The 57,671-nt window shown below is 37.8% G+C and carries 56 protein-coding genes (1 of these 56 running past the window's edge); 39 read left to right on the top strand and 17 right to left on the bottom strand.

Going from position 1 to position 57,671, the window contains the following annotated elements; all coding sequences use genetic code 11:
• The 16 genes from V7138_RS02645 to mdh form a co-directional block, all read left to right on the top strand.
• Nucleotides 1-501: the 3' end of a sensor histidine kinase gene (locus V7138_RS02645; RefSeq protein ID WP_335394014.1), read on the top strand. It extends 927 nt beyond the left edge of the window; the window shows 501 of its 1,428 coding nt (coding positions 928-1,428); its start codon lies off the left edge, out of view; the stop codon is at nt 499-501.
• Nucleotides 498-1,070, top strand: coding sequence for an ANTAR domain-containing response regulator (locus V7138_RS02640; RefSeq protein WP_335394012.1), 573 nt, complete (start codon nt 498-500; stop codon nt 1,068-1,070). Before V7138_RS02645 ends, V7138_RS02640 begins: the two co-directional genes overlap by 4 nt.
• A 161-nt stretch (nt 1,071-1,231) precedes the next feature.
• Nucleotides 1,232-2,503 carry an ethanolamine utilization protein EutH gene (eutH, locus tag V7138_RS02635; RefSeq protein ID WP_335394011.1) on the top strand — a complete coding sequence of 424 codons (1,272 nt, stop codon included), beginning with the start codon at nt 1,232-1,234 and terminating at the stop codon, nt 2,501-2,503.
• Nucleotides 2,504-2,523: 20 nt separating this feature from the next.
• Entirely contained in the window at nt 2,524-2,865 is a 342-nt protein-coding gene (locus tag V7138_RS02630; protein ID WP_335394010.1) for a BMC domain-containing protein, read from the top strand.
• A 12-nt stretch (nt 2,866-2,877) separates the two neighbouring features.
• The gene (locus tag V7138_RS02625; RefSeq protein ID WP_335394008.1) at nt 2,878-3,378 is read left to right on the top strand and encodes a EutP/PduV family microcompartment system protein; all 501 of its coding nucleotides are present in this window, start codon (nt 2,878-2,880) and stop codon (nt 3,376-3,378) included.
• 151 nt (nt 3,379-3,529) lie between these two features.
• Complete coding sequence (locus V7138_RS02620; RefSeq protein WP_335394032.1) at nt 3,530-4,975, top strand: ethanolamine ammonia-lyase reactivating factor EutA; 1,446 nt, start codon at nt 3,530-3,532, stop codon at nt 4,973-4,975.
• A gap of 16 nt (nt 4,976-4,991) precedes the next feature.
• Nucleotides 4,992-6,356: an ethanolamine ammonia-lyase subunit EutB gene (locus tag V7138_RS02615; protein ID WP_335394006.1), complete on the top strand. Its 1,365-nt coding sequence runs from the start codon at nt 4,992-4,994 to the stop codon at nt 6,354-6,356.
• 12 nt (nt 6,357-6,368) lie between these two features.
• Nucleotides 6,369-7,385, top strand: a complete 1,017-nt coding sequence (gene eutC, locus V7138_RS02610) for an ethanolamine ammonia-lyase subunit EutC (protein ID WP_335394004.1) — start codon at nt 6,369-6,371, stop codon at nt 7,383-7,385.
• A gap of 12 nt (nt 7,386-7,397) precedes the next feature.
• Nucleotides 7,398-8,051, top strand: coding sequence for an ethanolamine utilization microcompartment protein EutL (gene eutL / locus V7138_RS02605; RefSeq protein WP_335394001.1), 654 nt, complete (start codon nt 7,398-7,400; stop codon nt 8,049-8,051).
• A gap of 19 nt (nt 8,052-8,070) precedes the next feature.
• Nucleotides 8,071-9,600 (top strand): acetaldehyde dehydrogenase (acetylating), encoded by a 1,530-nt coding sequence (locus tag V7138_RS02600; RefSeq protein ID WP_335393999.1) that lies wholly within the window; start codon nt 8,071-8,073, stop codon nt 9,598-9,600.
• Nucleotides 9,601-9,653: 53 nt separating this feature from the next.
• Nucleotides 9,654-9,947 (top strand): BMC domain-containing protein, encoded by a 294-nt coding sequence (locus V7138_RS02595; protein ID WP_335393997.1) that lies wholly within the window; start codon nt 9,654-9,656, stop codon nt 9,945-9,947.
• 31 nt (nt 9,948-9,978) lie between these two features.
• Nucleotides 9,979-10,638, top strand: a complete 660-nt coding sequence (pduL, locus tag V7138_RS02590; RefSeq protein ID WP_335393995.1) for a phosphate propanoyltransferase — start codon at nt 9,979-9,981, stop codon at nt 10,636-10,638.
• The gene (locus V7138_RS02585; RefSeq protein WP_335393993.1) at nt 10,631-11,308 is read left to right on the top strand and encodes a hypothetical protein; all 678 of its coding nucleotides are present in this window, start codon (nt 10,631-10,633) and stop codon (nt 11,306-11,308) included. Before pduL ends, V7138_RS02585 begins: the two co-directional genes overlap by 8 nt.
• Nucleotides 11,309-11,587, top strand: coding sequence for a EutN/CcmL family microcompartment protein (locus V7138_RS02580; RefSeq protein ID WP_335393991.1), 279 nt, complete (start codon nt 11,309-11,311; stop codon nt 11,585-11,587).
• Between the two features lie 2 nt (nt 11,588-11,589).
• Nucleotides 11,590-12,000 (top strand): BMC domain-containing protein, encoded by a 411-nt coding sequence (locus tag V7138_RS02575; RefSeq protein ID WP_335393989.1) that lies wholly within the window; start codon nt 11,590-11,592, stop codon nt 11,998-12,000.
• 71 nt (nt 12,001-12,071) lie between these two features.
• The gene (gene mdh, locus V7138_RS02570; RefSeq protein ID WP_335393987.1) at nt 12,072-13,016 is read left to right on the top strand and encodes a malate dehydrogenase; all 945 of its coding nucleotides are present in this window, start codon (nt 12,072-12,074) and stop codon (nt 13,014-13,016) included.
• Nucleotides 13,017-13,103: 87 nt separating this feature from the next.
• On the opposite strand, the gene menC is transcribed toward mdh, so the two are convergent.
• The 3 genes from menC to V7138_RS02555 all read right to left on the bottom strand — a co-directional run bounded on the left by menC (nt 13,104) and on the right by V7138_RS02555 (nt 17,410).
• On the bottom strand, nt 13,104-14,219 hold the full coding sequence (menC, locus tag V7138_RS02565) for an o-succinylbenzoate synthase (RefSeq protein WP_335393985.1): 1,116 nt from the start codon (nt 14,217-14,219) through the stop codon (nt 13,104-13,106).
• Between the two features lie 20 nt (nt 14,220-14,239).
• Nucleotides 14,240-15,046, bottom strand: a complete 807-nt coding sequence (locus V7138_RS02560; RefSeq protein ID WP_335393983.1) for a GNAT family N-acetyltransferase — start codon at nt 15,044-15,046, stop codon at nt 14,240-14,242.
• Nucleotides 15,047-15,193: 147 nt separating this feature from the next.
• The gene (locus V7138_RS02555; protein WP_335393981.1) at nt 15,194-17,410 is read right to left on the bottom strand and encodes an outer membrane protein assembly factor BamB family protein; all 2,217 of its coding nucleotides are present in this window, start codon (nt 17,408-17,410) and stop codon (nt 15,194-15,196) included.
• A 247-nt stretch (nt 17,411-17,657) separates the two neighbouring features.
• On the opposite strand from V7138_RS02555, the gene V7138_RS02550 reads away from it, so the two are divergent.
• Entirely contained in the window at nt 17,658-18,221 is a 564-nt protein-coding gene (locus V7138_RS02550) for a tyrosine-type recombinase/integrase (protein ID WP_335393979.1), read from the top strand.
• Between the two features lie 27 nt (nt 18,222-18,248).
• On the opposite strand, the gene V7138_RS02545 is transcribed toward V7138_RS02550, so the two are convergent.
• Nucleotides 18,249-18,938 (bottom strand): universal stress protein, encoded by a 690-nt coding sequence (locus V7138_RS02545; RefSeq protein WP_335393977.1) that lies wholly within the window; start codon nt 18,936-18,938, stop codon nt 18,249-18,251.
• A gap of 247 nt (nt 18,939-19,185) precedes the next feature.
• On the opposite strand from V7138_RS02545, the gene V7138_RS02540 reads away from it, so the two are divergent.
• The 11 genes from V7138_RS02540 (at nt 19,186) to V7138_RS02490 (ending at nt 30,020) form a co-directional block, all read left to right on the top strand.
• Complete coding sequence (locus V7138_RS02540; RefSeq protein ID WP_335393976.1) at nt 19,186-21,603, top strand: Na+/H+ antiporter subunit A; 2,418 nt, start codon at nt 19,186-19,188, stop codon at nt 21,601-21,603.
• Entirely contained in the window at nt 21,587-22,012 is a 426-nt protein-coding gene (locus V7138_RS02535) for a Na(+)/H(+) antiporter subunit B (protein WP_335393974.1), read from the top strand. Before V7138_RS02540 ends, V7138_RS02535 begins: the two co-directional genes overlap by 17 nt.
• Nucleotides 22,012-22,350 (top strand): Na(+)/H(+) antiporter subunit C, encoded by a 339-nt coding sequence (locus V7138_RS02530; RefSeq protein WP_335393972.1) that lies wholly within the window; start codon nt 22,012-22,014, stop codon nt 22,348-22,350. Before V7138_RS02535 ends, V7138_RS02530 begins: the two co-directional genes overlap by 1 nt.
• Nucleotides 22,343-23,833, top strand: coding sequence for a Na+/H+ antiporter subunit D (locus tag V7138_RS02525; RefSeq protein ID WP_335393970.1), 1,491 nt, complete (start codon nt 22,343-22,345; stop codon nt 23,831-23,833). The genes V7138_RS02530 and V7138_RS02525 overlap by 8 nt, the downstream gene beginning before the upstream one ends.
• A 64-nt stretch (nt 23,834-23,897) precedes the next feature.
• Entirely contained in the window at nt 23,898-24,374 is a 477-nt protein-coding gene (locus V7138_RS02520; protein WP_335393968.1) for a Na+/H+ antiporter subunit E, read from the top strand.
• Nucleotides 24,374-24,661 carry a Na(+)/H(+) antiporter subunit F1 gene (locus V7138_RS02515; RefSeq protein WP_335393966.1) on the top strand — a complete coding sequence of 96 codons (288 nt, stop codon included), beginning with the start codon at nt 24,374-24,376 and terminating at the stop codon, nt 24,659-24,661. Before V7138_RS02520 ends, V7138_RS02515 begins: the two co-directional genes overlap by 1 nt.
• On the top strand, nt 24,636-25,016 hold the full coding sequence (gene mnhG / locus V7138_RS02510; protein ID WP_335393964.1) for a monovalent cation/H(+) antiporter subunit G: 381 nt from the start codon (nt 24,636-24,638) through the stop codon (nt 25,014-25,016). Before V7138_RS02515 ends, mnhG begins: the two co-directional genes overlap by 26 nt.
• Before the next feature lie 550 nt (nt 25,017-25,566).
• Nucleotides 25,567-26,718, top strand: a complete 1,152-nt coding sequence (locus tag V7138_RS02505; RefSeq protein ID WP_335393962.1) for a CdaR family transcriptional regulator — start codon at nt 25,567-25,569, stop codon at nt 26,716-26,718.
• Nucleotides 26,719-26,834: 116 nt separating this feature from the next.
• Nucleotides 26,835-28,250: a sodium:solute symporter family protein gene (locus V7138_RS02500; protein ID WP_335393960.1), complete on the top strand. Its 1,416-nt coding sequence runs from the start codon at nt 26,835-26,837 to the stop codon at nt 28,248-28,250.
• Between the two features lie 134 nt (nt 28,251-28,384).
• Nucleotides 28,385-28,756 (top strand): RidA family protein, encoded by a 372-nt coding sequence (locus V7138_RS02495; protein WP_335393958.1) that lies wholly within the window; start codon nt 28,385-28,387, stop codon nt 28,754-28,756.
• Between the two features lie 16 nt (nt 28,757-28,772).
• Nucleotides 28,773-30,020 (top strand): NAD(P)/FAD-dependent oxidoreductase, encoded by a 1,248-nt coding sequence (locus tag V7138_RS02490; RefSeq protein ID WP_335393956.1) that lies wholly within the window; start codon nt 28,773-28,775, stop codon nt 30,018-30,020.
• A 218-nt stretch (nt 30,021-30,238) separates the two neighbouring features.
• Here V7138_RS02490 and V7138_RS02485 read toward each other — a convergent pair whose 3' ends face one another.
• The 4 genes from V7138_RS02485 to V7138_RS02470 all read right to left on the bottom strand — a co-directional run bounded on the left by V7138_RS02485 (nt 30,239) and on the right by V7138_RS02470 (nt 33,497).
• Complete coding sequence (locus V7138_RS02485; RefSeq protein ID WP_335393954.1) at nt 30,239-30,700, bottom strand: hypothetical protein; 462 nt, start codon at nt 30,698-30,700, stop codon at nt 30,239-30,241.
• Between the two features lie 195 nt (nt 30,701-30,895).
• Nucleotides 30,896-31,369 carry a hypothetical protein gene (locus V7138_RS02480; protein WP_335393952.1) on the bottom strand — a complete coding sequence of 158 codons (474 nt, stop codon included), beginning with the start codon at nt 31,367-31,369 and terminating at the stop codon, nt 30,896-30,898.
• Between the two features lie 11 nt (nt 31,370-31,380).
• Nucleotides 31,381-32,709: a hypothetical protein gene (locus V7138_RS02475; RefSeq protein WP_335393950.1), complete on the bottom strand. Its 1,329-nt coding sequence runs from the start codon at nt 32,707-32,709 to the stop codon at nt 31,381-31,383.
• A 23-nt stretch (nt 32,710-32,732) separates the two neighbouring features.
• Nucleotides 32,733-33,497 carry an enhanced serine sensitivity protein SseB C-terminal domain-containing protein gene (locus V7138_RS02470; protein ID WP_335393948.1) on the bottom strand — a complete coding sequence of 255 codons (765 nt, stop codon included), beginning with the start codon at nt 33,495-33,497 and terminating at the stop codon, nt 32,733-32,735.
• 273 nt (nt 33,498-33,770) lie between these two features.
• Here V7138_RS02470 and V7138_RS02465 point away from each other — a divergent pair, with 273 nt between their 5' ends.
• Entirely contained in the window at nt 33,771-34,253 is a 483-nt protein-coding gene (locus V7138_RS02465) for a ribonuclease H-like YkuK family protein (RefSeq protein WP_438824303.1), read from the top strand.
• A 97-nt stretch (nt 34,254-34,350) separates the two neighbouring features.
• Here V7138_RS02465 and V7138_RS02460 read toward each other — a convergent pair whose 3' ends face one another.
• The 4 genes from V7138_RS02460 to V7138_RS02445 all read right to left on the bottom strand — a co-directional run bounded on the left by V7138_RS02460 (nt 34,351) and on the right by V7138_RS02445 (nt 38,824).
• Entirely contained in the window at nt 34,351-34,965 is a 615-nt protein-coding gene (locus V7138_RS02460) for a PH domain-containing protein (protein ID WP_335393944.1), read from the bottom strand.
• 95 nt (nt 34,966-35,060) lie between these two features.
• Nucleotides 35,061-36,161, bottom strand: a complete 1,101-nt coding sequence (locus V7138_RS02455) for a GerAB/ArcD/ProY family transporter (RefSeq protein WP_335393942.1) — start codon at nt 36,159-36,161, stop codon at nt 35,061-35,063.
• 20 nt (nt 36,162-36,181) lie between these two features.
• Complete coding sequence (locus V7138_RS02450) at nt 36,182-37,270, bottom strand: Ger(x)C family spore germination protein (protein ID WP_335393940.1); 1,089 nt, start codon at nt 37,268-37,270, stop codon at nt 36,182-36,184.
• Nucleotides 37,271-37,300: 30 nt separating this feature from the next.
• Nucleotides 37,301-38,824 carry a spore germination protein gene (locus V7138_RS02445; RefSeq protein WP_335393938.1) on the bottom strand — a complete coding sequence of 508 codons (1,524 nt, stop codon included), beginning with the start codon at nt 38,822-38,824 and terminating at the stop codon, nt 37,301-37,303.
• A 216-nt stretch (nt 38,825-39,040) separates the two neighbouring features.
• Between V7138_RS02445 and V7138_RS02440 the strand changes: the two genes are divergently transcribed.
• The 10 genes from V7138_RS02440 to V7138_RS02395 all read left to right on the top strand — a co-directional run bounded on the left by V7138_RS02440 (nt 39,041) and on the right by V7138_RS02395 (nt 51,041).
• The gene (locus V7138_RS02440; protein ID WP_335393936.1) at nt 39,041-39,829 is read left to right on the top strand and encodes a hypothetical protein; all 789 of its coding nucleotides are present in this window, start codon (nt 39,041-39,043) and stop codon (nt 39,827-39,829) included.
• 6 nt (nt 39,830-39,835) lie between these two features.
• Nucleotides 39,836-40,300, top strand: a complete 465-nt coding sequence (locus tag V7138_RS02435; RefSeq protein WP_335393934.1) for a hypothetical protein — start codon at nt 39,836-39,838, stop codon at nt 40,298-40,300.
• Nucleotides 40,301-40,616: 316 nt separating this feature from the next.
• Entirely contained in the window at nt 40,617-41,987 is a 1,371-nt protein-coding gene (rlmD, locus tag V7138_RS02430) for a 23S rRNA (uracil(1939)-C(5))-methyltransferase RlmD (RefSeq protein WP_438824304.1), read from the top strand.
• Between the two features lie 273 nt (nt 41,988-42,260).
• Entirely contained in the window at nt 42,261-42,938 is a 678-nt protein-coding gene (locus tag V7138_RS02425; protein WP_335393931.1) for a GntR family transcriptional regulator, read from the top strand.
• A 121-nt stretch (nt 42,939-43,059) separates the two neighbouring features.
• The gene (locus tag V7138_RS02420; protein WP_335393929.1) at nt 43,060-44,079 is read left to right on the top strand and encodes a TRAP transporter substrate-binding protein; all 1,020 of its coding nucleotides are present in this window, start codon (nt 43,060-43,062) and stop codon (nt 44,077-44,079) included.
• A 54-nt stretch (nt 44,080-44,133) separates the two neighbouring features.
• Nucleotides 44,134-44,691, top strand: coding sequence for a TRAP transporter small permease (locus V7138_RS02415; protein WP_335393927.1), 558 nt, complete (start codon nt 44,134-44,136; stop codon nt 44,689-44,691).
• 18 nt (nt 44,692-44,709) lie between these two features.
• On the top strand, nt 44,710-45,993 hold the full coding sequence (locus tag V7138_RS02410) for a TRAP transporter large permease (RefSeq protein ID WP_335393925.1): 1,284 nt from the start codon (nt 44,710-44,712) through the stop codon (nt 45,991-45,993).
• A gap of 114 nt (nt 45,994-46,107) precedes the next feature.
• Nucleotides 46,108-47,127 (top strand): zinc-binding alcohol dehydrogenase family protein, encoded by a 1,020-nt coding sequence (locus V7138_RS02405; RefSeq protein WP_335393923.1) that lies wholly within the window; start codon nt 46,108-46,110, stop codon nt 47,125-47,127.
• A 176-nt stretch (nt 47,128-47,303) separates the two neighbouring features.
• Entirely contained in the window at nt 47,304-48,272 is a 969-nt protein-coding gene (locus V7138_RS02400; protein ID WP_335393921.1) for a cation diffusion facilitator family transporter, read from the top strand.
• Between the two features lie 174 nt (nt 48,273-48,446).
• Nucleotides 48,447-51,041, top strand: coding sequence for a putative bifunctional diguanylate cyclase/phosphodiesterase (locus tag V7138_RS02395; protein ID WP_335393919.1), 2,595 nt, complete (start codon nt 48,447-48,449; stop codon nt 51,039-51,041).
• A gap of 32 nt (nt 51,042-51,073) precedes the next feature.
• Here the strand turns inward: V7138_RS02395 and V7138_RS02390 are convergent, their stop codons facing one another.
• The 5 genes from V7138_RS02390 to V7138_RS02370 form a co-directional block, all read right to left on the bottom strand.
• The gene (locus V7138_RS02390) at nt 51,074-51,367 is read right to left on the bottom strand and encodes a hypothetical protein (protein WP_335393917.1); all 294 of its coding nucleotides are present in this window, start codon (nt 51,365-51,367) and stop codon (nt 51,074-51,076) included.
• A 79-nt stretch (nt 51,368-51,446) separates the two neighbouring features.
• Nucleotides 51,447-52,685 (bottom strand): benzoate/H(+) symporter BenE family transporter, encoded by a 1,239-nt coding sequence (locus tag V7138_RS02385; protein WP_335393915.1) that lies wholly within the window; start codon nt 52,683-52,685, stop codon nt 51,447-51,449.
• 133 nt (nt 52,686-52,818) lie between these two features.
• On the bottom strand, nt 52,819-53,292 hold the full coding sequence (locus V7138_RS02380; protein ID WP_335393913.1) for an amidohydrolase family protein: 474 nt from the start codon (nt 53,290-53,292) through the stop codon (nt 52,819-52,821).
• 47 nt (nt 53,293-53,339) lie between these two features.
• Nucleotides 53,340-54,809 (bottom strand): amidase family protein, encoded by a 1,470-nt coding sequence (locus V7138_RS02375; RefSeq protein WP_335393911.1) that lies wholly within the window; start codon nt 54,807-54,809, stop codon nt 53,340-53,342.
• A gap of 505 nt (nt 54,810-55,314) precedes the next feature.
• Entirely contained in the window at nt 55,315-57,204 is a 1,890-nt protein-coding gene (locus V7138_RS02370) for a tannase/feruloyl esterase family alpha/beta hydrolase (RefSeq protein WP_335393908.1), read from the bottom strand.
• Between the last annotated feature and the right edge of the window lie 467 nt (nt 57,205-57,671).

The following is a 57,671-nucleotide window of genomic DNA, read 5'->3' as shown; positions in this document are numbered from 1 at the left end:
GTTCATTTTGAAGAAAGCCTCAATCGAATCACAAGTATTGCTGCAGTATATGAGATTATTTTGTCAAATTCAACTGTAGATGATGTTAATTTATATCAACTCATTAAAAAGATTGGTAATGCACTAGTTAATGAATCAAGTCCGAATAAGAAGATTAAGATTTCCTACGAAGGGTCGAACCTGCAAATCAAATCTAGTAAGGCTGTTACTGTAGCCCTTGTTGTTAATGAACTTATTCAAAATTGTGTTAAACATGCGTTTAAAACAGTGGATTTTGGAGAAATAGAAGTCTTACTACAGCAAAAAGATGATCAAATAATGGTTCAAGTTATAGACAATGGTGAAGGATATTCTCCAATGTCACAAACATCATTAGGGCTAGATATTGTAAAAACGCTTATCGAACATGATTTGTCAGGTCATTTTAAGATTGAAAAGGCAGCAATGGGGACTATTGCCTTAGTCGTTTTCCCGATAGAAAAGGAGGGAATTCTGGCATGAAGAAAAGAGTCATGGTAGTTGAGGATGAATCGATTACCCGGATGGATATAGCAATGATGCTCGAAGATAATGGGTATGAGGTAGTTGCGCAAGCAAGCAATGGTGAAGCAGCATTGGAAAAAGCGTTTTTGCTAAAGCCGGACCTAATTATTATGGATATTAAAATGCCTAAATTAAATGGTTTAAAAGCAAGTGAAATTATTTCGAAAAGGTTACATACTCCAATTCTAATTTTAACGGCCTATAGCCAACGTGAATATATTGATAAAGCAAAACAAGCAAATATCATGGGGTACTTAGTTAAGCCAATTACCGAGGCAAATTTAATTCCTGCTGTGGAAATTGCTCTAAGACAAGCTGAGAATGCAAACACATATCGAGAGCAAGTCCAGCATATGAATAAACAGCTTGAGGATAGAAAATTAGTCGAAAAAGCAAAAGGAATTATCATGAAAAGGTACAATGTACCCGAAAATGATGCGTATAAAAGAATGAGAAAGATTAGTATGAATAAGCAGGTTACTCTGGAGAAAGTAGCAAAGCACATTATCTTAAAATATGATGTGTAATCATTTTTTTACAAGTAAATAGACTAAGCAAAGGTGCTGAGGCGGTATTTATATTAAATGCCGTACAGTACCTTTTTGTCTTTTTTAGGGATTGTCTATTGTGTAAAAAATAAACTTATTCTCCATTTATATAAAAATAGTAAATAAGGAGGGATTTTTACATGGAAATGGTAGGACAAATTGTTATTTATATCATCATGATTTGTGCAGTAGCAGGTGCTATTGCTGCAATTCGAAACAGTGATGAAGGCCTGGGTGCACAATTTATGGAAGGGCTACATGCAGTTGGGCATATTTTCGTACCAGCAGCTGGGATCATGGCATCAATACCATTTTTATCTTGGTTCATTGATAAAGTATTTGGACCAGTATTTTCTGCCATCGGTGCTGATCCGGCCATCGCAGCTACTTCTATCCTTGCAACTGATATGGGTGGTTACCAATTAGCAGAAATCTTAAAGGAGACCCAAGAAGGTTGGATTATGGCAATGATTGTCGGATTTATGGCGGGGGCGACAATCGTTTTTTCAATTCCGATGGGACTAGCTATGCTTGATAAACGGGATCATAAATATATGGCTCTTGGTGTAATGGCAGGGGTATTAACAATTCCGATTGGTGCACTTATTTCGAGTACAATTATTTTATTAACAAACTCTACTGTACGTGATTTTATCTCTACATCGGGAGAGGCAAAGTATCAATTTGCATTAAGTTATGGTCAAATTCTGTTGAATTTAAGTCCGCTTCTCATATTTGTTGTCCTTATAGCAGCTGGGTTATATTTTCTTCCAGATCTAATGATCAAAGGGTTCATGCTGTTTGGACGTCTCATGGACGCAGCAATCAAGCTTGTACTTGTATTCTCGATTGTTGAAATTTTTACAGGGCTCTTCTCAACTATTTTTGGAGCTTGGGGATTCGACCCAATCATGGCAGATGCAGACGATCAATTCCGTGCACTTGAAACAGCCGGTTATATCGGTATCATGCTAGCGGGTGCATTCCCAATGGTATATTTATTACAGAAGTATGCGGGAGGACCGCTTGAAGCACTAGGACGAAAGCTAGGCTTAAGTAAAGAAGGAAGTGCTGGATTGATTGCGACAATCGCGAACATCCTTGCTATGTTTAAATTAGTAAAAACAATGCCACCAAAAGATAAGGTTATCAACATTGCGTTTGGGGTTTGTGCAGCGTTCTTACTTGGAGATCACTTATCCTTCACAGCTAACTTCCAGCCAACACTAATTCTGCCAATCATTGTTGGTAAAATTTCTGCAGGTGCTATTGGAATAGGTTTAGCTTACTGGTTATCTGTACCAAAGGCTCTCGAACTGGAGAAGAAAGACCGTGAAGCAGGTATCATTGGAAAAGATGAGTACCTACCAAAGGAAGATATAGTAGAACAACAACGCAGCTTAGAGGCATAAAAACAAGGAGGTTTTTTAGATTGAGTGAAGAGAAACAGCGATTTATTCAGGAATTCGTTCCAGGAAAACAGGTAACATTAAGTCACTTAATCGCGAACCCAGGCCAAGATATGTTTGAAAAATTAGGCATACAGCAGGCAGGCGCTATTGGTATTCTTACATTAACTCCGAGTGAAACTGTAATTATCGCAGGAGATCTTGCAACGAAAGCGGCAGATGTTGAAATTGGCTTTTTGGACCGCTTTACCGGGAGTCTTGTGATAGTCGGAACAGTATCTTCTGTCCAAATGGCAATGGAAGAGATTAATAGATTCCTATCAGAAACCTTAAAATATACCCCGGCAGCCATTACTAAATCGTAAAGGAGTATTGAAATGGCTATAAAAAATAGAGCGATGTTAATTGGTTCAATTGGGGCTGGTAAATCTACTTTAACAAATGCTCTTTTGGGGAAAGGAGTGGAGGCTGTCAAAACCCAAGCACTAGTTTATTATGACTGGATTGTTGATACACCAGGTGAATACACTGAAAATCCATTATTCTATAAAAATATAATGGCGACCTCTCTTGAAGTGACCCATGTTTTATTTTTACAGGATGCGACAAGGAAAAAAACAATTTTCCCTCCTGGATTTAGTACAGGTATCAATAAACTCCCAATTGGAGTCGTGACAAAGAGTGATGCTGAAAATGCTGATATCAATGCAGCCGTTCAAGAGTTAAAACGGGTTATTCCAAACGGACCTATCGTGGTTAGTTCTTCTATTACAGGTAAAGGCATTAAGGAGATTAAGGATCTGGTAAGCTGTAACACATTGCAAGCTATGAGAGAATATGCAGTATCAAACCAAAGCGAATCACTCATTTTTGTGTGAAAACCTTTACAAATATAAAATAGTAGATTAGAATATTACTATAACAAATGAATTTACCAGGCAAAGGCGCCTTATATGATCTGTCAGCAATGACAGCTTGTATAGGGTGCCTTTTTTTCTTTTGTAATTAGTTTGGAATGAGGTGAGCTACATCAAAAAGTATGAGCCTCAAAGTGAGGAAATTTTAAGTGCTGGAATTGACATAGGAACCAGTACGACCAAGATTGTAATCAGCCAATTTTCATTAATGAATATGGCTGGCGGAACACACATGCCACGAATTGAGATTATTAATAAAAAGATTTTACATCGCAGCCCAATCTATCGAACGCCATTATTGGATTCTACAACAATTAATATCGAAGAAGTGGAAGACCTTGTCAAAAAGGAGTATGAAAAGGCAAGAATTACCGCTAATGATATTAAAACAGGTGCTGTCATTATTACAGGTGAAACAGCTACAAAACAAAATGCCCAACAAATGGTTCATCAACTATCTGATCATGCTGGTGATTTTCTTGTAGCAACTGCGGGTCCAGATTTAGAAGGAATTATCGCAGCAAAGGGTTCAGGAGCATATGAGTTTTCGAAAAAGACAGGAAAAGTGGTTGCCAATATCGATATTGGCGGTGGAACAGCAAATGTAGCTGTTTATAAGTCAGGAAAACTATGCGGAACCTGTACGCTACATATTGGTGGTCGACTCATTGAATATAGTCACTCCAAAATTAAAAGTATTTCTCCACCAATAAAAGAGCTATTTAATCAATGGGGTGTTTCCGTTAAGGAAGGCGATATCAGGAACGATTTTGAGGAAAAAAGGCTAACTGACTATATGGCATCCGTCATTTCTAGAATGCTGGAAAGAAGATTGACCGACTCAGACAGAGTCTTACTTTTAGGACACGAGCCAAATTGGAAGGAAGAAATTGAAACCATCATGTTCTCAGGTGGAATCAGTGAGTGTATCTATCGTCATGAATCCTCATCTGCAGGTGAAGCAGAATATGACGACATAGGTGAAACGCTAGCCGCTTCCTTAAAAGAGAGCAAAGAGTTAACTAAATGGACTTGGATTCATCCTGATGAGACTGTACGAGCAACAGTACTGGGGGCTGGGACACAAACTACTGAAATTAGCGGGGCTACCATTCAGGTTGATAGCAATGACCTACCTCTTCGAAACTTACCTGTTTATCAAGTTCCATTAGGAAACAATCTAGATACAGGTTTGAAGCAGTTAGGAAAATCTGTTGAACAGGCAATTGAAATGTATGACCCAAACCAAGAAGGCCAAAATTTCGCCTTGTATTTTACAGAAATCCCTTATTTGAGTTTTAAGGATATTCAAGCATTTGCCAAAGCGATCTTGGATTCAATGAAAGTAAAAGTAAATAACAAACAGCCACTGGTTATCGTTCTCGAAAGTGATCATGCGAAGGCATTGGGGCAAACATTGAAAGTTCAAAGTCCTGCCCAAAGTATTATATGTATTGACCAAATTCGGGTTGAACACGGGGACTATATTGACATTGGTCATCTTCTCCAAACAAGTGTTGTCCCAGTAGTTATAAAAACATTAACATTCCACCATTGAGAAAGGAGGGGGCCTAATGAGGCTAAAAACTAATTATTTAGGTACAGTTTATCAATTCTCTTCATTAAAAGATTTATTTGCTAAAGCTAACGAAGAGAAATCAGGGGATCGTTTAGCTGGTATTGGGGCTGAAACAGTACAAGAACGAATTGCAGCGAAAGAGGTTCTTAGTCAGTTAACACTCTCAGATATTCGGGATAATCCACTTCTCCCTCCTGAAAAGGATGAAGTATCAAAAATCATTGAAAGTCAGATTAAAGAACCGGTATATCAGTCTATTAAAAATTGGTCTGTAGCAGAGCTAAGAGAATTTATTTTAAATGATGAAGTAACTGGAGAGGATCTAAAACGCCTGAGCCTAGGGTTAAATAGTGAAATGATTGCAGCTGTTACGAAAATCATGTCCAATCTCGATTTAGTACATGCTGCAAATAAAATAGAAATTATCACAAAATGTAATATTGCAATTGGACAGAAAGGGACTCTTGCATCACGGCTTCAGCCAAACCATCCAACAGATAATGTGGAAGGGATTATAGCTTCACTAAAAGAAGGGCTTTCTTACGGAATTGGAGATGCTGTTATAGGTATTAATCCTGTCGATGATTCAGTTGAAAGTGTAAAACGGCTGCTTCATGCTACACATGATTTTATCCAAGATTGGCGGATTCCAACACAGAACTGTGTACTAGCTCACGTAACAACGCAAATGAAAGCCATTGAACAAGGAGCACCAGCTGATATGATTTTCCAGAGTATCGCTGGAACTGAAGCTGCAAATCGTTCCTTCGGTATTTCGGCAACAATGCTTGAGGAAGCTAGGGACATGGCTCGAACCTTAGGAACGGGAACCGGTCCGCAGGGCTTGTATTTTGAGACAGGGCAAGGATCTGAGCTATCAGCAGAAGCTCATTTCGGAATCGATCAAATGACGTTAGAATCGAGAAATTATGGTTTTGCACGCTACTATGATCCATATATTGTTAACACTGTTGTTGGTTTTATCGGCCCTGAGTATTTGTATAACAACAAGCAGGTTATCAGAGCGGGGCTAGAGGATCACTTTATGGGGAAAATGCATGGAATTCCGATGGGTGTAGATATTTGTTATACAAACCATATTAAAGCCGACCAAAACGATATTGAAGATTTGAGTGTGCTATTAACTGCAGCTGGAGTAAATTTTGTCATTGCTACACCGATGGGGGATGATTGCATGCTTAATTATCAATCACTCAGTTACCATGACGTCGCTACCTTAAGGCAGACATTAAACAAAGGAGCATCCCCACTATTTGCGGAATGGCTGGAAAAAATGGGCATCTTCGAAAATGGCAAACTTAGCAAAATTGCAGGAGATCCAACCATTTTTTCACGTTAGGAGTTGAATCAAATGAATGCTGATTTAATAGAAATGGTCACTAAGCTCGTTATTGAAAAGTTACAGAATGAAAAAGAAACAGATCAACAGCAGTCTGTGGCTGATAAACAAGAAGAAAAAGCTGTTACATTTTGGGATCATTCTTCAAGCTCAACAAAGAAAAAGACAATTCTTTCTGCAGAACATAAAGAAGAAAGTACTGAATCTGTGGGGGATGTTATTCACATTAAACCTTATACCAACAATTCAGAGGATCCAATCGAACAGGAAATAGATATACCAACCAGCCTTGAGACGGCAACAGGTATCGAAAATCCTAAAAATCCTGATGAGCTGAAGGAATTAGTTTCGAAAACACCTGCTCGAATTGGAATTGGAAGAGCTGGTCTGCGTCCAAAAACCAATACTTGGCTAAAGTTTAGATATGACCACGCCGCAGCTGTAGATGCTGTCTATGGAACTGTGAATGATAACCTTCTAAAAAGCTTGGATTTATTCAAGATTGAAACGAAAGTCAACGATAAAGAGGTATATATTCGCAGACCTGATTATGGACGTAAATTATCGGATCAAGCAAAGAAAACAATCCTTGAAAAATGTAAGAAAAACCCTACAGTCCAAATCATTGTATCTGATGGGTTAAGCTCGAGCGCAGTCGAAGAGAATGTGGAAGATGTTTACCTCTCCTTGCAGCAATCTTTAAAAAGTCTTGGCATTGATACTGGGACACCTTTTTATATTGAAAAAGGCAGGGTCGCTGTCATGGATGATGTCGGTGAAATCCTTCAACCAGATGTTGTTGTTCTCTTAATCGGTGAGCGCCCGGGACTTATTAGTGCAGAGTCTTTGAGTGCATACCTTTGTTATCAGCCAAGAATAGGAACGATTGAAGCAGACCGGATGGTGATTTCAAACATTCATAAGGGGGGAATTCCTCCTGTAGAAGCCGGTGCTTATATCGGAACTGTGATTCAAAAAATCTTAAAATATGAAGCTAGTGGAGTATCACTGGTTCAGAAAGAATCATAGGAGGTAATCAATTTGGCTTTAGAACGAATTTATGCTGATATTTTAGCTGTTCGTATCATACCAAATGTAGATCCAGTATTGGGAAAGGAATTAAACCTTGAACCGCATCAGCGAAGTTTGGGAATTTTCACATCAACGGTTGATGATATTGGATACACAGCTTTGGATGAAGCAACAAAAAGGGCTGCTGTTGACGTCGTCTATGCACGATCATTTTACGCGGGATCTGCACATGCTTCTGGGCCACTATCTGGTGAAATGATTGGTATCTTAGCAGGACCAACACCAGACGAAGTTCAAAGTGGAATTGATGCTGTACTTCAAACAGCTGAAACCGATGCCTATTTTGAAGCGCTTAATCCCGAAAAAACACATGCTTTATTTGCTCACGTGATTTCAAGTTCCGGTTCTTACCTTTCAAAAGAGGCAGGTATCAATCAGGGAGAACCGATTGCTTATTTAATCGCACCTCCCCTGGAAGCTGTTTATGGCTTAGATGCAGCCCTAAAGGCTGCAGACGTAGAATTAGTTAAGTTTTTTGGGCCACCGTCTGAAACGAACTTTGGTGGGGGCTTGCTGACAGGTTCGCAATCTGCTTGTAGGGCAGCCGCCGATGCATTCCGAGATAGTATTCAACGGATTGCCGAAAATCCACTCAAATATTAAATAGAAAGGAGTTTATCCTGTGCAATTTGACCAAGATCTTCAATCCATTCAAGAAATGCGCAATGCTGTTAAACGAGCAAAAGAAGCACAGCAGAAGTATTTGTCCTATTCACAGCAGCAGGTGGATGAAATTGTTGAACGAGTCGCAAAGGCTGCTTATTCAAAATCACTTGAACTTGCAAAAATGGCTGTTGAAGAAACAGGGATGGGTATTGTTGAGCATAAGAAGATAAAAAATGAAGTAGGTTCGATGGCGGTCTATGAATCAATTAAAGATGAAAAGACGGTTGGAATTGTCAATGAGGACCGAGTAAAGAAGGTAACAGAAATTGCCTATCCTTATGGAGTAGTAGCTGGGATTATCCCTACGACAAACCCTACATCGACCGCGATTTTTAAGGCATTGATTTCTTTGAAAACTAGAAATGCTATTGTGGTAAGCCCACATCCACGTGCCGTTAGATGTACAGTGGAGGCACTGAAAATTTGTGAACAGGCAGCAATTGAAGCTGGAGCTCCAGAAGGGCTGATTGGTTGGATTTCTAAACCTTCGATGGCTGCAACATCTGAGTTAATGAAGCATCGTGATGTTAACGTTATTTTAGCAACTGGCGGCGGCGGATTAGTAAGGGCAGCTTATAGCTCGGGCAAACCTGCTTATGGTGTAGGACCAGGAAACGTACCTTGTTACATTGAGAGAACAGCAAATGTTTCTAAGGCTGTTTCAATGATTGTTGATAGTAAATCCTTTGATAACGGCACCATTTGTGCAACAGAGCAAGCTCTTGTTGTAGATAAGAATATTAAAGAAATGGTGATTCGTGAACTTAAAAACAATGGATCATACATTTTGGATGAAAGTGAAAAAGCAAAGCTAGAAAAACTAATATCACCAGAGCCAGGAAAATTGAATCCTGCAATTGTCGGCCAAAGTGCTGTTAGAATTGCTGAAATGGCAGGGTTTACTGTACCAGCTGAAACAAGAATATTAGTTGCTGAAGAAACGAATGTTGGAAAGAATGTCCCATTATCAATTGAAAAGCTTTCTCCAATATTTGGCTTCTATACAGCAGATAGCTATGAGGAAGCGAAAGAATACTGTATAAAGCTTCTTAATTTAGGTGGAAGAGGACATAGCTTAGCTCTTCATACAAATGATGAAAAAGTTGCAAATGAATTTGCCCTTGAAATGCCAGTTTCAAGATTGATGGTTAATACACTTTCATCTATTGGGGCAGTTGGTGCAACTACAGGCTTATTGCCGTCGTTGACACTGGGTTGTGGTTCTTTTGGTGGAAATATCACTTCTGATAACGTAACTGCTCGTCATCTTATTAATATAAAGAGAATGGCATATGGAATTAAAGAAGTTTCGATTCCTAAACCATCCGTTTCAGTTACAAACCTTACACAAGAAACGAGCAAACCTCAAAGTGTTGATGATATTGTCAAAAAAATCTTGAACAAAGTACCATCGAAAAATGAAATTGATGAAAAGCAAGTGGCAGAAATGGTGAACCAAGTTATCAAAAAATATCAAATGAATTAACAAATTTTTTACTATAAAAAAATAAAATAACGAACTAATAGGAGGAAATAAAAATGAGTAGAGAATTAACAGCATTAGGAATGATTGAAACTAAAGGATTAGTTGCTTCTGTAGAAGCTGCAGATGCGATGGTCAAGGCTGCAAATGTTCACTTAGTAGGTAAAGTACATGTGGGTGGCGGTATTGTTACAGTTTTAGTACGAGGTGATGTAGGTGCAGTAAAAGCGGCTACTGACTCTGGAGCTGCAGCAGCTCAACGTGTTGGGGAAGTCATTTCTGTACACGTAATTCCACGTCCACACAATGAATTAGAAAGCATTTTGCCAAAGTTAGAAATCCAAGAATAATAAATAGACATATAGATTAGGAGCATGAAACATGGATCAACGACTCATAGAAACAATTGTGGAGGAAGTTGTAACCCAATTGAATGGGAAAAAGGAAGATTCTTTTTCGATTCCAATCGCCGTTTCTGCTCGACATTGCCATTTAAGTAATAGTGATCTTGAAGAACTTTTTGGTGAAGGATTTGAGTTAACAAAAAAAACGGATTTGTCACAGCCTGGACAATTCGCAGCAAATGAATTCGTTACAATTGTGGGACCAAGAGGCAGCATTGAAAAAGTGCGCATTCTTGGTCCTGCGCGTAACATGACCCAAGTAGAGATTAGTCAAACAGATTCTATTAAACTTGGTGCAAAGCCACCTTTGAGAGAATCCGGTAATCTTGAAGGCTCAGCACCAGTAACGATTGTTGGACCTAAAGGCAGCATTTACAAAAAAGAAGGGCTAATCATTGCTCAGGCGCATATTCACATGAATCTTGACGACGCCCAGAATCATGGTGTGGAAGATGGAGACTATGTGAAAATAGAGGTTCAAGGAGAACGCCCAATTACATTTGGTAAGGTGTTAATTCGTATTTCACCAAGATACAAGCTCGAAATGCATGTCGATACAGATGAGGCCAATGCTGGTTTTATTAAAGGGAAAACATTGGGGAGAATTGTTAAATATGAGGGGAACGGTCATGATTGATCGAGAGATGATTGAACGAATTGTAGGCGAAGTTGTTGCAAGGCTATCGAAAGAGGATACCCATTTACTAGCAGTGGAGAAACCAAATTTATTAGTAGTTGGAGATATTTCGTTTGCAGAGCCTGAACAATTATCGAAATTGCAAGCGAAATGGTCGATTAGCCATTATGTCGGCGAGGAAAAAGTAAGGTTGGATCATATCAGCCATGTACTTTTTATGCACGCAACACAGGACTTGCTTGTAAAAGGAGCTTTGGGAATATTTGATACACCTGAAAGCAAATTACTTTCTCGATGTTTCATGGAGTCAACTCCTGTAACGATTGTACCCACTATCTATTTAGAGGACCATTTGTATTCCAAGAGTCCCCGTAACAAAGCATACGTTGCTCAACTAAAAGGGTATATTGAAACACTCTTATTGTTTGGAGCAAGGGTAGACATGTTTGAGCGCTTTGTAGATACAATAAATGGAACCACTGACTTAAGGCAAGAGGATAGGCGAGAATCTAAAAAGAAAAAAATTCTAACAAGGCGTGATATACAGGATTGTGATGGGAATATCATAGAGGTTGATTCTCATACAATTATCACACCGCTAGCTAGAGACACCGCTAGAGAAATGGAAATAGACATCAGGATACTTGATCCAAAAGGGGCGAAAAGATAAATGGAATTAGGGACAGTAATTGGAAACGTTTGGGCCACAAGGAAAGAGGATGAGTTACAAGGATTAAAATTCTTAATTGTGCAACCTGAACAAGCAGACCGAACGAATGCTGGAGTTCCATTTGTTGCTGTAGATAGAATCGGAGCTGGTTTTGGTGACCAGGTTCTTGTAACGCGCGGAAGCGCAGCTGCTAATCTATCTGGTGAAAAAAAGATACCAATAGATGCCCTAATTATTGGAATTATAGATTCTGTCGATGTAGAAAAAGAGGTGAAATGAACGTGGGTAGAGCATTAGGAATGATTGAAACGAGAGGATTGGTCGGTTCGATTGAGGCTGCTGACGCAATGTTAAAATCGGCCGATGTTACGTTGGTAAAACAAGAAATGGTCGATGCAGCCCTTGTTACTGTTTTGGTTCAAGGGGATGTGAGTGCTGTCCAAGCTGCTGTTGATGCCGGAAAAGAGGCTGCGGGAAGAGTTGGGGAACTAGTTTCCGCACATGTTATTCCACATCCGGATGATTCTATCAACTCCACATTATTTGAAAGACAGAAAAAAGAAAAGGTGAAAAGCTCTCCAGCACCTAAAAAGTCGGCAACACCAAAACGAAATCCAAGAAATTCAAAAAAGAATGCAACAAACGTCAAGAGTGAAACACCCAAAAACGAAACACTTAAAACTGAACCTTAGCAAGATGAAGAGAAACCAGAATTATACGTATCTTATTGAATAAACAACATGACTAAGAACGGAGGAGAAAAATGGCTTTTACACGAAAAAAAATAGCTGTCATTGGTGCAGGCTTTACCGGTGCAACAGCCGCTCTTATGCTAGCTCAAAAAGAGCTAGGAGATGTTGTATTAGTTGATATTCCTTCACAATCAAATCCTACAAAAGGGAAAGCCCTTGATATGCTTGAGGCAAGCCCAGTTCAGCGCTTTAATGCTAAAATTACAGGAACCTCTAATTATGAAGATATTCAAGACGCTGATCTAGTCCTCATTACCGCTGGTCTTCCGCGCAAACCAGGAATGAGCCGCGATGATTTAGTAGCTACAAATGAAAAGATTATGATTGAAGTTTCAAAGAATATAAAGAAGTATGCTCCCAATAGCTATATTTTAGTTTTAAGTAATCCTGTCGATGCAATGACGTACGTGTGTTATAAGACAACAGGATTTCCGAAGAATCGCGTAATTGGACAATCAGGTGTTCTAGATACAGCTCGTTTTAATACCTTTGTTGCAGAAGAATTGGGAGTTTCGATTGAGGATATTTCAGGATTTGTTCTTGGTGGGCATGGGGATGATATGGTTCCGCTTGTTCGCTATTCCTATGCTGGAGGCATACCTCTTGAGAAATTACTGCCAGCAGAACGAATAGAAGCTATTGTGGAAAGAACTCGTAAAGGCGGGGGAGAAATCGTCAACTTGCTTGGCCAAGGGAGTGCCTATTATGCACCAGCTGCCTCGATGGTCGAAATGGCAGAAGCCATCCTTAAAGATAAGAAACGAATTTTGCCATCGATTGCCTACCTAGAAGGCGAATATGGATACGAAGAAATTTACCTAGGTGTTCCGACTATCCTTGGCGGAAATGGAATTGAAAGTATAATTGAAATTCCGTTGACGGAAAATGAAAGAACCGCACTCGAAAAATCTGCTCAATCTGTAAAAAATGTATTAAGTATACTGGAAACAAAATAAAAACATTTAAATAATTTGAATGAAGACACCTATAAATCAAGCAAAAGACCACTCTTCGGTACGGAAGAGCGGTTTTTTTCTATCCCATCAACTCTGATTATGGAACGTCTCGCTATACAACATAAAGTCTTCAATTTTATTCAAGTTCGGCTCAAAACCAATACCTGGGCCCTTTGGAACTTCGATATACCCATCCTTCATCGTAACCTCAGGAGTAATAATGTCCTCTTTCCAATAATGAGACGAAGGCGCTGTATCTCCAGGTAAAGTGAAATTTGCTAGACTTGTGATGGCGATATTGTGTGCTCGTCCAATTCCGGCTTCAAGCATTCCACCACACCACATCGGAATCTTATTTTTCACACACAGCTCATGAATCTTTAAGGATTCGGTGATACCTCCAACACGACCGATTTTAAGATTAATGATTTTTCCACTTCCAATTTCGATTGCCTTCCGAACATCTTCCGCCGTGTGGATGGATTCATCAAGGCAGATAGGGGTATTCAATTCTTTTTGCAGTCTCGCATGATCAATCAAATCATCATAGCCAAAAGGCTGCTCGACCATCATTAGATTGAACTCATCCAATTGTCTTAGGTACGGAATATCATCAATGGTATATGCACAATTTGCATCCGCCATAAGCTGAATAGCAGGAAATTCCTGACGAATGGCTTTTAATATACTCATATCCCACCCCGGCATAATTTTAACTTTAATACGCTTATAGCTTCTTGAAACAAAGCCTTCTATTTTTTGAAGGAGCTCTTTCTCAGACTTTTGAATGCCAACACTTACTCCAACTTCAATTCTATCCTTTTCTCCGCCAATGGCTTTAGCTAATGAAATTCCTTGTTCCTTTGCGTAAAGGTCCCAAATTGCGCCGTCTAAGGCAGCTTTTGCATTGTAGTTCCCTCGCAGATCCTTGAATGCTTCCGATACATCATCAGGGTGTTGTATCTCTGTTTTCATAAGCTTTGGAATGAAGATATCCTTAAGCATATGCCAATTGGTTTTCACTGTTTCCTCATGGTAAATCGGGATTGCATCAGAGACGGTTTCCGCCCAACCTGAGTGGCCGCTTTTCGACTTAACTTCCACCAAGATAAAATCTTTATCTGTTAGGGTTCCAACACTCGTTTTAAAAGGATGAAGCAATTGCATTCTCATATATCGCAAAATAATACTTTTAATCTCCATTTTTGAATCTCCTCGAAACTTTATTTTTCTAAAAGGTACATGTAATGCCCGTTATGTTCGGGATCTTTTATTAAATCAGTGACAACCCAACCGTGATTCAAATAATGGGTGAAAATTTGTTTTGTTTTTTCTCTCCACTTTAGCGCAATATCAAAGTTTTTTTTCTTTATTTCTTGAAAATTACCTGGTACTGGAACCAATAAGGTCTCACCGGATTCTTCCAATTTGATGTCACCAGGCGTTAAACAGCCATCCACAAACCCTGTGCGAATTAAAACAGTTGCATGACTAAAATCAACGTTTCTGTTAGCATGCTCTTTTTCGTTAACAGACCATTCTACTACGAAACGATCAGTGGATATCCCGTCGTTCATGCCGTCCGTCATTTCCCCATATGCATTTACGATATAAGAGGTACAAACAGCGCCCAATTTATGCAGGTTCAAATTGGCGTTTACCGTTTCAAGCGGGTCATACGTCCAAGAGATTAAATCATACCCCATTTCGGAAGCCAATTTCTTTTGTTCATGTTTCAACAATTCACCAATTCCTAGCTTACGAAAATCAGGGTGAATCCCAAGATTATGAGAGACAAGGTAGGGCTTTTTTCCATCAAAGCCAGGAAAGCTATATTGGAAGCCAATTAGCTCGTCTTTGTAAAAAGCCCCTAAAACAAATCCTCCGTTTTTTATTGTGGCTGCTGTATGACTAATAGGAACTGTGTCTTCAGGGCTCCAGATCAGTGATTCTAGCTTGTGAACCTGTTTTAATTCATTATTGGACGTTACATTCTTGAAGGTTATTGATGATATGATATCTTGTTGCATGTTTGCCTCCTTTGTGCCGATTCAATAATTTCATTTCATATTAATCATTATAAAATTAATTCAACAAAAGGGACAAGGAAACAGGTTTTATTTACGCAGGGAAAGCAGAAGAAAAGGGAATCGCTCAATGAACGATTCCCTTTCCTGTTATTTACCAAGACTCTGTAGATACTCAACTAAGGCATTTATTTGATTATCATCTAATGTGTCCTTAAATGGAGGCATTCCAGGACTACCATTTTTAATTTGATTGAGCAATTGATCCTTGTCCTTTAACATATCGCTCTTCTGTAAGTTCGGTCCATTATGACCGCCTTCACCGTTGTCACCGTGACATGCTAAACAGTTGTTTTTGTAAATATCTGCACCCTGATGTACAGTTGATTTGTCTCCTTCTTCAGCATCTTGCTTCTTATCAGTAGCTGCAGGGTCATTTGCTGTTGGTGAGACGTTGATTTGATCTTCAGGGATATCTTCTAGGGATGCGTATTTACCTTCAAGTGAGAAGGTGTAGATTTTGTCACCATGAGTTGTTCCTGCAAGTGAGTTACCTGCAGCAAAAATCGTGATATATTGCTTACCATCAATCTCATAGGTGATTGGTGGTGCATTTGCTCCTGCATCCATTTTAAACTCCCATAATTCGTCACCGTTTGTTGCATCGAATGCAATTATTCGTCCATCATTATGACCAGCAAAAAGGAGATCTCCTTTTGTAGTCAATAGTCCACTATAGGCAATTTGATCCCAATGTTTTTGCCATACAATTTTATTTGTTTTAATGTCCATTGCAGTTACGACACCACGACCAGGGGCCCCGTTCACTGGCTGCCATACACTTCCAAGCCATACTTCGCCTTCTTTATAATTGTTCGCCTCATCGCCTTCACGATGTGAGAATGAGAAATACGTATCATTTGCTTGTAGGTAAAAAAGCTCAGTATTTGGGTTATAGGCTGATGGCGGCCAGTTTGCCCCACCTTGAGGGGATGGCTTTAAAGTAACGAATTCATCCCAGAAAGGAGTGAAGATATTTCCGATTTTACCTTTCCAATCGCTAGGAAAGTCCTTTTTAACATCTTCCTCTGTCACTCCTTGTGGAATGAAGGCATCTCCAACCGGGAATGGTTGAGTTGCAGCTGTTTTTTGTCTTTCATCCTGTGGTACTGGTTTTTCTTCAATACCGATTAGCGGCTCACCATTTGTTCGGTCTAGTATGTAGAGCCAGCCTGTTTTTCCAGCTTGCGCAATTCCTTTTCTCGCTTTTCCATCCATTTCTACATCAAAAAGAACGACTGGGTTAGGTGCATCCATATCCCAAATATCATGATGAACTTCTTGAAAATGCCATTTGTATTCACCCGACTCGGCATCTAATGCAAGTACGGAATCAGCAAATAAATTATCTCCCTCACGCTGAGATCCATCGAGGTCTGGAGAAGGATTACCGGTCGAGAGATAGAGAATACCTAGCTCTGGGTCAATAGCAGGTGTTTGCCAGACAGCTGCTCCACCTCGTTTCCATGCATCATTGTCCTTTGGCCAAGTGTCGTGTCCAACTTCGTCAGGTCCTGGGACGGTATGAGTTTTCCAAACCTCTTTACCTTTCTCCGAATCGTAGGCAGCAACAAATCCACGAATCCCGTACTCACCACCAGCAACCCCAGTATATACTTTTCCGTTGTAATATAGAGGCGCACTTGTAATGTTATATCCTTTTTCCCAATCTTCTACTTTCGTTTCCCAAAGAAATTTTCCTGTTTTTTGATCTAAGGCAACTAATCTTGCATCTAAAAGTCCAACAAATACTTTTCCGTCACCTAAACCAACACCCCTACTTGTCCATCCGCAGCAGACAGTATCTAAATTTGCGGCTAATTCCGGACGGTATTCCCAAATTAACTCACCTGTTTTCGCATCAATTGCTTGAACATCATGAGCTCCTGTAATTGTAAACATAACCCCGTCATAGACAATTGGAGTTGCCTCGCCGGAATATTTAAACTCATAACCAGAGCCAAGACTTGTAACCCATTCGACTTTTAAATCTTTTACATTTGATTTAGTGATTTTATCTAATGGGGAGTACCTTCCATTAAAGATGTTTCCACCGTTCGTGATCCAATCTCCTGAAGGTTCAGCGGTTAAATCATCTGCAGAAAATTTAGGAGCAATTTTACCTGGATAATCCTTGTGCTGCACAGAAAAATGCTTGTTATTATCTGCTTTCTGATTCTCTTTTTCCTGGTTTTCAACGCCTTGTTCAGCCTGTTCTTCTTCGCCAATGTTATTGGAAATCATTACACCAGCACCAATAGCAATCACGAGAAGTAAGGCGATGATGACCCATCCAAACTTTCTCATATCTTTTAAAACTCCTTTCCATGGTGATAATGGTGATAATTGCTAAAATAACTTTTTATAATTTGCCCCGCTTTAAATAAAATAATCATTTTTTGAGATAGAATTTGAGGGTTATTTTGCTGGTCTGCTTATTATTCCCAACAAAATAGGGAAAACTTTCTTCAATGAATTTGTAAGCAAAATTCTTGTTATGTTACTTAATCTATGTTAGTTTTATGTTATGTAACATGAGTGGGAGGATAAACTGATGGAGTTTGTCGATCCGATACGGGACGTTAACAAAATAAATGAAATCAAAGAAGTATTAAAAAAGCAGTCCCAAAGAGACCTATTGCTTTTTGTATTCGGGATTAATACGGGGATTAAGATAAGTGATTTACTCTTCTTGCGGGTTGAGGACGTTTGGGATGATTCGGGGATCAAAGAATTCCTTTATGTGAAGGATGCAACAAGCGAGGAAGTAAAAGCCTATTATTTAAACAATATGGTAAAAAAAGAATTGAGTGAGTATTTACGAACGATCAAATTTGAAGGCAGTGATTTTTTATTTAAATCAAAAAAGGATAACCAGCCAATCTCCCGACAGCAGGCCTATCGGATTATCAATCATGCAGCGAAGGAAGTTGGGATTCCTGGGAAGATTGGTACGCATACGCTTCGGAAAACATTCGGTTATCATGCTTACCTAAAAGGAATTGCTATTTCCATCTTAATGGATATCTATAACCATCATTCTCCGTCAGAGACGTTCAAATATATCGGAATTAACAAGGAAGAGAAGAATTTAGTGAAAGTGGATGTAAACTTATAAAAAAAACTCCACCTAAGAGGTGGAGAATTATAAGAAATTATCATCATCTATATTTGTATTCATATCTACGTTTGTAAAGTCAGTTACGATATCATCATTTACTTGAACCTGTAAAGTCTTCTGGTCCTTCATAAATTTAAAAATACCGTTATTAAAGTCGGTACCAAATTCCTTAAAGAAAATTCCTTCATAAATGACATCTTTTGTATGTTTGAAGATAAGACGATACTCATTCTCATCTTGAACAAGATATGCACGAACCCCTTTTTCAAATTGACCTTCCGTATTTTTTAGGAAACGCGCAACCGAAATAATATGAAGATCAACAAAAGGAATTTCTTTTAATAATGAGTTAATAATGGAACCTTTTGCAATTTGCTCCCAGCGGCTTTGTGCGGTTTGGCCAAGGATAATTTGGGTGATATTTTTCTCTCTAGCTACATCAGCAATGACTTTCGAAATGGGTCTTTTTTCATTGTCCTTAATGATAAAGGCATCTGCACTATGTTGGTCAGCTAGCTCTTTCCATCTTGCAATATAATGTACCTTTTCAGGATCGAGATCATCAAAAGGCTTTGGGTCGACGGTTAAAATATAAAGTGGACAATCTAGCATCTTTGCAATCTTGCAGCCACGTTGGATGAGACGCTCACCATTTGGACCATAATATACACATACAAGAATACTCTCATCCATTCTTTCTTTACTCATTTTCATTATTATCACCTCAGAGTTGATGTGAAATCATTGGCCTAGCCAATTTCCGTTTCATAAATACCTAGAAAATAAGGAACCCTTAAGATAGTCCCTATTTAGCTGGGCTTACATTTAACACACCACCTATAAAAAGTAAAAACATTATTCTTTTATTTATAAACTATGTATGACTATATCGCATGCTACAAAATAGGTCAATCCATAAAACAGTTTTGTAAAAAATATCCGATTTAAGGAGGGGATTCCATTGTCTTGGTTCCATATTTTAATCATGCTACCCTTTATTTTTGCTGTATTTGTTCCTATATTATATAAAACGTTTATTCCACGCATCCATACAGGCTGGTTCGTTCTCTTCGTGCCACTTCTGATTTTTTCTTATCTTATAACATTTATTCCCACTATTGCAAATGGGAATACCATCATCTCAAGCATTCCTTGGATGCCTTCCTATAACATCAATTTTACAACCTATATCGATGGTTTAAGTTTAATTTTTGGTTTGTTAATTACAGGGATTGGTGCGTTAGTTATTTTATATTCGATTTTTTACTTATCAAAGGAACGGGAAGAACTCCATAATTTTTATGTGTATTTGCTTATGTTTATGGGGGCTATGCTCGGTTTAGTATTCTCTGATAATGTATTTGTTTTATATGTATTTTGGGAAATGACAAGTGTGTCTTCCTTCTTATTAATTGCGTATTGGTATGAACGTGAAAAATCACGCTATGGTGCACAAAAATCAATGCTAATTACAATTTTTGGCGGTTTAGCGATGCTTGCAGGACTCGTAATCATTTCGAGCGCTGCAGGAACAAACAGTATTCGGGAAATGCTGTTAAACGTTGACTCGATTACATCCAGTCCTTTATTCATACCTGCGATGGTACTCATCCTACTTGGTGCTTTTACAAAATCAGCACAGTTTCCATTTAGCATTTGGCTGCCAGACGCGATGGAGGCACCAACACCTATTAGTGCCTATTTGCACTCAGCTACGATGGTAAAAGCGGGCATCTATTTAGTCGCACGTTTAACCCCAATTTTTGGTGGTTCTTCTGTCTGGTTTTGGTTGGTCACAGGTGTCGGCTTAATCACATTGCTTTATGGATCTGTCAATGCCGTACGTCAGACCGATTTAAAAGCATTATTGGCCTATTCAACAATCAGTCAATTAGGTTTAATTATGAGCCTTTTAGGTCTCGGTTCTGCGGCCATGTATTTCGGCTTAGGAGACGAGACGGTGATTTATGGTACAGCCATCTTTGCAGCCCTTTTTCATTTAGTTAACCATTCGACCTTTAAGGGAAGTCTCTTTATGGTAGTTGGGATAATTGACCATGAGACGGGGACTCGTGATATTCGAAGACTCGGTGGGTTGATCCATTTAATGCCTATTTCCTTTACACTTACGGTAATAGGCGCTTTTTCCATGGCAGGATTACCGCCATTTAATGGTTTTTTAAGTAAAGAAATGTTTTTTGCAGCTGTAAATCATGCCGCAAAAATGGATTTCTTCCACATGGAGACTATTGGAGTACTCATACCTATTATCGCATGGATTGCAAGTGTATTTACATTCATCTACTGTATGATACTTGTATTTAAAACGTTTAGAGGGAAATATAAGCTTGACCATGATCGAGTGGTCCATGAAGCACCATTTGGAATGCTGATATCACCAATCATTTTAGGTTCACTTGTGATAATTGGCTTCTTTTTCCCAAATCTGCTTTCGAACTATTTATTAAAGCCAGCCCTGACTTCCGTATTACCTGTGCTCTCAGAGGCAGAAGTACTGGAACTCAAAATAGAAGCTTGGCATGGATTTTTAAGTCCAGAGCTCTGGATGACAATTGGGGTAGTTGTACTCGGGACAATTCTTTATCTCAACTTAAGAAAATGGTACAAAATTTACTACTCCTATCCACAGTCGCTGACAATCAACAATCTCTACAATCAAGCTTTAGATAAAATGGAGAATGTTTCTGGTACCATTACAAACTATTACATGACAGGTTTTATTCGGGACTATCTAGTTTATATCATGGGATTCTTAATCGTTGTTGTCGGTGGGTCCATCTGGTTATTTGATGGGATTTCCTTTGATTCATCAAATGATAACCCGGTTACACCATTTGAAGTGGCGATTATGATTTTTGCGGTTGTTTCAGCGGTTGCTGTTCTGTTTTCAAAAACAAGAATTTCCGCGATTGTTGCAGTGGGAGGACTTGGATTTTTAGTAGCGCTCTTCTTTGTCTTATTCCGTGCACCTGATTTAGCGTTGACGCAATTAGTTGTAGAAACAGTGACAACGGTTCTATTCTTACTGTGTTTTTATCACTTACCGCAGCTGCGCAAGGAAATTAGCAAAATTCCTTTTAAGCTAACAAATGCGATTATTTCCATTGGGGCAGGGGCAGTAGTAACAATCGTAGCTTTATCGGTAAATGGAAATCGCCTTTTTGACTCCATTTCAAGCTACTATGAAAATGCCTACGAACTTGCAGGCGCGAAAAATATCGTAAATGCAATCCTTGTTGATTTCCGTGGGATTGATACAATGCTTGAGATTCTTGTTTTGAGTATTGCAGGTCTCGGTGTTTATTCATTAATCAAGTTACGTTTAGCAAAGGAGGGATCAGATGAAGGAGCCGAATGATGTCATCATACGTAGTATAACGAAGGTTGCTGTGATTATTATTTTTACCTTCGCCATCAACTTGTTTATTTCGGGTCACCACCATCCGGGTGGTGGTTTCATAGGCGGTTTAACATTTTCGGCGGGACTGGTTCTTCTGTTCTTGACCTATGATATTGAAACAGTCCGTCAAAATCTACCTCTCGATTTTAAAGTGGTTGCAGCGATTGGGGTGTTAATCGCGGTTGGCACTGGGATTGGTAGCACGCTTTTTGGTGCACCGTTCTTAACACAGACCTTTGGATATATTGAGCTACCTGTTTTTGGAGAAACAGAGCTTGCTTCAGCTGTTTTATTTGATGTAGGCGTCGCCTTGGCAGTCATTGGAACATCCCTCACAATTATTATGAGTATAGGTGATGACAGGTAATGGAAACTTTAATGTCAATTCTAGTAGGAATCTTATTTGCAATTGGAATTTATCTAATCTTAACGAAAACTCTATTACGAATCATCTTAGGAACCTCTATACTCGGTCATAGTGTGAACCTGCTCATTATTACGATGGGTGGTCTTGAAAAAGGGGGACCCCCGTTATTGGGAATAAAGGGATTATCCTATGTTGATTCATTGCCGCAGGCACTTCTTTTAACGGCAATTGTTATAAATTTTGCAACAACAGCATTATTTTTAGTGCTAAGTTACCGTGCATATAAGGAATTAGGCACGGACGATACGCAAGCATTGAGAGGTAAAAGCGATGGGTAATTTAGTCATTCTGCCAATCATCATTCCAATTATTATTGGAATGGTCTTGGTTATATTTCGAAAAAATATAAGACTGCATCGAGCGCTAAGTCTTGTTGCGGTATTTAGTATATTCGTTATTTCTTTGGTGCTCATGCATCAAATTAAAATAGATGGTATACAAGTTCTCCAATTGGGTGGATGGGAAGCTCCGTTTGGGGTCAGCATGGTTGCCGATTTGTTAGCTGTAATCTTAGTAATGGTTACAAGTGTTGTGGCTTTCTGCTGTCTACTCTATGCGTTTAAAACAATCGGAGAGAAAAGAGAGTTATTTTATTTTTATCCGCTCTTTTTATTTTTAATTACAGGTGTGAATGGTTCCTTCCTGACAGGTGATATCTTTAACTTGTTTGTTTGTTTTGAAGTCATGCTTGTTTCTTCCTATGTTTTGATTTCGTTAGGTGGCACGAAAATCCAACTTCGCGAATCCATTAAATACATTTTGGTGAACTTAATTTCATCTTTTCTATTCTTAGTGGCAGTTGCCTATTTATATGCGATGACAGGGACATTGAATATGGCTCATCTATCTGTTCGTATTGCCGATGTTGGCCAAGACGGTGTCATGACAACTGTTGCGATTTTATTTTTAATTGTTTTTAGCTTGAAAGCGGGTTTGTTTCTATTCTTTTGGCTACCGGGCTCATACAGTGCTCCGCCAACAGCGATTGCAGCTATTTTTGCAGCGCTTTTAACAAAAGTAGGCATTTATTCGATCATGAGACTGTTCACGCTTGTGTTTTATCATGAGCCAAAGGTGACCCATCTATTAATTGGAATTATGGCGGCCGCTACGATGCTGCTTGGAGCTTTCGGTGCTGTTGCTTATTGGGATATTAAAAAAATCATTACCTATAATGTCGTCGTCGGCGTTGGCTTCATTTTAGCTGGGGTTGCTTCGCATACGGCGGAAGGGATTACTGGTTCTATCTACTATTTAATCCACGATATGATTGTGAAGGCCCTAATCTTTTTATTGGGCGGAACACTTATTTATTTTACCGGAACTAGTAACTTAAAAGAGTTCAGTGGAGTCATGCGGCTACAGCCAAAATTCGGCTGGATGTTTTTCATTGCTGCGTTGTCGCTCTCAGGGATACCCCCTTTAAGTGGGTTCTTAGGGAAAATATTTATTACAGAGGGCACATTTGCTTCCGGTTATTTCTGGCTCGGTGGAATTGGTTTGTTGACAAGTTTAATGGTTCTCTACTCGATTATGAAAATCTTTATGGTCGGATTTTGGGGACACACAGACGTGCCTGAGGAAAGTGAAACCAAATCATTATCAGGTATGTTATTTCCTATGGGTATCCTTACGGCTTTGACGATTGCGCTTGGCCTAGGGGCACAAGGGATCAGCGTGTATGTTGATCTTGCTGTTGAAGTCATAATGAACCCAAGTATTTATATTGATGCAGTTTTAGGTCGTACGGTTATGGAGTAGAGTCTGGAAGCAGCTAGAGGGTTTATTACACGCTGGCATTCTATAAAGGAAAGGGGTGGTATCAATGCCCATGCAAGTGCTTATCAATTTGCTAATCGGTACTATTTGGATGTTTCTCCAGGATAGTTGGACCGTTCTCACCTTTTTTAGTGGTTATTTGTTTGGTTTAATCGTGCTATTTATTCTGCGAAGGTATTTTCCACATCAATTTTATGTGGTCACTTTGCTAGCAATCATAAAGTTATTTCTTGTCTTTATACATGAGTTATTTACTTCGAGTGTTTTAGTGATAAAGCAGGTTATGCGACCGAGAATTAATATAACTCCGGGCATTTTTACCCTAGAAACAGAATTGGAAGGGGACTTGGAAATAACCTTACTAGCGATGCTGTTAACCTTAACACCTGGTTCGGTTGTGGTTGAAGTGTCACATGATGAAAAAAAGTTTTATATTCATGCCATGGACATCCCGGAATCAAGTGATGCTGTAATACGTTCAACAGCAAAATTCGAAAAGGCAATAAAGAGGGTGACGCGCTAATGATCAAAACAATTTTAATCCTTTCAATGATTTTTCTTACATTTGCTATTTTCGCGACAATTTATCGGTTAGTGAAGGGACCGTCAGCCTCCGACCGAATTCAAGCTCTTGATGTATTAGGGATAAATATCATTTCGGGAGTTGCCATATTTTCGGTGTTTTTAAGAAATACCGGCTTTTTTGAAGTGATTTTATTAATAGGAATTCTTTCCTTCATCGGAACTATTGCCTTTGCGAGATTTATTGAAAGAGGTGTTGTCATTGAGCGACATAAACAATCCGATTGAGGTAATCGAGGTCATAGCCGTATTATCCATTTTAATAGGAACCATCTTTAGTTTTTTAAGTGCGGTGGGATTGATTCGGTTACCTGACGTATATTCACGTGCCCATGCAGCTTCAAAGGCCTCAACAATGGGAGTGCTATTTATTTTAGTAGGAACATTTTTGTTTTTTATCTTAGAAGGCACATTCAGCATTCGCCTATTTCTAGGAATCTTCTTTGTGTTTTTGACTGCCCCAGTCTCAGCACACGTCATCATGCGTTCTGCCTATCGCTCCGGAGTTCCTCTCGCACCACAAAGCGTGCAGGACGACTTGAAAGGAATTATTGAAGTGGAGGGGGAGAAGGAGCAGCAGTAGGGGTAGGTGCTGTTATGGGGTCGCAGTATGTTCCGGTAACTGGAGTTTACGGTTGATGAAGGACTGAGCGGATTGAAATCGAAGTTGGAATGTTCTTCATCAGCGGGATGAAGGACCAAATAAATCGGGATTTTAATAGAAATCTATTCAAAAAGGTGAAACTAAAACAGATTAAAAAGACAACTCAAGCCCCTGGTATCTAGGTAAGGGCTATGGTTGTCTTTTTTATGCCTTATTAAGGGTATTTCCATGATATAAAAGTACAGCTAAAGGTGTAAAACAGAAGTACACCATAAATTTTCTAAGTTTGTTATTAATGGTACTGCTTTATAAGATATCTAACTAATAGAAAAGTATAGCTATATGAAGAAATTAATGCTATTTATTAAATATATTTTAAGGTAGCATTTAATATATTCTCACAATCTTATTGTTGAACTAGTGGTTGAAAAAGGACTAACACCAATTTTTAGGGATTGATGGAGTCTAAAAGATTAGTGCCCATCTATCTTGAGTAAATAAAATATTAATAATAGTTTCGGAGGGAAATATGTTAGAGAAAATTGCACAAGAAATAGTTGATTTAACTAGTGAAATTATTGAATTTGATGTATTAATAACAGACAATAATGGAATGGTTATAGGCTGTAGCGATTTAACTAGAATCGGTACTCTTCATCAAGCATCTCTTAATGTTATGTTCTCAAAAAATATTACTGCTCACACAGATAATCTAACCAAAAATATGATAGGGGTAAAACCAGGTATTACCATCCCTATTGAATTAGATGGTGAGATTATAGGCACAATTGGTATTACTGGTAATCCTGAGGAAGTACTTAAATATGCGATGTTGGCTAAAAAATATGCAGAAATAATTTTAAGGGAAGAAACAATTAATGAGATGAATATGAGAAAACGTTATGCAATAGAGAGTTTGTTACACGAAATATCTGTATTCAATCCAGCGATAACTAATGAAAAAGAATTGTATATAAACGCATATGAATTGGGAATTAACTTGAGGATGAAGAACCAGATAATTGCAATTGATATTAGTCAAGAAAGTCACTCAGTGGAAACTAGTGAATATCTATTAATAAATGACAGAATAACAGAACTATTAAACAATTTTTTTTCGGAACCAAGGGTTTTTATTACAAGTACGACTGCAAATAAATATACCGTGTTATATAAGGTAAACGAAAAACCAATAAAATATTATTGTGAACAGTTATCAAAGTTATTAGTAAAACAACAAATCAATTTTAAAATTGGAATTGGCTCAGAAGCTCAAAATATTATGGAGCTAAAGAACTCGATTAATAATGCTTGGAAGGCTATTGAATTAGGTAGAAAAGTGGATAATTTAAAACATATCTATTTTATAGATGAACTACGTTTAGAAGATTTAATTAGTTCTATTCCAATAGGAATACAAACAAAATATAAAAAACATTATTCATCAATAATTAACCAAAAAACAGATATGACAGAATGGTTCCGTACTATTTGTGTTTGGTGTGAAAGTGGATTTAATGTTAGCAAGGCCTCAGAGAATTTAAATATCCATAAAAATACCTTGTTATATCGTCTAAATCGATTAGAAGAGTTATATTCAATCAATCCTAGAAATTTTAAGGAGATTATTAATGTTTATTTAGCCTTAAAAATGAATGAGATAGAAAATACTTCTATGTGATAAACGAATAAAAATTTACTATTAATTAGCATAAATTTTGTATGAATATCACAATGAAAAAACCTTAAAGCTATAATAAAATGAATATTCAGAAACATACAAAGGGGGTTTTAGTTATGAGTTGGATTGATTGGGGTTGTATAGCTGCTTACTTCATTCTAATCGGGATTATTGGCTATCAATCAAGTAAAAACGTTAAAAGTGTTGAGGATTACAATGTGGCAAGTGAAAAGGTAACATGGCCTGTGCTTTTTGCAAGTTTGGCGGCGGCGGTATTGGGAGGAGGTGCATCGACAGGAACGGCAGGAAACACATTTAAAGACGGCTATGTGTTTATGTTCGCTTTTTTTGCCTATGGTTTCGCAAGCGTACTGATTGGAATTTTTATAGCTCCTAAATTGAAAAACTATGTCGGTGCCCAAACTGTTGGAGATATTATGGAAAAGCACTATGGTAAGCTAGCTAAATTGTTAACTGGTATATTATCGGTATGTCTTTGTACCGGGATTTTGGGCGGGCAAGCCTTAGCATTAGGTATTATTACGAATGTTATATTAGATATTCCGATGATATGGGGTATAGTAATCGGAATGGGTTTTGTAATTATTTATACAGCGTTTGGTGGTATTTGGGCTGTTATACAAACAGACGTATTGCAGTTCGTACTATTAGGAATTATCCTACCATTAGCTTTAATGATAAGTATACATCGTATTGGTGGAGTAGATGTAATTCTAGAAAATGTTCCAGCACAACATTTTTCATTTTTAGGTAATTGGGAATTAGTAACCTTCATTGGAATTTTCATTACTTTTTTATTAGGAGAGGCATTAATTCCACCATACACACAAAGAGCATTTTCTTCTAAGAATTCAAGTGATTCACGAAAAGGTTATATTATTGCAGGTCTTTTCTCATTTGGCTTCTTTTTTGTAAGCGCTTCTATAGGGGTGGTTGCTCGTGTATTATATCCAGATATTCGAACCGATCAAGCTATGCCTATCATTGTTAAAAATATCTTACCGATAGGTATTACAGGATTAGCGATTGCTGCTTTAATGGCTGTCATTATGTCTACAGCTAGTTCATTTTTAAATTCAACAACGGTATCATTTATGCAAGATATTTTTTCTCCTTTTCTAGCAAAAAGAAAGTACACGGATAAAGAATATTTAATGATTGAAAAGGTATTTACACTAATTGTTGGAGTTGGGTCTGTCATTTTTGCTGTTAACGTCCCTAGTATTATTAAGGCATTAGAGTATTCCTATTATTTTTGGGCTCCAACAATTGTCTTTCCTCTAGTAATAGCAATTATGGGGAAAGTTTCAAATGTGTATGCAGGCATTAGTAGCATTATCGGCGGTATTGTTGTCACGGTTTTATGGACTTTTATTTTAAAGGATCCATTTGGTTTATCTGGTGTAGTTCCGGGTTTAATCGCAAACATGATTGTATTCTTAGTAGTTTACTTAATTACTAGAAATTCAAAGAGAATTATTAATCCACCTTTTGAAAGTGAGTTGAAATAATAATGTATGGTTTCCTTTTATATGCAATACCTATTGCAATGATTGTTGTTACCGTTGCAACAGGAATCATATGTGCTAAATACTATGTGGATGAAGTAATACATGGAGAAAAACGATAACAAGGAGTAGTGTATATGAGACAAATTAATGGTGAATTGCCAAAGTTAAAGGGGATCTCCTACGGTACGTTAAAAAACGGTTTGTTATCAAGTTCTATTATACCAATCTATTTTAATGGTCAAATAGAAACAGGAGAATTTGATGAACAAGCAAAACTAACTTTTGAAAATATGAAACACATTATAGAAAATGCTGGTGGAGAATTAACGGATATTGCGCAAGTAGTTGTATATCTAAAAGATATTAAAGATAAAGAAAAGATGAATAACATTTGGAATGAATATTTTCCGGATTACTTTCCAAATCGTGCAACTTTTGAGGTTAGCAATTTTGCTATTGAAGGAATCGCAATTGAATTAGTCCTCACAGCGATTATACATAAATGATTAAGGCGGTGTTGAATTGGCGAAGATTGTCATAATAGGAGGCGGTATTATTGGACTGTCCTCAGCGTACTACCTAAGTAAGCATAACCATGACATTACGATAATCGATAAAGGAACTATTGGTGGCGGATGTTCTGAGGGAAATATGGGATGGATTTGTCCTTCATTATCAGACCCAGTGCCTGGTCCAGGAGTTATTGGTTCTGGGATAAAGTGGATGTTTAAGAAGGGGAGTCCATTATATTTAAAACCCACACTGATTCCTAAACTTGCACCATGGCTTATCGGCTTCATAAAAAATTGTAATGTGAACAATTTTACTAAAGGTTTAAATGCATCACTTGATTTGGGATTAAATTCTATAGAATTATATGAGGAACTACTTGAAGAAGGCGTAAGCTTTGAATACCATCATAAAGGTTTGTTAATGGTTTTTAAGGACGAGAAGGAAGCTAAGCTAAAATATGAAAAAATGCAAAAGGCTAGAAATATTGGTCAACCAATGCCCCTTTTTTTAAACCATGAGCAATTGCTTCAAGAAGAACCGCTTTTAAATGAGTCTGTGAAGGCGGGAATACTGATGCCTGGTGAACGACATGTTAGACCCGAATCATTAACCAAGGGATTAGAAAAATTTTTAAAAAATAAAGGTGTTACGATTATAGAAAATGAAAGGGTTTTAGGATTTGATGTTAATAATGGTGTAGTAAAGAGGGTACATTTGAAAAATGAACAAATACCTACTGATATTTGCCTAGTGGCTGCTGGTGTTGAAAGTGTAGGGCTATTAAAGGAAGGATTTAATAAAAAGATTCCGATGATTTCTGGAAAGGGTTACTCCATAACAATAGAGTCAGAAGAATATGCCTTCCAACATGCACTTTATTTTGGAGATACACGAGTAGGACTAACGCCATTTAATAATGAATTTCGTGTAGGGGGAGCAATGGATTTAACTGGAATAGATAAATCCTTGAATCAAGAGCGATTAAGTACAATTAAAAAATCAGCAGAAGATTATTTAAGAATTAAACTAGATAATGAGAAAGTTAAAAAACAATGGGCAGGAATGCGTCCTATGACTACAGATGGTTTACCTGTCTTAGGACCTATACCTAAGGTGAAAAACGCTTATATTGCTGCAGGTCATGCAATGATGGGAATATCGATGGGATTATCCACTGGAAAACTAATATCACAAATTGTTGAAAAAGATGATCTAGACATTGATATAACACCGTTTTCATTAGAACGATTTGCATAAAATAGTCCATACTGTTTTTTAATATTTATATGTTCAGAGGCATTGGGGTAACGGTGTTTTATGTAGGCTAAAGAAAGCTCTATGGAGAATATTACTCTATGGGGCTTTCTTTTTCATTATATCTGTTAGACTATCAACTTATTAGTGACTTACAGGTTATTTCATTCTAGATATCTAAAGAATGCAAATACTGTCTTTAAATAGGCAATTTCTGATAGTTAACTTAAATATTCTAAAATCTTGTTGGTTGGAATGGTTTTCCTTGATACCGGCTGATCTTTCCACTTTAAGATAGGCTTTTTAATTTCAACTAATGCTTCGATGTCATCAAGTGCAACCTCTTTTTGATTTACAAATTGCTCGTGTTTTGTAAATCCATAGTCATTTACATCATCATATTCCATGCTAAATAAAAGAATGTAATTCTTTTCTAAAGTAGAGGAGTCAACCCCATACGTTTCGAACTCCCTGCCTTTATAAATTGCGTTAATCTTTAACTCATACACTAGTTCAACATCTTCACGGGAAACCTCTTTAATAAAAATATCATCATGCTTGTTTCCTGCTAAATCAGTAAGTACATGGAAGCCATTATCTTGATTTGTACTTTTTAAACGAAGTACTTGACCCGTAGGATTAACTGGGTAAATTTTATTCTGATAAATTGCGTATTTGCTCATAACTTATCGCCTCAATATTAAAAGTTTAATGGAACTATAAGGGAAGGGAAGTAATAATTTACTGATTCTTACTTGTTCTCTTTTGATAGATTATTAAGTTTGTTTAATCCTCTAATGTCAGTTCTTAAACGTTCGTAGCAATTTGGATTTAAAAATTGCCCAACCAGTAGATTCGGGTTAGGCAACTTTTAATAGTTAACTTAAATATTCTAAAATCTTGTTGGTTGGAATGGTTTTCCTTGATTCCGGCTGATCTTTCCACTTTAAGATAGGCTTTTTAATTTCAACTAATGCTTCGATGTCATCAAGTGCAACCTCTTTTTGATATACAAATTGCTCGTGTTTTGTAAATCCATAGTCATTTACATCATCATAATCCATGCTAAATAATAGAATGTAATTGTTTTCTAATGTACTAGTGTTAATTCCGTAGGTTTCAAATTCCTTTCCTTTATAAATTGCGTTTATTTTTTTACGGAAAACTAAATCCACATCTGAGATTGCAAGGTCTTTTTCAAAAATGTCCTTATGTGGCCTTCCTAAGACGTCTACGTACTCCTTAAATCCATTCGTTAGTTTGTCGTTTACATCGTAACTCGTTAAGTTTAATTGATCACCGTTTATTACAACCTCATAAACTTTGTTTTTGTAAATACAATATTCACTCATCGTCTTTCACCTCAATCAACTGATATCCATTGTTTTAATTTTACATCATAGATAAATGTTAAAGCTGTATCACCAGTGTTACCATCAATAACTTTTAATATATCTCCATTTGTGAAACTACGTGTATCCTGATAATATTCTGGTAAAATCACTTCCTTACTTCCAGTAAAACCTCTACCTGTATACGGGTAGCTGTCAGGTTTAGGGGCCCAGTCTGGTATTGAAAGTTGTTTTGGATCATCTAATCGATACTCAATAACACCGAAAAATTTATCCGGAGCCCCAGGAGATTTAGATATTCCGTCAACACCATGAGTTAGTTTAAAAGCTGAATCATTATAATCTAGTCTTGCTCCTTCGTAATTATCCCTCAATGTTTTAAGATTTGAAGAGTGTTCTCCAACGGCAGTAAAACCTCGAACACCGCCATATTGGTTATATAAGTATTTGTAAATATCGGATTGCGGAATTACTTTTGCCATCGAGGTACCACTTGGTGGAATCCCGATTTGGTCCCTAATCGATTTAACTGCATTCATTTCAGCAGGAGTTAATGTCCTATCAGGATCAAGTAATTTAACAAAAGTATCTGGGGTATATCCATTTTCATCAAGTACAGTTTTTATCGAATCACTAGTTTTTTGGTTCACAATATTATCTACAACTCTAACTCCACCAGCCTCCTCGACAGCTTTTGTCCCTTTAACTAATTTTACCGCTTTATCGACACCTTTTGTACCTACAACTGCTAGGGCGATTTCTCCAAAAGCACGACCAAACCAATTTCCTCGGCTTTCAGCATCTCCATTGATAACATCATCATTCCATGATGTTTTGATTGCATCCCATATTCCTTTTGCGGTTTCGACAGGGTGTGTTACAACATGCACAAGACCATTCCAGGTTTCAACCGGATGAGTGATGATGTTCCAAATCCCTTCAACCGTAGCTACGCCGACATCCCACAGCCCAGTTGCAAATCCTTTAATAGAGTCACCCACGACACCAAAGAAATTTCCAACCGACTCCCAAAATGATTTTTTAGGTGGTTCGGTTAATTTTTTGGAATTGGAGTTTACTCGTTTATCCGCTTGTTCGTACTGAGTTACACTATTATCTACGAAACTATGTAGTCGATTGAGACGTTTTTCTAAATCGTGGATGGAAGAAGCCATGCTGCTTAAGTTTGCACCAATGCCTTGCCTACTCGTGATTCGACTGTCAATCGAATGACGTAGACCCGATATTCGGCTTTGTGTATCCGTCAAATCAGAAGTGATTCCTTTTAACCGGCTATTTGAAGATCGGACATTATTCATTTTAATGTCTATTTGAGCCATTTTGTTGCCTCCTTTCGTGAATTCTAGCGGAACATGGATTTCAGATCGTCTATCGATGTTCGACTATAGAAGGGCTCAGTCCCGTTAATAATTGAATTGGTTAGGGGAAGATTATCAACCAGGATAAGAATTTCAATTCGTTGCTTTGTATTTTCATTCACTGCTTTAAATACCTTTGATAAAAGTTCCTCCGTAGCTTCTTGATCTACGGAAAGTCCAATCACTGGGATCGGTTGCGTTGATTTTGCTGGATTATAAACATGTGTAAAATAAGCATTTTCAATAGCAGGGAAGTTTTTAAGTTTGCTAGAAATAACCTCAAGGTCGGATTGATTGATCTCTGTCATCTGGTTTGTTAGGACATGTTGTTTTTCTTTTAGGTCTAACTCCTCAAAAAAGTAATGAAGAATTCTTCCGTCACGTAATGTTTCTAATTCCTCTTTGATGATCTTTTTACTGATATCAAAACCAGGATTCAGCACCCAGGGTGTATCAGGTTCAACTAGCTGTAACAGCTTTCGTGTTGATATTTTTATATATTTGTATTTACCTTTATAAATTTGGTTGAATTTCTCGATACTGGAGTACACAGGCAGCACAAGCTCATTATTCATTTCGATATGTTTTAAATGGAGAATGGGCTCTGATGTATTTTTATCTGAAGATACAGTGCCTATCGCGACAATTTCTAAATCCATAAAGGCTTTATAAAAGTGATAGCGTTTCATCGGGTTCGTTATGGCTTCTGACAGAATAGTATCAAATGGGTCAATGGATTGATATTTCATGGCTAAACATGCACGCTCCAATTTAGGTTTATGGTAATATTATACAATCCGATGGGAGGTAAAAATAGGTAATAAAGAACTAGGTATAATGACTTATTCTTCGTGATGGTTATCCGATTTTTGTACCAATTCACCATTTATCACACATTATCTGAATTACGCTCATAAAATGTATAAAAGCAGGTCAGTTAAAGACCGGGAAAGTTGTGATCTGAATTTATGAAAAACAATTCAAACAATCACTTCTTATTTAAAAATCTGATGGAAAAGAGGATGTCATTTGAGCGGGTTTTTGAACATATAGCAAAATTCATGCAATCAGAGCCTAGTGGGAAATTTAGGCTCATCATTGGTACAGATTCTCAAGTGCATCCTCGGCAAACCACTTTTATAACAGGTGTTGTGATACTTAATGAAGGAAAAGGTGTGTGGGCCTGTATTCGAAAAGTGATTGTTCCGAGAAGAATGGAACATTTGCATGAGCGAATTTCCTATGAAATATCATTATCGGAGGAAGTTGTTTCGTTATTTACAGAGGATAGGAAAAATCAACTTATTGATATTGTGCTTCCACATATTTACGATGGTGCTTCATTCACAATGGAGGGGCATATCGATATCGGGGCAGGGAAGAGGAACAAAACACGTGAATTTGTGAATGAAATGGTCACACGAATGGAAGCCATTGGTGTTGAACCAAAAATAAAACCAAATGCATTTGTGGCTTCATGCTATGCGAACCGTTACACCAAATAAAGCTTTGGATGAAACAGGTAAAAAGGAATCGGTCTAATTGAAAAACGGCATCCAATTCAACTTACCTTTTCGGATGCCGTCCAATGAATTCTATTTATTAGTTATTTATATACTTTTCGAATACTTCACCGTAGTCTTTTTGGTGATATTGATCGCGTGCGGAGGACAGCCAGGAGAAGCCGTATTCTGTCAAGTGCTTGTATTCCTCGGCAAGACCTACATCGGAGGTTCTAGAATTATGCAAGACAGCTACCGCTTTATCTAAGCTTGTGACAGCCATATCGTACATAATGCTATTTTCATGGATGACCTCGGATATATATACGAGTGCCTTGTATAAATCATTTAATTTTTCAAGTTGTCTTTTATCTACATCTATACTAAAGGCTTGGTTACCGAGATTGAATTTAATTTCGATATCTAAGTCGACTCTACCTGCCGTCTCAAGAAATACGTTCGTGATTTTATGCTGTGAATACGGATAGCGTTTTAATACTCTTTTTAACGAAACGGCATTGGCACCATCAACATGGATGAACGCAATGTTTGTGAAACAATACTCATCAGCCTTCGTTTTAATTAAAAAGTAAATCTTCTCATTATCCTCATGACGGATGTAATCATCTGCGTCTGTTTTGTCATAGTCCTCAGGGCCGATAATTTTTCCAATGTCAGATAAACCTAATGCATCTGCAGCAAATTTTTTTAGCATATAAACTCTCCCTCCAACCAAACTTTTGACTCCGACTTCATTATATCGTGTTTTTTAGAAGGATATTACCTGATTTTTGAAAAAAAGATTGACGATTACTTTGACATTTTTTTTAGTTTACTCCTGACCAAACTAATCAGAAAGAGCAACGGAATATAGACAAACAAGAAAAAGACACTACTTATATTGACAATTCTTTGTATTTGATGTGTGTAATAGATGTCAGTGAGTACGCCATTTACAAAGATATAACCAGCTAATAATAAGAACAAAATATAAGTTGGTTTTATCTTTGGTAGAGTAAATTTAATAGATCGAACAGCTGACCAGAGATATAAACAAATTACGGGCATGATGACTAAGAGCCAGGTGAATATAAAGATAAACTCAAAGCGTTCCAAAAACGGAAACTGTATGATTTTAATCATGGTTAAGGTTGGCCATGTTAAGTGGTGTAACTTTCCTTGTATAAAGAACATAAAAGAGATAATAGCAACTGCCGTATACAGGATTGTTGTTAACAATAAAGCCAAATGCCCCCATTTGCCTGCCTTTTTTCCGTTTTTGATGAAAGGTAAATAAACAAGAACTGTTTCAAATCCTAAAAATAATGGGACAGCTGCTTTAGCTGAGATAAAATGGTCTTTTAAACTATGATTGAAAAGTGGTAGAAGGTATGAAACCTCCAAAAAGCTAACTATAGAAAAAAAGGAAGTTAGCAAGAAAGCTGGAATCACGACACCCCAAAATGTAATTCCTGTTATCACTCGAAATCCCCCTGAGACCAGATAAAAAATAAGGCAACAAAGAAGGAGTGCATACTCCCAGCTCGCAATTCCATCGAAAACCCAGACTTGAAGCGCATCAATATACCCATAAACAACCGCTATTCCGGCCAGAGAAAAATAGCATGCTAATAATAGATTTAATGCTCCTCCTAGTTTTTTACCTAATAAGTCCTGATGAAAGGAAAGAATATCACCTGCGCTAGACTGTCTCACGATATATAGCATCATTAAAAACAAAAGATGTAAGCTTAAACCGAAAGCTAGTATCGACATCCACGCTTCGTTTTCAGCGCCCTTACTTACTTCTCCTTGAAATCTTAATATGGCAATCCCGGTTTGAGAGCCATGAATTAAAAAAAACAGGAAAAAGGGAGATACTTGTTTATTTTCATTAATTTGACTGTTCATAATGGACCATCCTAGTCTAGCTAGCCTTGAAGGCCGGAATGAATGATTTTTAACTTTAAATCAACATTTATGGGTAGAGTAGGGTATTGTTCATAGAAGGATGTTTTATCCCAATTTCGATCCTGGGAACGAACAATATTTCCAATTCCGAGTGGATCAACACCATTTTCTTTGAACGTATTTAATAGTTCTTCGATATCTTTCAATACATTTTCTTTAATCATTTTTTTTATATTCTCAAGATCTTGCGGATTTTCCAGGTTAAAACGGTCGGGATGATGGGTAATCGTCCAGATAAGTCTTAAAGAAAGATTTAATTGCTGTTCAGTTTTTACCCAATCCCACTTCGCTTTATTTCGAAACCCTTGAATCAGAATGACATCTTTCCGATTATTGTTATCGAGTGGAATTTCATAAATAGCCTGTGTTCGATAATCCTCTAAAATTGAGAAAATAAAGGTTTCTTTTTCATTCAAGTGAAGTTTGAGCTTATCATCTTTAAAAATACCAACTCGTTCGACCTGTATCTTATCGTTTTCGTCAATGTTCAGCATCGGCACATACGGATCCATTCCTTCCCCATAGAAGTGGTTTAAGAAAACATGCAGATTCATCCTTGGAATTTGTTGTCCTATCATATTTTGCTTGATTTTGTCAGCTAGCGTCAGGTCCCCTTTTTTTAAAGTAGTTAGAGTTTCCTTGGCACTGTTAGTAGAAACGGCGATCTGTATATTGGTCGCGATTTGTGGTGTCAAAAGAAGTCGTTCTACTACATCGCTTATACCAGCTTTTGCAAATTCTTCGCCGAATACTAAAACCCTTATTTTGGATAACGCAACAGGGGTGTCCGTGTGTGTTGACATTTGGGATCTTAATAGTGCAACTGCATCTGTTTTCTGTTCCAAATATTGACTCTTATCGCTTCCTTTGCTCTTGGTATACTCTGGGAACAAGGCAGTTCCAATTATTTTCCCGTTATCATCTATATCAAATCCAAAAACATGAATAATGCTCAATTTATCGACAATCTTAGTTCTTGAACAGCCTACAAGGCTTAGGATACAAACAAAAACAATGACAACGATTAGACTCTTTCTCCATATACCCATATCATTTCCGCTCTCCTAGAATCCAAATTTTTATTCTGAATTGAGTCCATCTTCTGTGTCTTGTGGTGAAGCTGGCGTATAACGTTTGGCGCTTAAAGGTCTAAAGAACGATGGTCGTTTATTTAGATTTACAAAATTAGGCCTGATGAAGGAACCAAGTGCCCACCCTTTTCGATAGGGATAAAGCGGAATTAAATAAGGAACTCCTAGAGACTTTAGTCGCGCCAAATGTCCGATTAAAAAGAGAACTCCTACATAAATACCCAAGCCTCCCCAAATGGCTGCGAGTATGATGAAAGGGTATCTTAACAACCTGACAGCATTCGACATTTTATAAATAGGCGTCGTAAACGAAGCTAATGCTGAAAGAGCAATAATGATTAATAAAATATTACTAGTAAGTGCTGCTTCAACGGTTGCCTGACCAATTACAATTCCCCCAACTATTCCTAGTGTCTGCCCAATTTTTGTTGGTAGACGGGCTCCTGCTTCTCTGAGTAGATCAATGGTCACCTCTAAAAATAAAACTTCAAGAAAAGGAGGAAAGGGAACATTGGCTCTTGAGTTAATGAGAGGGCCAAGCAGATCCTTCGGTATAACCTCAAAATGGTAGGTTAATATTGCTACATAAAAGGAAGACGCAAAGATTGAAAACATCATTCCTAAAATCCGTATTAATTTAAAAAAGGATGCAATTAAAGATGGAAGATAAAAATCTTCTGGGTTAGAAAAAAAGTCCATTAGATTTACTGGCCCGATTAAGGCATAGGAAGATTTATCTGTAATCAATACAATTTGGCCTAATAAAAGGGCTCCTACAGTTCGGTCTAATCTTTCTGTAGTAATAAATAAAGGAAATGGTGATTTTGAATGATCAGCAATCATTTGTTCGAGCTGAGAATTATCAAAAATAGCATCAACATCAAGAGCTTGTAACCTTTGTTTTGCGGTATTAACATACTCGGGATTTGTAACTCCATCTATGTACGCAATTGCCACCTTTGAATGTGTCCTTGTCCCAACAACCAATTCTTCCAAAATAAGATCCGGAGAATCGAGATGTTCTCTAAGCATATGGAGATTTGTTCCAATATCTTCAATAAATCCAATCTTTGGTCCAATCACACTAAATTCATTTTGCGTATCATTTGTTTCACGTTGGCCTAATCTCGCATTGCCAATACTAATAAGAGCGAACTCATCCATTTGATCCGTGAAATGAATCGCGACAGCTCCTTTATGAAAGGCTTTTTCAACTTCCTTAACGTCTTTTGTTAGTGTAATTTCTTCTATAGGAATGATATTTTTTAAATCAGAAAGCTCTTTTATATCTGTGGCATTCTCTTTAAAACTCGGTAACAAGGATTGCTGAAGAATTTTACTATCAACTAACGTTTTGTAATAACTTAATAAGAGGTTATCGTGGTTTTCAATAGGCGTAATTGTAGAAAAATCACTTGATTTTTTTGCTTTTTCAAATACTTCCTCTATTGTTTTTTCCACAGTTTCAAAGCTTTTTTTGGATGGCTTCTCATCCTTCTTTTTCCAAAACATATCTTGACCCAGCCCCAAACGAATAATTCCGAAATCTTTCTGAATAGTATTTAACAACAGATTAGGAAATATTCACCACTTGCCTCTGGCTGTTGCAAGAAATTTTCTAGATGGGAAACAACCACTTTAATAATAATTCCTTTGCTATTGGGGAAGATTACCATTCACGCAGTTGTTTACTTTACAGTTTGAGGAAGTGGAAAATCCTTATCCATCATGAGAAATTATACGAATGACAATACAGCAAGACGCTATATTGCGAATGTCAGCGTGTTTGGTACTTCAATCATTCATTTAAGGAACCCATATATAATTGCCTGGTGGTCGGCGGCTTTTCCGGGGTTTGGCCATTTGCTATTAGACAAATATCACCGGGGATATCTGCTAATCCTTTGGGAAGTTATTGTAAACATAAATGCCAATGTAAACCTTGCAATGATTCACTCATTTCATGGAAACATAGATATGGCTAAGAACATATTGGATACGAGATGGCTTATTATGTACATCCCTGTCTACATATTTGCAATTTGGGACAGCTACCGATCAACAATTGATTTAAATAAAATGTATATCCTGGCTGACCATGAAAATCATCGTTTTAACACTTTTAGCATGAGTGCTGTAGGTATGAACTATTTGGATAAAATGAATCCCGTTTCGGCTATTATTTGGTCATTATTTATGCCGGGCCTAGGACACCTCTATAACCATAAGACGATTTCGGCTTTCTTTCTCATCATTTGTTGTGTCATCTTTTTCTATTTCTCTCATGCACTAGAAGCAGTATCTTTATTGTTTTTAGGTAAACTAGATGAAGCCACAGCTGTTTTAGATCCAGAGTGGTTTATGTTTTTACCTTCTGTGTTCGGATTTGCCGTATACGACTCTTATATAAATGCAGTTGAAAATAATAAGCTATATGAACGGGAACAACGTAAATTCCTAAAGGAAAATTACCAATCAAGCCAATTCCAAGTACAAAAGGGACAAAAAGTGAAGTGATACTGTATGCAGTTATTTGCAACATTTGATAGCAATGATTATCTCGAAATTGCAATTGTAGCGATGGAAAAAAAGGGGATAAAGAACGATAATATTTTCGCAGTTCCGCTTGATAATCGAACTGATAACGTAAGACTATTTGATACTTTGCATAGGGCAGACGGAACAACCCTTATAGATATTGGTGTGGCACTCGCGACGGCATTTTCTGTACTTGGAGCAAGCATCGGCTTTAAACTATCATGGGGACCAATTTATTGGGGGCTCATTGGTGCTGCCACAGGTTTCATCGTGGGATTTGCGATTAGGCTATTTGTGGAGTTAGTCTATAAGAAGAGAAAAAGATTACATAAAGGAAAATTAGCTGAAATCATCCTCATCATTGATTGTGAGGAATCACAAGCTGCACAGGTGGAGAGAATCCTATGGGACCACTACGCATTAGGTGTGGCAAAAGTGGAGAATCCATAACTTGAGAAAAATTAAAGAACAGGAATTGCTGAAAAGGCTGTGCCCAAGAGTAAATCATTGGCGGAGCCTTTTTATTTTTATAGGAATTCTTCAAAGGCGATGGTAAATTAGTAGAATGTTAATACTTTCTAGGATTGAAGGAATTCCAAATTTGCAGTTTCTGCTTTATACTTGGTTAGTATGTTGTAAAATAGGATAGAAATGTACTATGCCTAAAGTCTTTAAAATTTAAATGAAATGTGAGAACCGACACTTCAATATAGATAGGTAGATTTAAAGAGGAGGAACGCAATTGACAGTTACAAAACCAGAAACAATGATTGTTGAAATAAAAAGTCTAGATGAAAAGGGCTCGGGACGGGGAACTGTATGGCGTGAGAATGAGCACGGTAATAAAAAGAAGCTAAAGCTTACCATTCCACAAACCCTTATAGGTGAACAGGTTCAAGTGACAGTTGACCAACCTGACCGCAAACGAAGAAGGGTAAAAGCGGATGAAATCCTGACGGCAAATGAACAAAGACTAGCGCCACCTTGTCCTCATTTTGAAAAATGTGGCGGTTGTGTATGGCAGCATTGGGATTACAACGGACAGCTTCAATACAAAACAGATTATGTAAAGCGACAAGTGGAGTCACAAGGCTTCAATCCAGACCTTGTGAAAGAAACAATTGGAATGGACGACCCTTGGCATTATCGTAATAAAATGGAATTTACATTCTCACCTGAAGGTTCACTTGGTTTACATGAACAAGGGAATTTCCGAAAAATTATTTCACTTGAAACATGTCTAATCGCCGGTGAAAAAATGGTGGAAGGCGCGATGGAAGTTGCGCAGTGGGCAAAGGATCATCAGCTATCTGGTTATAACAAGGATCAGCACGAAGGACTTCTTCGCCACCTCATGGTAAGACAATCCTTTGTAACTGGTGAAATTATGCTTGCGCTTTTTGCAACAGAAGGACCAGAGGGTAAACTTCAAGAAGCAGCGGATGATTTAGTTAAACGGATCGAAGCAAAATTCCCAGAGGTAAAAAGCTTATTATGGCTCGAAAATACCGATTGGGCTGACCGTACTCAATCCGAAAAAACACATGTATTAGCGGGTCGCGATTTTATTTACGACGAAATGGATGGGTATCGTTTCCGCGTTTGGTTTGACACCTTCTTCCAAACAAACCCTACCCAAGCTCAAAAATTAGTCGACCTTGCGATTGAAATGGGCGAGCCTAAGGAAACAGAAAAAATGATTGATCTTTTCTGTGGGGTTGGAACATTCTCCCTTCCATTTGCTAGCCGCGTTGAAAATCTAGCAGGTATTGAAATCGTTGAAAGCTCAATTGAATCTGCAAAAAGGAATGCATGTGACAATGGATTAACAAACACCTATTTCTTAGCAAAGGACGCTAGAAAAGGAATTGACGAGGTACTTGAAAGCTTTGGTAGGCCTGAGTTACTCTTACTCGACCCACCACGTTCCGGTGCCGGCGGTAAAGTAATGCGAAGAATAGGCCGTTCACAGCCAGAAAGAATCGTCTATGTTTCTTGTAATCCAGAAACTTTCGCAACCGATATTAAAGAACTAGAACCATTTGGATATACATTAAAAGTCGTGCAACCCGTGGATCTTTTCCCGCACACAGTACACGTTGAAGCTGTGGCATTGCTTGTTAGAGACGAGAACTAAGTGCTTTCTCCCAGTAGGTTAAAATCAACTTACTGGGAGCGGCACTTTTTTATTTGCCAAAAAAAGTCCTTCATAAATGAATAATTCACTAGGCCTACGAAATTTATGTCGAAAATTTAAAAAAATGTATACGTTTTCTCTTTACAACGTACCATTTTCATTATATATTAATTTATGACAAACTTGTGTACAAGTATACAATGTTAAGAAAAAGATAGAAATGAAGTACTGTTTGGCTAGTTTTGTAGGACTATCTAAAAGGTAAGCGAGTTGATGGTGATGGAATTTCCTTCTATAGCTCTAAAAGGGAATTCACTTGGTGAAATGATATCAAGTGAACTACGATTGAAGATTATTAACAAAAGTATTGCTCCTGGAACAGTGTTATCTGAAAATTCTATCGCTGAAGAATTTGGAACGAGCAGATCCCCGGTACGAGAGGCCCTTAAAACTTTATCAAATGAGGGGTTGATACGATTAGAGCGAATGGGCGCTGTGGTTCTAGGTTTGTCCCGAAAGGATATAGAAGAGTTGTACGATGTGCGATATCTAATTGAAACATTTGTCATCGAACGTCTTTCAAAGATGGAGAATCAAGGTCTCATCAAACAACTAAATAAAATTCTTGATGAGATGATAATTGCCGCCAAGTACAATCATTATATTGAATTTACAATCCAAGATTTGAAATTTCATGAATTAATGATTGAGGCTGCAGAGCATAAAAGAATGCTTCATTTATGGAACAATATCCGGGACATTGTTTTTACTGCACTGCTCGTGGCTACAAAAAAGAGATTCCTTGAAAAATCGAATGAGATTGACTCATTGGTAGAAAAACACAGAGTTTTAATTGATTCAATCGTATCAAAAGATCTTGAATTTATTAAAAGTGTTGTTCATGATCATTTTGAAGATACACGTGATACTGTAACCAAATCAATATTTTAAAACATTTTATTTTTTTTAATCAGAACTTGTCGACAAGTATACCAGTGCACTTAATGTAAGCGTTACGATGATAACTAACTAAAATGTAAGGTCTTTATGTGAAATGAGGAGGTAATATAAAATGAAAAAACTGAATGTTGGCAAAAAAACAATAATATTCCTTGTCTTTACAATGCTTGCGATTTTACTTGCTGGTTGTTCCGAAACAACAAGCTCAAATAAAGGAATATTGGTGAAGGTAGGTACAACCCTCTCACCTTCCAATCCTGTCAATGTAGCATTAAAGGAAGTATTTGAACCAGAAATCGAAAAACGAACAAATGGTAGATACAACGTAGAAATATATGATTCTGGACAACTTGGTGGAGAAAAACAATTATATGATTTCACTCGTAGTGGAATTGTAGAAATGACAGCAATCGGAACAGTTATGTGGAGTGAGGTTCCGATGATGGCGACTCCTGACTTTCCATTTGTTTTCAAGGATGTTGCACATGCTAGGAGAGCCTATCAAGGAGAAGTTGGAGATTATATTGCAAAGAATTTTGAAGAGCAGGAACCAATTAAATTCCTAGCATGGAATCCAAATGGTGCTCGTGTATTTAGCTCAAGTTATCCAATTGAATCTCCGGAAGACCTAAAAGGGCAAAAAGTTAGAATGCCAAACAATCCAATCCATGTGAAATTGGCAGAATCTTTAGGTGCGAACGTAGTCATTATGGACCTTGGTGAAGTGTTCACAGCCTTAGAACAAGGTGTAGTTGATGGACAGGATAATCCAATGTCCACATTTAGACAAGAAGGTTGGTTCGAGGTTCAAGATTATATTTATGAAACAAACCACATGGTTTCATCAAATGAATTGATGATGAGTAAAGAATTCTGGGACACATTGTCTGAAGAGGACCAAAAAATATTTCAAGAAGTTGCCCTACAAACCTCTAATAGAACATGGGATATCTATGAAAATAGTATTGAAGAGGATCGAAAATTTTTAGAAGAACAAGGAATTGTTGTAGAGACACCTTCTGAAGAGGAGAGACAGCAACTCATAGATGCTGCCCAACCTGTATATGAAATGCTTTATGAAAAATACGACTGGGCCGAGGATATGATTAAACGGATTCGTTCAGTAGAGTAGAAAATGTAAACGCAATCTTGTTAATTTGAAAATCATTTTATGGAGGGAAAAGACATGTCAAAGTTTAATGACAGGCTTTTTAAAGGGATAGATTATCTACTAGGCATAATGCTTGCCCTAATTGTCTTATTTGTCTTTTTAAATGTCGTCCTACGTACGGTATTTAATTCAGGATTAACCTGGTCTGAAGAAATTGCTAGATATTTATTCGTTTATATCACGTATATAGGTGCAATTGGAGCCATGAGATCGAATGTCCATTTAGGGATGGACTCGGTTATGCACAAATTGCCTCAAGGCTTAAAACGGGTGACCTATATTGTTGCACAAATTATTATCATAATAGTTATGATCATGCTTACCCATGGTGCGTATACAATGACGCTGCAAAGTGTGGAGGCACGTGCAGCTGCAACAGGGATTCCACTTTCCATCATTTATGGAGTAGGAATTCTAACTGGGATTTGTATTTCACTCATTTGTGTAACGAATATTATTAAGGTTATTAAGGAGCCTGAAACAATAAACAAGCTTGTAACCTTACATGAATCAGATGAAGATGATGTCTTGGAGAATATGAAAAATGAAGATGACGAAAACGAGAAAAAGTAGTCAAGGGAGGTCGAACAAATGACAATGGTAATCTTCTTAGTCGCATTATTAGGGGCGATGGCAATCGGGATCCCAATCGCATTTGCTTTACTAATTAGCGGCGTATTTATGATGATTTATTTAGGAGATTTTGATACTCAGATTCTTGCACAAAATTTAATGGTCGGCTCTGATAGCTTTGCAATGATGGCGATTCCGTTCTTTATTTTGTGTGGAGACTTAATGAACCGTGGTGGTTTAACGAAACGAATCATTGTTGCTGCAACCTCGTTAGTAGGGCACATTCGTGGTGGATTAGGTTATGTTGCCATTTTAGCAATAGTACTTTTTGCTAGTTTAGTAGGATCAGCCGTAGCTTCAACAGCTGCACTAGGTGCTATATTAATTCCAATGATGGTGAAAGCTGGCTATAACCGTGATCGTTCAACCGCGTTGATTGCTGCTGGAAACATCGTTTCACCTATAATGCCACCATCTGTACCGATGATATTATTCGGTGTTACGGCGGGGGTATCGATTACAAAGCTGTTTATTGCGGGTATCGCACCTGCTATTTATATCTCAATTGCACTTTGTATTGTTTGGGCATTTGTTGCAAGAAAAGATAAAGTGGAAAAGCTTCCGCGAGCAAGCTTCAAACAAATGATAAAATCCTGTGTAGACGCAATTTGGGCAATTTTAATGCCAATTGGTATTTTAACTGGACTTCGAGGCGGTTACTTTACTCCCACAGAAGCAGGAGTAATCGCAGTGGTCTATGCCTTATTTATTGGTGTCTTTGTTTATCGTGAACTAAAACCAAAAGATATTTTTGAGAGCTTAATTAGCTCAGCGAAAACGTCCAGCGTTATCATGTTCTTAGCGGCAGCAGCAATGGTTTCCGCTTGGCTAATGACAATTGGTAACATTCCAGAAACAGTAACTAACATTTTAAGCCCATTAGTTGATAATCCATTATTACTATTAATCGTTATTAATATAATTGTTATCCTAGTTGGAATGGCAATGGATGTTAACCCAACTATCTTAATTTTAACACCAGTATTGATGCCTGTTGTTAACGCTGCAGGTATTGATCCAGTATACTTTGGACTATTATTTATTCTGAACAATGTCATCGGTCTACTAACACCACCAGTAGGAACAGTTCTGAATGTTGCAGCGGGTGCTGGTAAGATAGGTATTGGTCGTCTTGTAAAAGCCATCATACCGTTTCTCATTGTTGAGATTGCACTGTTATTCTTACTCATCTTTATACCAGAGCTAGTAACAGTACCAGTAGAATGGTTCTCAGGTGAATAACAGCATAAAGAATTAAATCGTTCTCGACTTACACAATAAAGAGCTAAAAGTAGAATGAATTTCTAGTATACTACCGTGGAAGCGATACGAAACTTTACATCAGGGGGAATTGACATGAAAGCTGTAGTAATAAATCAACCATTTGAAGTCGAAGTTAAAGAAGTACCAAAACCAGTCATTGAAGATGAGCTTGATGTCATCATTAAGGTGGTTTCTGGAGGGATTTGTGGCTCAGATGTAGGTATTTTTAATGGAACAAACTCATTAGCAACCTATCCACGTATTATTGGTCACGAATTTGCGGGTATCGTTGAAGAGGTAGGAGCTGGCGTGACAAACGTTAAAGTAGGTGACCTCGTAGCAGTAGATAATGTGAACAGCTGTGGACATTGCTATGCATGTCGAACTGGTCATCACAATGTGTGTGAAACTGTTGAAGTAACAGGTGTCCATCGTGATGGTGGATTTGCGGAATATGTGAAAACGACTGAAAAGAATGCATATAAATTAGATGAATCCAAAATTGATCGAGAAAGTGCAGCCTTAGTTGAACCTTATTCAATCGGTGTTGAAGCCAATGAACGCAGCCGTACCACAACTGGAGATAAAGTATTGGTGATGGGTTCTGGTCCAATTGGTATTGCTGCAATGCAAGTAGCAAAATCACGCGGTGCTCATGTGCTCATGACAGATATTTTAGATAAACGACTTGAACGTGCTGTGAATATGGGTGCAGACCGTGTTGTGAATGTTAAAAATGAAAACTTGGAGGAAGCACTCAAAGAATTTACGGAAGGTGACGGAGCACATGTCATTATTGACTCCGTATGTTCACCTCAAAGTCTTGAGGAAGCATTAGAGCTAGTTGCTCCATCAGGCCGAATTGTGACACTTGGAACGGGGAATAAACCTTCTTCCATTGCTCAGGTTGCATTTACGAAAAAAGGAATTGATGTTGTTGGTTCTAGATTAAATAACCATCGTTTCCCGCATGTAATTGAGCTTTTTGAAAAGGGTGCGGTTCAACCAGAGAAAATGAAAACACATACCTTCCATTTTACAGAGATTGCTAATGCGTTTGAGTTCTTGAAAAACAACCAGGCAGAAGTATGTAAGATTGTATTGAAATTCTGATCGTATGTATTTGTAGAAGAAGGCCTTGCTAAGGTCTTCTTTTTTTATTTGAGTGACATATTTTCATGGAGTGTATTTAGTACCTGTCCTAAATTTTATCCCTCATTTCCCCTTATAATTTTTCAAAAGTAATAAATACTACAAGTATTACCATGAATCACCCATTGGAGGTAACTATGGCTAAAAAACAGGGGTTATTAAAGAATGGAAACAAATCGTCTTTGATTGCTACAATTGTGAATACGATTATTGCGATTATTAAAGGAGTTGCGTATTTCTTCACAGGCAATGTCGCTATGTTTGCCGAAACGATGCATTCTTTAGGGGATGCGGCCAATCAATTTTTCGTGTTTATCGGAAGTGCTTTAAGTAAAAAAATGCCGACCGAGAACTATCCGAATGGTTTTGGCCGACTTGTTAATCTCGTATTACTCGGTGCAGTTCTCATTGTTGGCATTATGAGTTATGAAACAATCAAGGAAGGCTATCACCATATTAAACATCCAACGGAATCAACTGGTATTGCAATTAACCTTTCTGTTTTAGGGTTGGCCGCCATTCTGGAGTCATACGTTCTTTTTAAGGCAATGAAGGAAGTTTTACATGAAGCACGTGTGGAAGCAACCGGATTTGCAGCTGTAGGCAAAAGTTTTAGTAGCTTGGGGAAAGCGACGCCAGCCACAAAGCTTGTATTCATGGAGGATTTAGTAGCAACCCTTGGTGGACTCATTGCTATCATTGGGATACTACTCTCCTATTATGGAGGTTGGCATGCAGCAGAAGGAATCGCTTCTATTATTATTGGTCTCATGATGTTTTATGTTGTTGGTAAGGTATTCTTAGACAATGCCAAGGGGGTACTTGGTGAAGCTGATGAAGATTTAGAAAATAAAATTGCTGAAATTATTACTACACATCCAGAAATAAAGGATATTCGAACATTGTTTGCGATGAAGGAAGGCGAGGATTTTCATATTGAAATGAAATTAGAAATTGATTCCAATATATCGGTTAAAGAAGCATTTCAAATAAAGGATCGAATTGAGGAAAAAGTCCAAGGAATAAAAGGAGTGACTGATGTCATCATTGAGTTCGTGGAAAATGATGGGGTGAAGTCATGGACGCAAGGTCTTGCCACCGAATAAATTGTTAAGTTAAAAAAGGTATCTTACCACTTGGTAAGGTGCCTTTTTTTGTACAATTAGATAACAATAATTGCAAAAAATTTGTAGAATTTGTGATATTATTATCATAATGATAGTGAAAAATGTCGTTTTACATAAAAATCTAGAGGAGACCCTATGATAGGATTTAGTCAAATGAAAGGCAAATTGAATAGCGACATAATCCTATTAGTAGTCCTAATGGGGCTGGTGCTATTAGCCTCTCATTTCAAATTATCACTTTTGTATGGAATTACATTTACTTTTGCGAGTATTTTTCTATTTTTAATACTCCGCATATATGGCTATACCGCTGCGATTATAACTGGGATGATTTCAATCTGCATCGCTTATCTTTTTTCTAACAGTTTATATTCAACAACTGTTATGCTTGTAGAAATCATTTTTGTTGGTGCATTTTTCTTACGTGGACGAAAAGCAAAAATGTTTTTTGTGGATGTGTTATTTTGGGTCTTAATTGGAGTGGCACTCATCTTTTTTATCGGTCGGGAATCTTTATCAGGTAGTGCACTTTATTTTCTTATATGTAAGGATATCACGAACGGCCTTTTCAATGTGTTAATTGCCGACGTGTTATTGGCTTATTTTCCGTTTTATAAATTGGTTAAAAATAACCGATTAAATAAAAATAATGTGTCAATTCATCAGTTCCTATCTCAAATTACGATTTTCACCATACTTGTACCATTTTTTATTAGTGTCATGACAAATGCAATGAATACCTTTGATTTAATTAAAAAAGATTTAAGTGTTGTAGGTGAAACGAGAGTCAATCGGATTGAAAATGAATTTCTGCATTTGGAAAAAGGCAACGGCAAGTTCGATGTAAAAGCAATTGAGGATATCATTTGGCGAAACAAGAATAAAGAAAGTGAAATTATTATATTTGAACATTCGGACCATGTCATAGCATCCACAGCTTTGACGAACTTTGAACCTAACAGGTATGAGATTCGGGAGATTTCACCAAGACTTTACGAAGCTTTGCCGATTGCTAACAATGAAATTCAGCCGATAACCAGATGGATGGATGCATTTTATTTTTATACGCGGGATACCGATTCATATCGAATTATGCTACAGTTTCCTATTGCACAATATCAACAACAGCTCTTTGATACTTCACTTGATCAGCTTAAATACTTACTTATTCTTGCAGTGTTTGCCATTCTATTTGTAATAGTCATCAGCCGACTCTTGACGAAAAACTTAAAGCAACTTACCTCAATTACGACAGGTTTACCAAAAAAGCTTCGTAGCCTAGAAAATATTGAATGGCCACAAAGCACGATTTCAGAGCTTCGTGTGCTGAGTAAAAACTTAAAGAAAATGGCTGATAAGCTGAGGGAATTATTCCAAGAAAGTATTGAAATGAATGGGATTCTAAGAGAGCAAACGTCGAAGCTAAAGGAATCGGAGGACAAGCTCCATAAGCTTGCTTTTTATGACAGCTTAACCTATTTACCTAATCGTTATTTTTTTCAAAACTATCTTCGAGAACTAATCCGAAATAACATTGATAGCCAGATTGCGGTTATCTTTATTGACCTTAATCAGTTCAAGCAAATTAATGATACATTAGGCCATGATGCAGGTGATATGCTTTTAAAAGCAACAGGCAACAAGTTAAAGAAGCTACAAGCAGATAACAGACAGGTATTCCGACTTGGTGGAGACGAATTTGTTGTTGTACACTCGGTTGAAAATAAAGAAGAGGTAAATCAAACGTTAGACATGATTATCAACGAATTTTCCTCCTATTTTACAATTGCCGGTCAAGATCATTACATCACCGCCAGCATCGGAGTAAGTATGTATCCTCAGGATGGAGAAGACTTGGATACATTAGTAAAATATGCAGATATCGCGATGTATATTTCGAAGGAAAAGGGTGGGAACACCGTTCAGTTTTTTGATGAATCAATGAAAAATAAATTCCAGCAGCGCTTAACCATTGAAAATTCCTTGCGTACCGCTGTCGTGAAGGATGGGTTTGAACAGTATTATCAGCCTAAAACATTTGCAGGCAGAATTACTGGTATTGAAGCCCTGCTTCGGTGGAATGACCCTGTTTTAGGTACAGTTTCTCCAGGGGTGTTTATTGAAGTAGCTGAGGAAATTGGCCTCATCTCACAAATCGATGAATGGTCCCTTGTCCAAGCATGTAAGCAGAATAAGCAATGGCAGCTTGACAATCTTTTACATGTACCCATTTCTGTAAACCTATCGGCGAAGCATTTCCAGCAAGATTATCTTGTTTCCATGGTAAAGAAGGCTTTAGAGACTTCCGGATTAGAGCCGAAATATTTAAAACTTGAAATTACAGAAAGTGTGTTTATTTCAGACCAAGTCCATGTAGCTGAACAAATTCGAAAGCTAAAAGAGTTAGGTGTCCAAATTTCCATTGATGATTTTGGTAAAGGATATTCATCCCTCTACCAATTATTGAAGCTTCCAATCGATGAGATCAAAATTGACAGAAAGTTTATCCAAAATGTCGATAAAAATGATAAAAAAGCCATCCTAGTCAAAGCCATTTTCGATATCGCACACGGGCTTAAGTTGAACGTAGTTGCTGAGGGAGTAGAAACTTGGGATGAATGTGGAATGCTTGTGGAGATGGGCTGTGATGAAATTCAAGGCTATTTATTCAGTCGACCGATTTGCAAGGACGATATGGTTGAATTTATTCAACATAAAAAGGTAGTTGAAGGTGATTTTTCTAAATAGAAAAGGAGGTTCCGCGGAATCCTCCTTTTTTTCTATAGCGTTATATTTACATCTCCATTTTCACTAATTTCAACGGTTGTATAACTTTCAAATGTCGACATTTCAGTGATGTCACGCTTTTGTTCACTTGCGAAGCTCTCCATATATCTTTGATACGTTTCAGGGTCTTTCACAATATGATAAAAATAGGTCATCTTTCCATCATTGTCACTATGTGTCCTTAAGAAAAAACGGTCTTGAAACTCATTTTTAAACCAATCTCTTGCTTCCATATGATTCGAAAAATCAGGCATGTTTTCATAAATAGATGTTATATCAATATTCATGTTGATTCACCCCTCATGAAATTTTCGGTTGTGATTAGTATGTCCATCAATTGACAACACATCCATCATACAATAGACGTTATGCCCCCGGTTTCAGATTTTTTTCAACGTTGATCTTCGTTTCAAAATCATGACGTTCAATTAAAAGAGAAACCAGTATGCTTCCGACAATAGCCCATAAAGGTGCACCAATGTTATAGAAATTCACCCCTGACATACCAATGATAAGCGCGAAAAAGGCACCCATCTGAAATTTTGAATCCGAAAAAGCAATTTTTAAAGAACTTAAAAGAACTCCAATCATTGCTAAACCAGCAATCGTACTCACAATCACAACTGGCATCGCAATAACAAATGGTACGATAAACGACGCAAACACACCGAAGCTTGCAAATAACACTCCATTTGCAGCAGAAGCAGCATATCGGCCTTCTTTTTTACCTGACTCGTCAGACGCACAAATAGCAGTCATGGGTCCAGCGGTGTTGATAGCATGTGCCCCGAAAAAAGAAGCAAAGAACCCTAAAACAGCACCAAACACAGCCATTGCACTACTTGGTGGTTTAAATCCCTTTGCCATTAAGATTCCGGTCGTTTGTGCATTCTCCGTACAAATAATTAAAATGGCAAGCGGTATAGAAAGTGAGATAATCGCATTAAAACTAAAGGTGGGCATTTCTAGTTGAGGTAACACAAACGAACTTTGGACATTTGAAAAATTAAATTCATTCATGACAACGGCAATAAATACGGATACAACTAATGCTGTTAACACAGGAGGGATTTTTTTGATAAATCGAGAGGAAAACAAATAGACTAAGATGGCCGAGCCTGCTAATAGCGGAGAAACCTCAACAGATGTGATCATCTCAATTGCAAACCGCATCATGACACCAACAATCATCCCCATAATAATTGGTACAGGTATCCAATTCATTACTTTATCAATTAACCCTGTTGCACCGAGTACAAGGACGATTAAATTTGCAACAAGATAGGCGCCAATTGCTTCTTGTAATGTAAAATGTGACAAAGCACCTGCAACTAAAACGGCACCAGCGATGGAATAAGCTCCAGCAATGGGTTGCTTATATTTCAATGATAAAAATAGTCCTAATAATCCCCCAAAGAAATACACGGCAAATAACCAGCTGATTGTTTGTGTATGGGTTAAGCCACCACTAGAAGCACCTCCAATGATAATGAGTGCAGGACCAGTACATCCAAATATGGCTGCTACAACACCAGAACTAATGGTATTGATATTCAGATTTTCGTATAGTTCCTTGAATCCAATATTTTTCTTAATTGCGTTCATTGGAACCTCCTGAAATAATTTAAAAAATCTTCAATTATAAATATCCGTTTCAAACCTATTTTCAAGGGAAGAAAAGTTTTAAACCAAGGTGACCCATAGTAGACCACCTTGGTTTTTTAAAAGAAATTTACACTTATTTATCAGCATATGGAGCAATTATTTCATCAATAGTATACGCTTTTCCATTTTTCATAACTAATTTTACATTTGCGGTGTCAGTAATATCTTCTAGTGGATTTCCTTCTACAAAAACTAGGTCGGCCAGCTTTCCTTTTTCAATTGTACCAAGGTCATCTGCAACTCCAAGTTTTAAGGCTGGATAGTACGTTGCTGTTCTTAAAGCTTCATAATTTGACATACCATATTTTGCCATAGCCGCTAGTTCCGAATGCAAGCTAAATGCGATATGTGTTAAAGGAGAGTCTGTACCAGCCACCACGATTCCCCCAGCATCAATGATATTCTTTAAAATTGTTACATCTTCTGCTATTTCCTGCGAGTAACCAGGGAATGAGCGATCATAAGCACTTTTGAATGAATTATATTGGAAAGGTGTGTATAAGACCTTAGTTCGTGGGTCTTTGTCTAATCCTGGATAATAAGCCATTATACTATTAAAAAATTTTACTTCTACGAAAAGTAGACTTATACAACCTATCTTGGATCAATAGGTGTTTTAATTTGTGCATGGGCTTCAATTACTTCCGCTGCATCAAATAAAGTATCTTCTCGGAAACGTCTTCCCAAGAGCTGAACGCCAACTGGTAGACCATCTGCAACACCAGTTGGAACGGAAATAGCTGGGAAACCAAGAACTGGAATCGCCATCATGGACCATTGCGCATCCATACAACGTCTCATACTTTCAACACTAAATAAATCAGCATCTTGTTCAAATGCCTGTTCAGTAGATACCGGCATAAGCAATAGAGGATATTTTTGTAAAAACTCCTGAAGTTGAACAATTAATGTTCCACGACGCGCATAGCCCTTAATGTAATCGGACAGTCCAGGGTTATCTCCCCACCATTCTTTTGCATTAGCGAAATAATTAAAAGCAGCCTTTTTCATTCCTTCGTCTCCATACTGCTCTACAACTGGCAATGCTGTTCTGAAATCCTCCATTACCAGTAAATACCATAGTCTATAGGCCTCTGCGAAGAGAGGAAGGCTAACTTCCTCGACAATATAACCAGCTTCGGTCAACTGAACAGCTGCATCACTCAAAGCTTGATTGACTGCTGATGTCGGAGTGGCAATACCTACATCACGTAACAGCCCAACACGGATTGGCTTTTGAAGGGGCTCACCAATTAAAGGTACTGAAGCATGGAGTGGATCACGCGGATCAAATTCACTCATGCTTGTAAGGGCAAGGCGAAGATCTGCAATACTACGTGCAAGCGGTCCATCCGTTGCCATTAATTGGGTAGAAGGTGCCTGATCGCCACTTGGAGGACCAGCCCAGCCAGGTATTCTTCCCATTGTAGGACGGATTCCAGTAATTCCACAGGCATAGGCGGGATGACGAACAGAACCGCCAATATCATTTCCATGCCCAATTGGCATCATTCCAGATGCAACAGCTGAAGCAGCCCCGCCGCTTGAACCGCCAGGCGTACGTGATTTATCCCAAGGGTTCAGGGTTATTCCATGTAAGTCATTATTTGTAAACCATCGAAAACTAAATGCTGGCGTATTGCTGCGGCCAACAATTACAGCTCCTGCCTTTCGTAAGTTCGCTACTGGGGGACTGTCTTTTTCTGCGATATTATCTTTAAAAGCTACAACACCGTCTGTTGTTACATGCCCAGCTTGGTCAACATTAATTTTTGTTGAAACAGGCACACCATGTAATGGTCCAAGTGGTTCTCCTTTTTTTACAGCAAGATCTGCCCGATCTGCTGCAGCAAGAGCTTCTTCTGCGTGTACTTCAGCTAGGGCATTAAGTACTGGATTTACTTCCTCAATCCTGTCCAAACAGCTCTCAACCGCCTCACGGGAAGAAATGATTCGTGTCCGTATTCCATGGGCTAATTCAGTTGCAGACCAGCGCCATAATTCATCCTTGCTTTTATTATGTAATACCTGAGATGTATTAGTTTGTAATGATGATTTTTCCATACTTCTTCGCCACCTATCTAATGATTTTGAATATTTAAAATAATAATAATCTTTTTGTAGCATAATGTAAATTAAAAAGAATTCAGGGTCTGGTGGGATGGAGGTAAATCCTATGTTTGGCCAAAAAGCTTAGTTTGCTAATGTCTTATTATTCATTTGATTTAAATATGCTTTTTTATAAACTTTTAGAAAGAGGATATATTTATATCGAAAGCATTTTTAGTTTAAACCTAGTCCCCATAATGGAATTGTATGGAGGACTAGGTAAAGAGTACTTATTTTCAAATCATCTGAAAGATGGATTTTTATAAACTGTTTCGAATAAACGGGTCTAGAAATTAATAAACTCAAAAGACGTAAGCTGTACATGCAGTGTCAAACACCGAAAAATACGATTAGTTCATAGGAACCAGGAATCCATTCCTTGGTCTGTGAAACATGATTTTCCGGGCGGTGCCAGTGCGCCTTCCAAATAATCCCCCAACAGGGAGTTTTTATAGTCAGGCTATTTAATCTGTTTGATATAAGATTCTGCAAGTTCTTTTAAGGTGTTATAAGCGTGATCGGTAATCTTCCCATTCTTTTTGTGATTGTCAAGCAGCTTAATGAATTTTTGTGTGTGCTTAACCTTTTGATCCACAAATTCTCGTTCTTGTGATTCTAATTTGATTAAGATGTCCAAATGAGCTTGTAAGGAACGGGCTGTGCCATGGTTGGCGAATTCACCATCAACTTCGAATTTCTCAATAAGTTTTTGTATATCGGATGCACTGATGTCTTTATCTGCTTCTACGCATGTAAAACTGGCGGCTGAATTGACATCCCCACTCCCGTTATACTGCGGATAAGTTGGATATTCACATAATGGACGAGTGCGACCAAAAGTTGCAGAATTTTGATCCTCCGCAACAAGGTTGCTTGGGACATCTCCGTTAACAACCCATGCGTCTAAAGCTCCCAAAAGATCTGCACTCATTGTGAAGTTACCCCCTCCATGGCTAAAACCAGGAACCAAGTAGTACTGAGCAAATTCGTCAAGACTCTCTTGTCCAAACTCGTTGACGAGCTTACTGTAATAATCAGTGGTACCTTGTGGAGCAACCATTTCGTCTTCCGTACCATGGACTAAAATCAACTTACCCCCGTTCTCTCTAAACTCAGAAATGTTTGGGTCTGTGACATCTAACAAGTTAGATGCTTTAAGGATTTCTTCACTGTATTCATTTGGATCAAACGTTAGCGTATTAAAGTCAGGATTACGCGTGATTTTGTATCGAATAACCTGATCTGAATAAACCCCCATCAGGGCATCTTGCTCATCTATAACATGACCGACGGATTCAGAGACAACTGGAGGAACACTCGGTATTGGTCTTGTTCCAAAGAGTCTGCCAATATCGGCACCTTGCAACTGCGAATATCCAGGCATTGTAGTAAAGTCATTAGCCAACTGGATGTCAAACTCCATTGGGCCATTAAAGGATTTAATAACCTCAATCTGTTTCTCAGAAAGGCTTTCACCTAGGGTATCTAGAATCTCATCTTCTTTCTCGGCACATTCCGATGTATTACTGATAATCCCATCCTTAACACCATCTAGGGAATCACAGGCGTTAAAGACTGTTTCATTTATTAAATCGTTCTCTTCCGGACTAATCCACCCTTCACCATCGTTTTTATACAGTGCCTGAGCGTCCCGGTTATCTTTAAGCGCCTTTGGGATCCAATTCAAAACAGGATATACAGAGATGACACCGTCATATTCATCTGGAAAGTTTTGAACGATAAATAAGCCTTCACGTCCTCCTTCCGAACCACCCGCAAAATACACTTGATCCGGAACGGCGTTATAACGCACGTTGGCAAGAGCTAAAGCCACATCTTTAGTTTTCTTAAGCTGGTCGCCGGCAAAGTTCTTTAGGGCTTCATCATTCATTGCAAAACTCGCATCCAAGGGTGCTGTGGAGTTACCTGAATCACTCCCAAAGGTGACATATCCTTGAGCCAGAGGAGTATTTTTTCCTAACTTCCTATCGCCTGCTGGGGGATTACCCAGGCCAGTTCTCACAGTTCCATTAAAATACCCACCTCCGAATTGTAAAAACTTCTTGTTCCAGTTAGTTGGCAGATTGATTTGAAAGTTAATATCTGGTGCCGTTGGATCGACTGGGTGGATTGCTCCCAAAACCTCACAATATTCGGCATCTTTAATGGCTAAATCTTCAACTATTTTTAAGGATGCAGATGTAATCGTAGCACCTGATGTTGGTAGACCTATATCATCTGCTGGGATTACCATTCCAACTAGATTCGAGCAGGCAGTATTTCCTGTTAAATCAGATGTTTGAACCTGGGGTGTCTTTGCAAATACTTGCCCAATAAAAAGTGAGCTCATAAGCAAGAATGTTAATAAGTAAACTAAAGTTTTTTTCAATGTGATTACCTCCCGACATAATTTAAACCGCTATTATAGAACGAAATAAATAATCTTTTTGATAGTCAATACCTGAAATTGACTGTTTATGTTCATTCACTGTAAAATAAGGTTGTGGAAGAGAATTAGCATTTAGGTTTTGGGCCGAAATTTCTCTTATCACACATTCAGTTTACCTAATTCTTCAGTGTGCGGAATCCTTCAAATTCCGCCCTAGGGATTAGGTTTTTTGTATTTTTTACCAGACTATATACTATCTTTTTTAACCTGCCATTCTAAAAACGCAAAGTGTTATTTCCTGTTAAGATCACTCCCTTTATGTAATTTTGACATCGTGAGTATAGTGTTAACTGGTGATATCAACCCCTTTCCAAATATTATTAAAATTCATTATATTTTAAATTAAATAAAAAATAAAGCGTTTTCAC

The sequence above is a fragment of the Bacillus sp. JJ1533 genome (assembly GCF_036965045.1).
In the GTDB taxonomy this organism is placed as follows: domain Bacteria; phylum Bacillota; class Bacilli; order Bacillales; family Bacillaceae_L; genus Ferdinandcohnia.
Note: the sequence above shows the minus strand (reverse complement) of the source record. Positions and strands in the feature narration are given on the sequence as shown.

What these genes read in the sequence shown, in the direction of transcription:
- V7138_RS02545 (WP_335393977.1), bottom strand. Translation starts at nt 18,938, where the DNA reads ATGAAAATGAGTAAAGAAAGAATGGATGAGAGTATTCTTGTATGTGTA.
- V7138_RS02405 (WP_335393923.1), top strand. Translation starts at nt 46,108, where the DNA reads ATGAAAGCTGTAGTAATAAATCAACCATTTGAAGTCGAAGTTAAAGAA.
- V7138_RS02450 (WP_335393940.1), bottom strand. Translation starts at nt 37,270, where the DNA reads ATGGGTATATGGAGAAAGAGTCTAATCGTTGTCATTGTTTTTGTTTGT.
- V7138_RS02500 (WP_335393960.1), top strand. Translation starts at nt 26,835, where the DNA reads ATGAGTTGGATTGATTGGGGTTGTATAGCTGCTTACTTCATTCTAATC.
- pduL (WP_335393995.1), top strand. Translation starts at nt 9,979, where the DNA reads ATGGATCAACGACTCATAGAAACAATTGTGGAGGAAGTTGTAACCCAA.
- V7138_RS02415 (WP_335393927.1), top strand. Translation starts at nt 44,134, where the DNA reads ATGTCAAAGTTTAATGACAGGCTTTTTAAAGGGATAGATTATCTACTA.
- V7138_RS02440 (WP_335393936.1), top strand. Translation starts at nt 39,041, where the DNA reads ATGAGAAATTATACGAATGACAATACAGCAAGACGCTATATTGCGAAT.
- menC (WP_335393985.1), bottom strand. Translation starts at nt 14,219, where the DNA reads ATGGAGATTAAAAGTATTATTTTGCGATATATGAGAATGCAATTGCTT.
- V7138_RS02595 (WP_335393997.1), top strand. Translation starts at nt 9,654, where the DNA reads ATGAGTAGAGAATTAACAGCATTAGGAATGATTGAAACTAAAGGATTA.
- V7138_RS02640 (WP_335394012.1), top strand. Translation starts at nt 498, where the DNA reads ATGAAGAAAAGAGTCATGGTAGTTGAGGATGAATCGATTACCCGGATG.
- rlmD (WP_438824304.1), top strand. Translation starts at nt 40,617, where the DNA reads ATGATTGTTGAAATAAAAAGTCTAGATGAAAAGGGCTCGGGACGGGGA.
- V7138_RS02475 (WP_335393950.1), bottom strand. Translation starts at nt 32,709, where the DNA reads ATGGCTCAAATAGACATTAAAATGAATAATGTCCGATCTTCAAATAGC.
- V7138_RS02530 (WP_335393972.1), top strand. Translation starts at nt 22,012, where the DNA reads ATGGAAACTTTAATGTCAATTCTAGTAGGAATCTTATTTGCAATTGGA.
- V7138_RS02470 (WP_335393948.1), bottom strand. Translation starts at nt 33,497, where the DNA reads ATGAAATATCAATCCATTGACCCATTTGATACTATTCTGTCAGAAGCC.
- eutH (WP_335394011.1), top strand. Translation starts at nt 1,232, where the DNA reads ATGGAAATGGTAGGACAAATTGTTATTTATATCATCATGATTTGTGCA.
- V7138_RS02495 (WP_335393958.1), top strand. Translation starts at nt 28,385, where the DNA reads ATGAGACAAATTAATGGTGAATTGCCAAAGTTAAAGGGGATCTCCTAC.
- V7138_RS02560 (WP_335393983.1), bottom strand. Translation starts at nt 15,046, where the DNA reads ATGCAACAAGATATCATATCATCAATAACCTTCAAGAATGTAACGTCC.
- V7138_RS02520 (WP_335393968.1), top strand. Translation starts at nt 23,898, where the DNA reads ATGCCCATGCAAGTGCTTATCAATTTGCTAATCGGTACTATTTGGATG.
- V7138_RS02420 (WP_335393929.1), top strand. Translation starts at nt 43,060, where the DNA reads ATGAAAAAACTGAATGTTGGCAAAAAAACAATAATATTCCTTGTCTTT.
- V7138_RS02485 (WP_335393954.1), bottom strand. Translation starts at nt 30,700, where the DNA reads ATGAGCAAATACGCAATTTATCAGAATAAAATTTACCCAGTTAATCCT.
- V7138_RS02445 (WP_335393938.1), bottom strand. Translation starts at nt 38,824, where the DNA reads ATGTTTTGGAAAAAGAAGGATGAGAAGCCATCCAAAAAAAGCTTTGAA.
- V7138_RS02390 (WP_335393917.1), bottom strand. Translation starts at nt 51,367, where the DNA reads ATGAATATTGATATAACATCTATTTATGAAAACATGCCTGATTTTTCG.
- V7138_RS02375 (WP_335393911.1), bottom strand. Translation starts at nt 54,809, where the DNA reads ATGGAAAAATCATCATTACAAACTAATACATCTCAGGTATTACATAAT.
- V7138_RS02380 (WP_335393913.1), bottom strand. Translation starts at nt 53,292, where the DNA reads ATGGCTTATTATCCAGGATTAGACAAAGACCCACGAACTAAGGTCTTA.
- V7138_RS02455 (WP_335393942.1), bottom strand. Translation starts at nt 36,161, where the DNA reads ATGAACAGTCAAATTAATGAAAATAAACAAGTATCTCCCTTTTTCCTG.
- V7138_RS02385 (WP_335393915.1), bottom strand. Translation starts at nt 52,685, where the DNA reads ATGAACGCAATTAAGAAAAATATTGGATTCAAGGAACTATACGAAAAT.
- V7138_RS02425 (WP_335393931.1), top strand. Translation starts at nt 42,261, where the DNA reads ATGGTGATGGAATTTCCTTCTATAGCTCTAAAAGGGAATTCACTTGGT.
- V7138_RS02585 (WP_335393993.1), top strand. Translation starts at nt 10,631, where the DNA reads ATGATTGATCGAGAGATGATTGAACGAATTGTAGGCGAAGTTGTTGCA.
- V7138_RS02465 (WP_438824303.1), top strand. Translation starts at nt 33,771, where the DNA reads ATGTCATTTGAGCGGGTTTTTGAACATATAGCAAAATTCATGCAATCA.
- V7138_RS02400 (WP_335393921.1), top strand. Translation starts at nt 47,304, where the DNA reads ATGGCTAAAAAACAGGGGTTATTAAAGAATGGAAACAAATCGTCTTTG.
- V7138_RS02505 (WP_335393962.1), top strand. Translation starts at nt 25,567, where the DNA reads ATGTTAGAGAAAATTGCACAAGAAATAGTTGATTTAACTAGTGAAATT.
- V7138_RS02625 (WP_335394008.1), top strand. Translation starts at nt 2,878, where the DNA reads ATGGCTATAAAAAATAGAGCGATGTTAATTGGTTCAATTGGGGCTGGT.
- eutC (WP_335394004.1), top strand. Translation starts at nt 6,369, where the DNA reads ATGAATGCTGATTTAATAGAAATGGTCACTAAGCTCGTTATTGAAAAG.
- V7138_RS02535 (WP_335393974.1), top strand. Translation starts at nt 21,587, where the DNA reads ATGAAGGAGCCGAATGATGTCATCATACGTAGTATAACGAAGGTTGCT.
- V7138_RS02555 (WP_335393981.1), bottom strand. Translation starts at nt 17,410, where the DNA reads ATGAGAAAGTTTGGATGGGTCATCATCGCCTTACTTCTCGTGATTGCT.
- mdh (WP_335393987.1), top strand. Translation starts at nt 12,072, where the DNA reads ATGGCTTTTACACGAAAAAAAATAGCTGTCATTGGTGCAGGCTTTACC.
- V7138_RS02525 (WP_335393970.1), top strand. Translation starts at nt 22,343, where the DNA reads ATGGGTAATTTAGTCATTCTGCCAATCATCATTCCAATTATTATTGGA.
- V7138_RS02580 (WP_335393991.1), top strand. Translation starts at nt 11,309, where the DNA reads ATGGAATTAGGGACAGTAATTGGAAACGTTTGGGCCACAAGGAAAGAG.
- V7138_RS02410 (WP_335393925.1), top strand. Translation starts at nt 44,710, where the DNA reads ATGACAATGGTAATCTTCTTAGTCGCATTATTAGGGGCGATGGCAATC.
- V7138_RS02480 (WP_335393952.1), bottom strand. Translation starts at nt 31,369, where the DNA reads ATGAGTGAATATTGTATTTACAAAAACAAAGTTTATGAGGTTGTAATA.
- V7138_RS02460 (WP_335393944.1), bottom strand. Translation starts at nt 34,965, where the DNA reads ATGCTAAAAAAATTTGCTGCAGATGCATTAGGTTTATCTGACATTGGA.
- V7138_RS02395 (WP_335393919.1), top strand. Translation starts at nt 48,447, where the DNA reads ATGAAAGGCAAATTGAATAGCGACATAATCCTATTAGTAGTCCTAATG.
- V7138_RS02515 (WP_335393966.1), top strand. Translation starts at nt 24,374, where the DNA reads ATGATCAAAACAATTTTAATCCTTTCAATGATTTTTCTTACATTTGCT.
- V7138_RS02550 (WP_335393979.1), top strand. Translation starts at nt 17,658, where the DNA reads ATGGAGTTTGTCGATCCGATACGGGACGTTAACAAAATAAATGAAATC.
- V7138_RS02615 (WP_335394006.1), top strand. Translation starts at nt 4,992, where the DNA reads ATGAGGCTAAAAACTAATTATTTAGGTACAGTTTATCAATTCTCTTCA.
- V7138_RS02370 (WP_335393908.1), bottom strand. Translation starts at nt 57,204, where the DNA reads ATGAGCTCACTTTTTATTGGGCAAGTATTTGCAAAGACACCCCAGGTT.
- V7138_RS02435 (WP_335393934.1), top strand. Translation starts at nt 39,836, where the DNA reads ATGCAGTTATTTGCAACATTTGATAGCAATGATTATCTCGAAATTGCA.